Annotated in this window: 43 protein-coding genes (1 of these 43 only partly in view); 19 read left to right on the plus strand and 24 right to left on the minus strand. The window is 73.1% G+C overall.

Translation table 11 applies throughout. The annotated features are described in order from the left end of the window. The first annotated feature begins 2 nt into the window (after window positions 1-2). The gene (locus WMF28_RS05745; RefSeq protein WP_437601056.1) at window positions 3-896 is read left to right on the plus strand and encodes a shikimate kinase; all 894 of its coding nucleotides are present in this window, start codon (window positions 3-5) and stop codon (window positions 894-896) included. Window positions 897-925: 29 nt separating this feature from the next. After that, window positions 926-2,521 carry a glycogen synthase gene (locus WMF28_RS05750; protein WP_437604218.1) on the plus strand — a complete coding sequence of 532 codons (1,596 nt, stop codon included), beginning with the start codon at window positions 926-928 and terminating at the stop codon, window positions 2,519-2,521. 89 nt (window positions 2,522-2,610) lie between these two features. On the opposite strand, the gene WMF28_RS05755 is transcribed toward WMF28_RS05750, so the two are convergent. Beyond that, on the minus strand, window positions 2,611-3,780 hold the full coding sequence (locus WMF28_RS05755) for a DUF3829 domain-containing protein (RefSeq protein WP_437601057.1): 1,170 nt from the start codon (window positions 3,778-3,780) through the stop codon (window positions 2,611-2,613). 195 nt (window positions 3,781-3,975) lie between these two features. Between WMF28_RS05755 and WMF28_RS05760 the strand changes: the two genes are divergently transcribed. From WMF28_RS05760 to recN, 3 genes are all read left to right on the plus strand, one after another. Further along, complete coding sequence (locus tag WMF28_RS05760) at window positions 3,976-4,788, plus strand: hypothetical protein (RefSeq protein ID WP_437601058.1); 813 nt, start codon at window positions 3,976-3,978, stop codon at window positions 4,786-4,788. A gap of 246 nt (window positions 4,789-5,034) precedes the next feature. Beyond that, window positions 5,035-7,542 carry a hypothetical protein gene (locus tag WMF28_RS05765; RefSeq protein WP_437601059.1) on the plus strand — a complete coding sequence of 836 codons (2,508 nt, stop codon included), beginning with the start codon at window positions 5,035-5,037 and terminating at the stop codon, window positions 7,540-7,542. A 34-nt stretch (window positions 7,543-7,576) separates the two neighbouring features. Beyond that, window positions 7,577-9,274, plus strand: coding sequence for a DNA repair protein RecN (recN, locus tag WMF28_RS05770; RefSeq protein ID WP_437601060.1), 1,698 nt, complete (start codon window positions 7,577-7,579; stop codon window positions 9,272-9,274). 71 nt (window positions 9,275-9,345) lie between these two features. Here recN and WMF28_RS05775 read toward each other — a convergent pair whose 3' ends face one another. The 3 genes from WMF28_RS05775 to WMF28_RS05785 all read right to left on the minus strand — a co-directional run bounded on the left by WMF28_RS05775 (window position 9,346) and on the right by WMF28_RS05785 (window position 12,452). Continuing rightward, a complete protein-coding gene (locus tag WMF28_RS05775) occupies window positions 9,346-10,878 on the minus strand; it encodes an FAD-dependent thymidylate synthase (RefSeq protein ID WP_437601061.1) in 1,533 nt (510 codons plus the stop codon). Between the two features lie 165 nt (window positions 10,879-11,043). Continuing rightward, window positions 11,044-11,862, minus strand: coding sequence for a type I methionyl aminopeptidase (gene map, locus WMF28_RS05780; protein WP_437601062.1), 819 nt, complete (start codon window positions 11,860-11,862; stop codon window positions 11,044-11,046). Beyond that, window positions 11,859-12,452, minus strand: a complete 594-nt coding sequence (locus WMF28_RS05785; RefSeq protein ID WP_437601063.1) for a cobalamin ABC transporter substrate-binding protein — start codon at window positions 12,450-12,452, stop codon at window positions 11,859-11,861. Before WMF28_RS05785 ends, map begins: the two co-directional genes overlap by 4 nt. 383 nt (window positions 12,453-12,835) lie before the next feature. Here WMF28_RS05785 and WMF28_RS05790 point away from each other — a divergent pair, with 383 nt between their 5' ends. Next, on the plus strand, window positions 12,836-13,675 hold the full coding sequence (locus WMF28_RS05790; RefSeq protein WP_437601064.1) for a hypothetical protein: 840 nt from the start codon (window positions 12,836-12,838) through the stop codon (window positions 13,673-13,675). Between the two features lie 228 nt (window positions 13,676-13,903). On the opposite strand, the gene WMF28_RS05795 is transcribed toward WMF28_RS05790, so the two are convergent. The 10 genes from WMF28_RS05795 to WMF28_RS05840 form a co-directional block, all read right to left on the minus strand. Next, window positions 13,904-14,170: a NifU family protein gene (locus WMF28_RS05795; protein ID WP_020733528.1), complete on the minus strand. Its 267-nt coding sequence runs from the start codon at window positions 14,168-14,170 to the stop codon at window positions 13,904-13,906. 161 nt (window positions 14,171-14,331) lie between these two features. Then, a complete protein-coding gene (locus WMF28_RS05800; protein WP_437601065.1) occupies window positions 14,332-15,168 on the minus strand; it encodes a hypothetical protein in 837 nt (278 codons plus the stop codon). 98 nt (window positions 15,169-15,266) lie between these two features. Then, the gene (locus WMF28_RS05805) at window positions 15,267-16,559 is read right to left on the minus strand and encodes a hypothetical protein (RefSeq protein WP_437601066.1); all 1,293 of its coding nucleotides are present in this window, start codon (window positions 16,557-16,559) and stop codon (window positions 15,267-15,269) included. Continuing rightward, window positions 16,556-17,353 (minus strand): hypothetical protein, encoded by a 798-nt coding sequence (locus tag WMF28_RS05810; RefSeq protein ID WP_437601067.1) that lies wholly within the window; start codon window positions 17,351-17,353, stop codon window positions 16,556-16,558. The genes WMF28_RS05805 and WMF28_RS05810 overlap by 4 nt, the downstream gene beginning before the upstream one ends. 98 nt (window positions 17,354-17,451) lie before the next feature. Continuing rightward, window positions 17,452-17,937 (minus strand): serine/threonine protein kinase, encoded by a 486-nt coding sequence (locus tag WMF28_RS05815; RefSeq protein WP_437601068.1) that lies wholly within the window; start codon window positions 17,935-17,937, stop codon window positions 17,452-17,454. 14 nt (window positions 17,938-17,951) lie between these two features. Further along, entirely contained in the window at window positions 17,952-18,791 is an 840-nt protein-coding gene (locus tag WMF28_RS05820; protein ID WP_437601069.1) for a DUF4349 domain-containing protein, read from the minus strand. Between the two features lie 412 nt (window positions 18,792-19,203). Beyond that, the gene (locus tag WMF28_RS05825) at window positions 19,204-19,761 is read right to left on the minus strand and encodes a CDP-alcohol phosphatidyltransferase family protein (RefSeq protein ID WP_437601070.1); all 558 of its coding nucleotides are present in this window, start codon (window positions 19,759-19,761) and stop codon (window positions 19,204-19,206) included. Between the two features lie 119 nt (window positions 19,762-19,880). Continuing rightward, window positions 19,881-20,315, minus strand: a complete 435-nt coding sequence (locus WMF28_RS05830; RefSeq protein WP_437601071.1) for a universal stress protein — start codon at window positions 20,313-20,315, stop codon at window positions 19,881-19,883. Between the two features lie 228 nt (window positions 20,316-20,543). Continuing rightward, the gene (locus tag WMF28_RS05835) at window positions 20,544-20,879 is read right to left on the minus strand and encodes a hypothetical protein (RefSeq protein ID WP_437487232.1); all 336 of its coding nucleotides are present in this window, start codon (window positions 20,877-20,879) and stop codon (window positions 20,544-20,546) included. A gap of 8 nt (window positions 20,880-20,887) precedes the next feature. Continuing rightward, complete coding sequence (locus WMF28_RS05840) at window positions 20,888-21,244, minus strand: DUF4398 domain-containing protein (protein WP_437601072.1); 357 nt, start codon at window positions 21,242-21,244, stop codon at window positions 20,888-20,890. Window positions 21,245-21,550: 306 nt separating this feature from the next. Between WMF28_RS05840 and WMF28_RS05845 the strand changes: the two genes are divergently transcribed. The 4 genes from WMF28_RS05845 (at window position 21,551) to WMF28_RS05860 (ending at window position 27,527) form a co-directional block, all read left to right on the plus strand. Beyond that, window positions 21,551-23,332, plus strand: a complete 1,782-nt coding sequence (locus WMF28_RS05845) for a protein kinase domain-containing protein (RefSeq protein ID WP_437601073.1) — start codon at window positions 21,551-21,553, stop codon at window positions 23,330-23,332. 112 nt (window positions 23,333-23,444) lie between these two features. Beyond that, the gene (locus WMF28_RS05850; protein ID WP_437601074.1) at window positions 23,445-24,437 is read left to right on the plus strand and encodes a DUF362 domain-containing protein; all 993 of its coding nucleotides are present in this window, start codon (window positions 23,445-23,447) and stop codon (window positions 24,435-24,437) included. 5 nt (window positions 24,438-24,442) lie between these two features. Further along, window positions 24,443-26,335 (plus strand): 4Fe-4S binding protein, encoded by a 1,893-nt coding sequence (locus WMF28_RS05855; protein WP_437601075.1) that lies wholly within the window; start codon window positions 24,443-24,445, stop codon window positions 26,333-26,335. Window positions 26,336-26,387: 52 nt separating this feature from the next. Next, window positions 26,388-27,527, plus strand: a complete 1,140-nt coding sequence (locus WMF28_RS05860) for a hypothetical protein (protein WP_437601076.1) — start codon at window positions 26,388-26,390, stop codon at window positions 27,525-27,527. A 13-nt stretch (window positions 27,528-27,540) separates the two neighbouring features. Here WMF28_RS05860 and WMF28_RS05865 read toward each other — a convergent pair whose 3' ends face one another. Then, window positions 27,541-29,301: an ABC transporter permease gene (locus WMF28_RS05865; protein WP_437601077.1), complete on the minus strand. Its 1,761-nt coding sequence runs from the start codon at window positions 29,299-29,301 to the stop codon at window positions 27,541-27,543. Window positions 29,302-29,490: 189 nt separating this feature from the next. On the opposite strand from WMF28_RS05865, the gene WMF28_RS05870 reads away from it, so the two are divergent. The 4 genes from WMF28_RS05870 (at window position 29,491) to WMF28_RS05885 (ending at window position 35,175) form a co-directional block, all read left to right on the plus strand. Then, window positions 29,491-31,383 (plus strand): protein kinase domain-containing protein, encoded by a 1,893-nt coding sequence (locus WMF28_RS05870; protein ID WP_437601078.1) that lies wholly within the window; start codon window positions 29,491-29,493, stop codon window positions 31,381-31,383. Window positions 31,384-31,435: 52 nt separating this feature from the next. Further along, window positions 31,436-32,821: a CCA tRNA nucleotidyltransferase gene (locus WMF28_RS05875; RefSeq protein WP_437601079.1), complete on the plus strand. Its 1,386-nt coding sequence runs from the start codon at window positions 31,436-31,438 to the stop codon at window positions 32,819-32,821. Window positions 32,822-33,428: 607 nt separating this feature from the next. Beyond that, window positions 33,429-34,805, plus strand: a complete 1,377-nt coding sequence (locus WMF28_RS05880; protein ID WP_437601080.1) for a hypothetical protein — start codon at window positions 33,429-33,431, stop codon at window positions 34,803-34,805. Window positions 34,806-35,004: 199 nt separating this feature from the next. Further along, on the plus strand, window positions 35,005-35,175 hold the full coding sequence (locus WMF28_RS05885; RefSeq protein ID WP_437601081.1) for a hypothetical protein: 171 nt from the start codon (window positions 35,005-35,007) through the stop codon (window positions 35,173-35,175). A 45-nt stretch (window positions 35,176-35,220) separates the two neighbouring features. On the opposite strand, the gene WMF28_RS05890 is transcribed toward WMF28_RS05885, so the two are convergent. The 5 genes from WMF28_RS05890 to WMF28_RS05910 all read right to left on the minus strand — a co-directional run bounded on the left by WMF28_RS05890 (window position 35,221) and on the right by WMF28_RS05910 (window position 41,387). After that, complete coding sequence (locus tag WMF28_RS05890; RefSeq protein ID WP_437601082.1) at window positions 35,221-36,525, minus strand: guanine deaminase; 1,305 nt, start codon at window positions 36,523-36,525, stop codon at window positions 35,221-35,223. Beyond that, the gene (locus WMF28_RS05895; protein ID WP_437601083.1) at window positions 36,522-37,136 is read right to left on the minus strand and encodes an SH3 domain-containing protein; all 615 of its coding nucleotides are present in this window, start codon (window positions 37,134-37,136) and stop codon (window positions 36,522-36,524) included. The genes WMF28_RS05890 and WMF28_RS05895 overlap by 4 nt, the downstream gene beginning before the upstream one ends. Window positions 37,137-37,259: 123 nt before the next feature. Continuing rightward, entirely contained in the window at window positions 37,260-38,351 is a 1,092-nt protein-coding gene (locus WMF28_RS05900) for a formylglycine-generating enzyme family protein (protein WP_437601084.1), read from the minus strand. Window positions 38,352-38,368: 17 nt separating this feature from the next. Further along, window positions 38,369-40,714, minus strand: coding sequence for a sulfatase-like hydrolase/transferase (locus tag WMF28_RS05905; RefSeq protein ID WP_437601085.1), 2,346 nt, complete (start codon window positions 40,712-40,714; stop codon window positions 38,369-38,371). 199 nt (window positions 40,715-40,913) lie between these two features. After that, window positions 40,914-41,387 (minus strand): response regulator, encoded by a 474-nt coding sequence (locus tag WMF28_RS05910; RefSeq protein WP_437601086.1) that lies wholly within the window; start codon window positions 41,385-41,387, stop codon window positions 40,914-40,916. A 961-nt stretch (window positions 41,388-42,348) separates the two neighbouring features. Between WMF28_RS05910 and trpD the strand changes: the two genes are divergently transcribed. Genes trpD through trpA form a run of 4 tightly spaced genes read left to right on the plus strand, consistent with a single transcriptional unit; the run spans window position 42,349 to window position 46,936 of the window. Beyond that, window positions 42,349-43,392: an anthranilate phosphoribosyltransferase gene (gene trpD / locus WMF28_RS05915; protein WP_437604219.1), complete on the plus strand. Its 1,044-nt coding sequence runs from the start codon at window positions 42,349-42,351 to the stop codon at window positions 43,390-43,392. Beyond that, a complete protein-coding gene (gene trpCF / locus WMF28_RS05920) occupies window positions 43,385-44,863 on the plus strand; it encodes a bifunctional indole-3-glycerol-phosphate synthase TrpC/phosphoribosylanthranilate isomerase TrpF (RefSeq protein WP_437601087.1) in 1,479 nt (492 codons plus the stop codon). The genes trpD and trpCF overlap by 8 nt, the downstream gene beginning before the upstream one ends. Window positions 44,864-44,921: 58 nt before the next feature. Next, window positions 44,922-46,115: a tryptophan synthase subunit beta gene (gene trpB / locus WMF28_RS05925; protein ID WP_437601088.1), complete on the plus strand. Its 1,194-nt coding sequence runs from the start codon at window positions 44,922-44,924 to the stop codon at window positions 46,113-46,115. Next, window positions 46,112-46,936 (plus strand): tryptophan synthase subunit alpha, encoded by an 825-nt coding sequence (trpA, locus tag WMF28_RS05930; RefSeq protein ID WP_437601089.1) that lies wholly within the window; start codon window positions 46,112-46,114, stop codon window positions 46,934-46,936. The genes trpB and trpA overlap by 4 nt, the downstream gene beginning before the upstream one ends. 76 nt (window positions 46,937-47,012) lie before the next feature. On the opposite strand, the gene WMF28_RS05935 is transcribed toward trpA, so the two are convergent. Together WMF28_RS05935 and WMF28_RS05940 are read right to left on the minus strand one after the other, a co-directional pair. Continuing rightward, window positions 47,013-47,570: a hypothetical protein gene (locus tag WMF28_RS05935; RefSeq protein WP_437601090.1), complete on the minus strand. Its 558-nt coding sequence runs from the start codon at window positions 47,568-47,570 to the stop codon at window positions 47,013-47,015. A gap of 560 nt (window positions 47,571-48,130) precedes the next feature. Then, a complete protein-coding gene (locus WMF28_RS05940; protein WP_437601091.1) occupies window positions 48,131-51,448 on the minus strand; it encodes a POTRA domain-containing protein in 3,318 nt (1,105 codons plus the stop codon). A gap of 363 nt (window positions 51,449-51,811) precedes the next feature. Here WMF28_RS05940 and WMF28_RS05945 point away from each other — a divergent pair, with 363 nt between their 5' ends. Then, on the plus strand, window positions 51,812-52,633 hold the full coding sequence (locus WMF28_RS05945) for a phosphate/phosphite/phosphonate ABC transporter substrate-binding protein (RefSeq protein WP_437601092.1): 822 nt from the start codon (window positions 51,812-51,814) through the stop codon (window positions 52,631-52,633). A 19-nt stretch (window positions 52,634-52,652) separates the two neighbouring features. On the opposite strand, the gene WMF28_RS05950 is transcribed toward WMF28_RS05945, so the two are convergent. Continuing rightward, the gene (locus WMF28_RS05950; protein ID WP_437601093.1) at window positions 52,653-57,143 is read right to left on the minus strand and encodes a translocation/assembly module TamB domain-containing protein; all 4,491 of its coding nucleotides are present in this window, start codon (window positions 57,141-57,143) and stop codon (window positions 52,653-52,655) included. A gap of 34 nt (window positions 57,144-57,177) precedes the next feature. Beyond that, window positions 57,178-57,671, minus strand: partial view of an endonuclease/exonuclease/phosphatase family protein gene (locus WMF28_RS05955; protein ID WP_437601094.1) — the 3' portion only. Its footprint extends 541 nt past the window's final position; 494 of the gene's 1,035 nt are visible here — the last part of the coding sequence; the start codon falls outside the window, past its right edge; it ends in the stop codon at window positions 57,178-57,180.

A 57,671-nucleotide genomic window follows, 5' to 3' on the forward strand; every position in this document is an offset into this window, starting at 1 on the left:
AGATGCCGCCCCGCCAGACATCGCCTCGGGAGCGCGTCCAGCAGAGCCAGGGCCCGGAGGCCGTCGCCGACGACGCCGGCGGTGGTGCGTCGCCGATCCTCGCGCACCTCGCCGGGCGGCTCCGGCAGCGTCGCCAGGAGCTCGCGCTCACCCTGCGCGAGCTCGCCGAGCTCGCCGGGGTGAGCGAGCGCTTCCTGGTGCTGCTCGAGAGCGGTCGGGCGAACGTGTCCGTGGTGCGGCTGGAGGACATCGGCCGCGCGCTGCGCACCTCGGCCGCCGCGCTGCTCTCGGCGGGCGAGCTCGTCGAGGAGGAGGCGTCGCGCGGCCCGTCATCGGGCGAGGCGGGGGCGGCCGGCGGGGTGCTCGTCGCGCTGCTCGGCCTGCGCGGGGCCGGCAAGACCACGATCGGCGGCCGCGCGGCGGCGCGGCTCGGGGCGCCCTTCCTCGAGCTCGACGGGCTCGTGGCGGCCCGCGCCGGGATGAGCCTCGCGGCCCTGTTCGAGATCCACGGAAACGCCTACTACCGGCGGCTGGAGCGCGAGGAGCTCGCGCGGCTCGCCGACGCGCGCGCCCACGGGATCGTGGCCACGGGCGGCGGCCTGGTGACCGATCCGGCGACCTTCGAGCGGCTGCGGCGCTGCGCGGTGACGGTCTGGCTGCGGGCGAAGCCCGAGGACCACTGGCGCCGCGTGGTCGAGCAGGGGGACGCGCGCCCCATGGCCAACCGGGCCGACGCCATGAAGGAGCTCAGGGCGCTCTTCCAGGCGCGGCGCGCGCTCTATGAGCAGGCTGACTTCGTGGTGGACACGTCGGCGCTCGGACTCGCCCGCTCTGTCGATCGCGTGGTCAAGATCGCTCGTGAAGCTGGTAGAAGGGACGCGACGCGCTCGCCTTGATCTGGGGCGCGCTCCCTCCTTCCATGTCCATGCCGCGCATGAAAATTCTCTTCGTGGTGTCCGAATGCGTCCCCTTCAGCAAGACCGGTGGCCTCGCCGACGTGGCGGGCGCGCTGCCGATCGCGCTTGCCGCAGCTGGCCATGACGTGCGCGTCGTGATGCCGGCCTACCGGGTCGCCAAGCGCTACCTCGCCCGCCAGATCGCGCTCGCCGAGCAGCAGGCCGGGGGCAGCGGGGCGAGCGCCGCGAAGGCCGCCGACACGCCGGCGAGCGCCGCGGCGCAGGGCGAGGACGGGTCGTCTCCGGCGGAGCGCTTCATGCCGCACCGGTTGCCGGAGCCGCTCGGCGTGCCGCTCGGCGGGGGTGAGGCGTGGACCGGCATCTGGGAGACGCGCCTCGATCCCGGGACCCCCGGCGCGCCCGCGCCCAGCGTGTACCTGCTCGAGCACGACGTGTTCTACGATCGCGACGGCATCTACGGGGACGCGCACGGCGAGTTCGGCGACAACCTCGCCCGCTACGGGCTGCTGTCGCGCGGCGCGCTGCAGCTCTGCCACGCCCTCGGCTTCTGGCCGGACGTCGTCCACGTCCACGACTGGCAGACGGCCCTGGTCCCGCTCTACCTCAACGTCCTCGAGCACCGCTCGCCGCTCGCGCGCGCCGCGTCGGTGCTGACGATCCACAACCTCGGCTACCAGGGCTGGTTCAACAAGACGCAGCTCCCCACGACGGGGCTCGGCTGGGATCAGTTCCACAGGTTCTGCCTGGAGGCGTACGACAGCATCAACCTGCTCAAGGCCGGCATCTACAACGCCACGCTCGTCTCCACGGTCTCGCCCAGGTACGCGCAGGAGATCCAGACGTGGGAAGGCGGCGAGGGGCTCGACGGCGTGCTCCGGGATCGCGGCACCGACGTCATCGGCATCCTCAACGGCATCGACGATTCCATCTGGAACCCCGCGACCGATCCCCACATCGCGGCGACGTACTCGGCCGAGGATCTGGGCGACAAGCGCCTCTGCAAGGCGGCGCTCCAGCGCGAGATGGGCCTCGAGGAGCGCCCCGACGTCCCGCTCCTCGGGCTCATCAGCCGCCTGGCGACCCAGAAGGGGATCGACATCCTCGCGGGCGCGCTCGACCATATCCTGTCGCTCGACGTCCAGCTCGTGATCCTCGGCTCCGGCGAGCGCTGGGCCGAGGACCTCTTCTCGCGGATCGCCGGCTCGAGCGATCGCCTCCGTGTCCATGTCGGCATGAACGAGGGGCTCGCCCACCGCATCGAGGCGGGCGCCGACCTCTTCCTCATGCCGTCGCGCTACGAGCCCTGCGGCCTGAACCAGCTCTACAGCCAGCGCTACGGGACGCTGCCGGTCGTGCGCGCCGTCGGCGGCCTCGACGACACGGTCGAGAACAACGTCACGGGCTTCAAGTTCGAGGAGATGTCGTCGATGGCGCTCGGGAACACCGTCGCCTGGGCGGTGCACCTCTACCGCGCCGACCCGGCGTACTTCCGGACGATGCAGCTGCGGGCGATGAAGAAGAACTTCGGCTGGGCGCACGCCGCGCGGCAGTACGAGGCGCTCTACCGCCTCGCCATCTCCCGCCGCACCGGCCGCCCGCTCTGATCGCGCCCGCGCCCCCGGAGGGAGGCGCGGCGCGTTCAGAGCGCGCGGGCGCCGGCGCCTCCCTTCCGGGGAGCGCCGCCCGGGGCGCGCTACTCCTTCTGCGGCGCGTCGGCCGGCGCGTCGGCCGGCGCGGCCGGCTTCGCGGCCCTGGCGGCCTCGCGCGTCGCCGCCTGGCCCTTCGCCATGAGCGAGCGCGAGAGCGCCCGGTGCTTGCCCTCGATCACCGACACGAAGCTCGTGACGACCGGCAGGAACAGGGCGGGCGAGGAGATCCCCTGGCCCGTCAGCTTCGGCTCGGCCGCCTTCACGTCGCGGAGGAAGCCGTCGAGCGCGGGCGTCATGATCTTGGACCACGGGTCGGTCTGGTGGGTCGTGCCGTGGGCCTTGAGCGCTGCCGCCGACGTCTCCACCTTCTGGAGCGCGGTCTTCACCGCCGCGGGGTCGACGTTCTTGCTGGAGAGGATCACCATGAGCGCGCGCGCGTCCTCGAGGGCCGTGATCGCCGCCTTCTGGCCCTCGTCCGCCTTCGCGAGGTCGGGCATGTGCGACGAGTGCCACGCGGACACCACGAGGCCGAGCTTGTCGGAGTGCGCGTCGAGCTTCTGGAAGTCGGCGATGAGCTTCGCGTGGAGCTCCTTGCCCTTCGCGAAGCTGTCCTTCTTGTACTCCTCGCGCTGGTAGTAGTTGGCCGCCGAGGCGATGGTCTTCGCGAGATCGGTCGCGAACGGCGCGTACTCGGCGAGCGCGGTGTCCACGTCCGGCATGGCCGGGTCCTTGAGGCTGAGGGCGACGGTGCAGGCGCGCGCGTTGCGCTCGTGCGGCGCGCGCGCGCTGAAGTTGAACGGCCGGCGGTCGTCCTTGCCGGGCCCGGTCTTGGCGGCGGCGGCGCCGGGCACGGGCGGCTTGGCGGGGAGCAAGCCCTTCGGGGCGTCCCCGGCCTTCGCCTGCTCCTCGGTGCCGAACTTCGGGATCTTCTTCTCGCTGGGCTCGTCCTTGCCGAGGCTCGCGAGGTACGTGTCGCGGGCCTGTTTCAGCGAGAGCGTCCCGAAGTAGCAGACGTCGACGCGGTACTCCTTCAGCGACTGCGGGTCGACCTTCGTGAGCGGCGACACGGGCGTCCGCAGGCTCGCCTTACCCTTGTTCGCCGCCGCGGAGCTTGCCGGCTCCGGCTGGGGAGGAGGCGGGTCCTCCTTGCAGCCGGCGGCGCCGCTGGCAACGAGCACGAGCGCGATGGAACAGAGAGACCTGACGGAAATCATTCGGTGTGCCTCCTCGGCTGGCGCAGAACGGGCGCATCATGCCTAAGCCGGCGGCGCTTGCAACACCGGCCATGGACGGGAACTTGCGGCGCTGGTAGGGAAAACCCCGGCTCGGGCCCCAAACACGCGAGGTCTCTGGGTTCTTCCTGGCGTCCGCTGTGGCTGATGAAACGATCAGGGTCTAAGGTCGGCCGCGTGAAGCTGCGAAGCCTGACCTTGGACGAGCTGACCTTCGACGACGAGCGCTCTTTCCGGCACGTCGCGCTCTACGACGATCTGAAGCAGGTGCTCCGGCGCGACGGGTACCGCTTCCGGGTGCCCGAGGGCGAGGCGAGCTGGGACCGCGTCGTCTTCTTGAACCTGACGTTCTGGAGCCAGAGTGAGCAGGGTGACCTGATCGCCAGCGAGCACGTCGCCGCGGACGTCGTGACGCACGTCGCGTGGCACCACCTCGCCCACCGCGCCCTCACCGCCGCGAGCGCCGGCGCTCCGCCCAGCGCGGAGGCGCTCCTGCTCGCCGAGTCCATCGCGAGCGCCTTCGATCTGTACCTCGTGGGGCGCCTCCTCGGGCACGCTCCGAACGCCGAGTTCCTGGCCACGCAGGTGCCGGCGATGGCCGAGGCGGCCGAGGCGAGTGGGCTCTCCGATGCCGGCTTCGAGGCGCTCCTGGAGAGCGTGTCCGCGGATCCGGAGCGCGCCTTCGAGGACCTGCGCGCCCTGCTCTTCGATGTGACCACGGCGCTCCTGCCCTGCGATCGCCTGAGCCGCGCGGCCGAGATCCTCTCCGGCTTCGACGCGCACCGCTTCGCCCCGCTCCTCCACCACTACGAGCTGTCGAACTGGCTCCTGTCGACCCGCGCTCCCGGGTCCCCGCCCGCCCCCGATCCGGTCGCCCGCGCCGTCGACGCGGCGCTGCGGAGCGCCGCGGTCTCGCTGGAGTGGCTGGAGCAGCGCTGGGTGCGCCCTCCCGCGCCGCTGCCGGTGAGCGCCGAAACGCCCTCCGTATAGGGCGAAACCTCGCGAAGGCTGCGGTGGAGGGGGTGGAGGCCGGAGGCGCCGAGCGGGCGAGCCGGAGGGCGACCGCCCCGGTCAATTGCCAAGAAGATTGCGCGCCCTGACGAGCTGCGCGATTCTCCTCCCACGGTGCAACTCGCCTGCTCTGTCTGCAGGGCCTACGTGGAGATCGGGGTAGGACGCGAGATGCGTCCGTCCCTCCCGTTTGTCTGCAAATCCTGCCGCACGAAGAGCAAGCAGTTGGCGTCTGACCGGGGCGAGCCGCGGTCGTCACCCTCGGTCGTTCCGAGCTCCGCGAGCGGGCGCGACCGGGGCGAACCGCCGGGCGAGCCGGAGCGGGCGAGGCTGTCCTCCGGGCCTGCGCCCGAGAGGGAGCCCGAGCTGCCCGGCGACCTGCTGGACGCCGAGACGACGCTCCCGGGCGCGGGCATCCAGCGCAGGCCAGCGCCCGCGGGCGACCCGGAGCGGCGCGCGGCGTCGGCTCCGCCGGCGCGGAAGCGAGGGCTCACGCTCGCGGAGCGGATCGCGCAGCAGGAGCTGGACGCCGCGCCGGAGTCGAGCCCGAGGGCGCATCGGCTGGATGCGCTCGACGTGGCGGCGGAGGCCTCGCTCGAGCACGCGGTGGTGACGCCGGACGGCGGGCTGGGGCGGCGTGAGGTCCCGATGCGGCCTCGCACGTTCGCCGGCGTCCCCTGGGAGGACTCGCGCCGCGGCGGCGGGGCGGCGCCGTCGACGGGCGGCCGGAGCCCGTCGGCGCTCCCTCCTGCCGACTCCGATCCCGTCTCGATCCAGGATCTCGCGCAGATGCTCTCCCCCGGGGTCGAGCCGCCCTCGCTCTCCTTCGGGTCGGGCGCCGCCGAGGCCGAGCGCGCGAGCCAGCGCGCGCCGGCGCCCGAGGCCGCCGCGAGGCCGCGCGCTGTCGCACGGTCGCCGATCCCGGTCCGGCCGCCGGCGCGGCGAGAGCACCGCGTCACGACGGCGCCGGCGGCGGTGCGACCGCGATCCGCCGCCACCCCGCGCGCGGGCGCCTCCACTCGGCCTATCGCGCCGCCGTCCGAGATGCCGCCGGCGCCGCTGTCCGAGATGCCGCCGGCGCCGCTGTCGATCGACGAGGCCCGGCCGTCGTCTCACCGCTCGTCGCCCGAGCTCCGCCTCCAGGACGTGCAGGCGATGGCGGCGCTCGCCCCGCAGCCTCTGCCGTCCACGCGGCGCGTCCGGTCCGGCCGGGGACCCGCGGACGCCTCCCCGGCGGACCTCGCCCTGCTGGGGTCGCTCTCCCCGCCGCCGGCCGCGAGCCCGCCGCCGATCGCTACTTCGACGCGCGCCCCGGAGGCGTCGCGGCGAGAGCGCGCGAAGCCGACGGCGGCGGAGGCGCAGGGCGCCGCGGAAGGGCTGCGCGAGCAGGGGAGCGACGAGCGGCCCGCGCGCGAGCCGCTGGCGCGCGCGAGCGACGCCCCCAGGGCGACCGGCCGCCCGCCGGGCGACCGGATCAGCCAGAGCGATCTTCGTGGGCGCGCCGGTCGCAAGGAGGACTCGGGTCTGATCGACCTGCGCAGCATGGCGCCGCCGCCTGACGCGGCGGGTGAGGCGCGCCGCAACGAGAGCCGGGCCGACGAGGAGATCCTGAGCATCAGCGGCGGGCTGTTCGAGGGAGCCGCCGCTGAGCGCAGCTCGTCTTCGTCGTTCCCCGAGCAGCCGAGCGAGCCCGACCTCGTGGCCGTCGAGGGGCACACGTCCTCCGAGGATTCCGAGGAAGAGACGCCGGTGCGCACCTCGATCACGGCCAGCTCCCTCGTATCGGAGGGGCTGCGCATCCTCTCGACGCCGGCGTGGCGCCAGTACATGGCGATCACCGGCTGGGTGACCGTCGTCTTCATCGTGTTCGGCGCCGCGCTGTACCTCGCGCAGGCCCACGGTCGATCGTCCAGCGCCACGGCGAGCCATCCCGCGCCGGCGAGCAGCGGCGACGCGCTCGCCGCCGCTCCGCCGGAGGCGGCGCCGCCGTTGCCGGCTGCACCTGCCCCTGCCGACCAGGCCGCCGACCGCGAGCCGTCCCTCGATGACGAGCCGATCGCGGATCTGCCGGCCGTCGCCCCCGGCCTCGTGGAGGAGGCGCCGGTCGCCTCCGCCGTCTCGACGGGCGAGCCGGCCGCGCCGCCCCCCCCCGAGCCGGCGCAGGCGCGCGCTGCACCGCGGCCGGCGCCTCCGCCGAGCGCCGCGCCGGCGGCGAGCGTCGTGCTCGCGGCGGGCACCGCGCCGGCGGCGAGCGCCGCGCCGGCGGCGAGCGCCGCGCCGGCGGCCAGCGTCGCGCCGGCGGCGGGCACCGCGCCGGAGGCCAGCGCCGGCCCGCGTATCGGCGAGGAGGCTCAGGCGGCCGAGAAGCCAGCCCGGGACGCGGCGGCGTCCGCGCCCGAGCGCTCAAAGCCGGCGGCCAAGCCGCCGACGGCGGCCTCGCCGCTCCTGCCGGCGAAGGACGAGCCCGCCCGCTTCGATCAGAGCGCGGCGACCAGCGCCCTCGCGTCCGCGGCCGCGGCCGCGGCCGGCTGCACCGGCGAGGGGCTCACGGGCACGGCCCGCGTGGCCGTCACCTTCTCGCCCTCGGGCAAGACCATGTCGGCGCGCGTGGAAGGGGGCGATCTCGTCGGGACCGCCACCGCCGCGTGCATCGCCGCCGCGTTTCGCAGCGCCACGGTGCCGCCTTTCGAGGGGATCCCGGTCACCGTCATGAAGCAAGTGAAGATCCGCTGACGACGGGCCGAAAGCTTTCTATCCTCCCGCCGCTGTGCTGGTCGCGCTTCGGGTCAAGAACTTCATTCTGATGGATGCTCTCGAGCTCCGGCTCGAGCCTGGCTTCAACGTGCTCACCGGCGAGACGGGCGCGGGCAAGTCCATCGTCGTGGGCGCGCTCTCGCTGGTCCTCGGCGGCCGCGCGAGCGCGGAGCAGGTCCGCCCCGGCGCGGACGACGCCGAGATCGAGGCGCTCTTCGACGTGCGCAGCTCGGATCGCGCGATGGCGATGCTGGACGCCGCCGGCATCGCGAGCGACGGCGAGATCGTGATCCGCCGCGTGATCCAGGCGACCGGCCGTTCGCGCGCCTACCTGAACGGCCGCCTCTGCACCGCGGGCGAGCTCCAGGCGTTCGCCCCGGAGCTCGCCGACGTCGCCTCGCAGCACGAGAGCGTCGCGCTCACCGACCCGTCGACGCACCTCGGGTACCTCGATCGTTTCGGCCGCCTGGTGCCGGCGCGCAGCGAGCTCGCGGCGGACGTCAGCGAGCTCGAGGCGCTCACCGCCCAGCTCAGGGCCGCCCGCGAGCTGGAGCGCGGCCGCGCCGAGCGCGAGGCGTTCCTCTCCTTCCAGCTCCAGGCCATCGACGCGCTCTCGCCGCGCCCCGGCGAGCTCGCCGATCTCGCGGCCGAGCGCAACCGGCTCCGCCACGCGGGCCGCCTGCACGACATCACGCGTCGCGCGGCGTCCCGCCTCGATCAAGGGGACGACGCGATGTGCGACGAGCTCGCGCGCCTCGCCTCGGAGCTCCGGGCCGCCGCGGAGATCGACCCCGCCCTCGACGACGTAGCCCGCGCCGTCGACGGCTGCTGGACGGAGCTCAGCGAGGCGGCCCGCCAGATCGGCCGCTACGCCGAGCGCGCGGAGGCCGATCCGGATCGCCTCTCCGAGATCGAGGATCGCATGTACCGCCTCGAGGGCCTGCTCCGGCAGCACGGCCCCACGCTCGACGACGTGCTCGCCGCGCGGGCGCGCCTCGCGGCCGAGCTCGGGCACCTCTCGGGGGTCGAGAGCCACGTCGCGGAGCTCGAGCGGCGGCGCGACGCCCTGCTCGCCGTCGCCGCCGATCGCGCCCGCAGGCTGTCGGCGAAGCGGCGGAAGGCCGGCGAGAAGCTCGGCGCCGCGATCTCGACGGAGCTCGCTGACCTCGGCATGGGCGGCGCGCGGGTGGTCGTGGACATCGAGCCGCACGGCGGCGACCGCGCCGCGCTGGTGGTCGACGGCGCCCGCCTCGGCCAGGACGGGATCGACCGCGTCGAGTTCCTCATCTCGCCCAACAAGGGGATCGAGCCTCGCCCCTTGCGCCGCATCGCCTCGGGCGGCGAGCTGTCGCGCGCGTTGCTCGCGCTCAAGCGCGTGCTCGCGGAGTGCGGGCCGGCGGGGCTCTACGTCTTCGACGAGGTCGACAGCGGCGTCGGCGGCGCCGTCGCCGACAAGATCGGGCGCGCGATCGGCGACGTGGCGCGCCACCACCAGGTGCTGTGCATCACCCACCTGGCGCCCATCGCGGCGTTCGCCAGCGCGCACTTCGTCGTCGCCAAGGAGAACGCGGGCGGCATCGCGAAGAGCTCGGTCTCGCGCGTCGACAAGAAGGACCGCATCGCCGAGGTCGCACGGATGCTGTCGGGCGCGAAGGTCACGGGCGCGTCGCTCCGGGCCGCGACGGAGCTCATCGAGGCGGCGCGCCTCTAGCGCGGCGGTCGTACCCGAGGCGGGGCCGGCGCGGATCCGCCGCGCGGCGCGGATCCGCCGCGCGGCGCGGATCAGCTCCGCGCGAGCGCGTAGTCGTTCAGATCGACGCGGACCATGTCCTTGAGCCAGGGGTGCACCGTGATCGCGGTGCGGTACAGCCCCTGGGCGATGCGCCGGTAGCTCGTGTGCCCCTGCTTCGCCGAGCGGAGCTCGATGACGTGGAAGAGCTCGCGCAGGTTCAGCGTCCAGAGGGTCCTCACGCGGAAGCCGAGCGGCACCGCGTACTGCGCCTCCAGGGGGTAGCGCTCCTCCATGGCGTGCCAGGCGTCGCGCGCCGCGAGCATCGCGTCCTGGTAGGCCTCGGCGTAGCCGAGCTCCGACAGGGCCTGCGGCGTCTCGAAGCCGAGGCGGCAGGTGAGCCGCTGCGTCGCGGGCGTCAGCATCCGGTGGCGCTGCAGGTCGCGGTACGCGCCGTAGTCGAGCATCAGCTCGAAGGTGATCGTCGACGCCTCGAACGCGCGCGGCGGCGCGTCGTACGGGCCGCGCTTCTCGCACGCCGCCTGCGCGATGGCGATGAGCTCCGGCAGCGTCGCGCGGCGGAGCGCGTCGCCCAGGTTGTAGGCGTGCGCGCCCGGGTCGCTGCCCTCGTACGCCAGCGCGAGCGCGATGCGCTCCAGCGCGTCCTTGTCGTAGCGCACGAGCCGGACGGGTTGGTTTATCACCATCGTCGCGCTCGCGCCCTCCTCCGGCGGCGTGTAGACCCGCTTCATCGCCGCGGCGACGGTGGCTTGCAGCCCCTTCCGGAGCTCGTTCGGCGCGGCGTACTTCACCAGCGTCGGGGTCACGGCGAGCGCCGCCGCGTGCATGTCGCGGGCGACCCTGCGCACCTCCTCGAGCGGGTGCGACATCATCTTCGTGAGCAGGATCTCGAGCGCCCTCGCGTTCGCGGTGAGGCCGATGTTCGTCCGCGTCCCCGCCGGCAGGAGGCCGCGCAGCAGATCGCACGCCTGCGAGCGCAGCGCTCCCCTGTAGGCGGCGTCCGACATCTTCTCGGGCTTCGGCTCGCGCGTGCTCAGCCGCTCGGTCACCTTCGGGACCAGGTCGAGGTAGGTCGCGAAGAGCCGCTCGCTGGAGGCCTGGTACCTCGCGCTGTCCTTCGCGTCGAGCTCCGGCAGGTCGACGAACGAGTGCTGATCGAAGACGACGTAGCGCGTGCTCTTCTCCGTGTACGAGCCGAGCCTCAGGTCCTCGATCGTCTTGGAGGCGACGATGCTCACGTTCTCGATCGCGAGGTGCACAACGGCGTGCTCTGCGACCGACGCGTGGCCGTAGCCGACGACCCACTTCTCGTGGAAGCTCCGCGCCTTGTCTGACGCGAACGCGAGCCCCCGGCGCGGCCGGTCGTCGGCTTCTGGGGCCACGTCGAGCTCCTGGTCGCCGAGCAGGCGTGCCAGGTTGGTGCGCAGATCATCGCGGCTGCGCGAGTAGTACGCGAACAGGACGGCGATGACTTCTTCCGGCAGACCCGACAGCGAGAACACGTCAGCCGTCAGGCTCGACACATACGGCGCGATTCTGGCACGCGACGCTTCGTCCAAGGCCATGCCCTGCTTCTACCCCTAATCCTCGGCCGATCGGTCGACAAAACTCCGTTCCGATCGACGGCGCCGGTCCACCTCGGCCCTCCTGGTCGGGCCCGGCCGGCGCGCGCCGCCCGACGCGGCGCGCCCTGCCTGCGTGCGGCGCACAGCGCCGGCGCGCGCCGCGCCTCAGAGCGCCCGCGCCGCGGAGACGGCGAACGGATCCGGGAAGATCTCGCTGTTCGCGAGCGGCCGGCTGCGCCGGGTCAGCACCTCGCAGCCGGTCCTCGTGACGACGATCGTGTGCTCGAACTGCGCCGACAGCGAGCGATCGGCGGTCAGCGCGGTCCACTTGTCTTCCAGGACCTCGACCTCGTAGGTGCCGATGTTGATCATCGGCTCGATCGTGAAGCACATGCCGGCGCGGAGGCGGGTGCCGCTGCCGTACTTGCCCACGTGCGAGACCTGCGGCGCCTCGTGGAAGCGCCGCCCGATGCCGTGGCCGACGAAGGCCCTCACCACCGAGCACCCCTCGGCCTCGGCGAACTCCTGGATGGCGGCCCCGATATCGCCGAGGCGCGCCCCGTCCCGGACCTGCGCGATGCCGAGCTGCAGGCTGCGCCGCGACACCTCGGTCACGTGCTTCGCCTCGGGCGACGGCTTGCCGATGTAGAAGGTCGCGGAGGTGTCCCCGTAGAAGCCGTTGTAGATGGTGGTGACGTCGACGTTGATGATGTCGCCCGGCTCGAGGACGCGGTCGCACGGGATGCCGTGGCAGACCACCTCGTTGATCGACGTGCAGACGCTCTTCGGGAACCCGTGGTAGTTGAGCGGCGCGGGATAGCCGCCGCGCCGGATCGTGTCCTCGTGGACGAAGGTGTTGATGTCCTCGGTGGTGATGCCGGCGCGGATCATCTCGCCCACCGCGAGGAGCGTCTCGGCCGCCATCTGGCTGGCTACCCGCAGTGCGTCGACTTCTTTGACCGTCTTGATGCTCACGTTGCTCACGGCGCAGACAGCTCCCCGAGGACGACGGCCTCCTTGACGGCCGCGGCGACCTCCGCTGTATCAGGTGAAAGGTGCCAGTGGATCTCCGGCTCGTCGTCCTCGCCGGCGAAGCGCCGGATGAAGGCGATGAAGGTGAGCCCGCGGAGCCGCGCGTCGACCGCCTTGGCGATGCCGAACGCGCGGCTGGTCGGGCGGATGTGGAGCTCGAACGTCCGATCCGGCACCCTGGGTGTGGCCAGGGGAGGGTAGCCGACCTGGATCCCGAGGTGATAGGTGCTCTGTTCTCCGATCGTGTCGACGGTCACCGTGCTCACGCGGACCCGCGCGACCACGTCGGCTGTCTGCGCCCTCTCCCGGAGGAAGGGGTCGGATCGGGGCGAGGGGCCGTCCAGCGAGAAGCCCACGGCGGCAGGCTCGATGTTGTCGTCGAAGACGTCGCGCGCATGCCCCTCCCACGCGACCGCCCCGCCCTGAGGGTCGACGGACGTCGCGGGGCGCCCCTGGCCGGCGACGCAGCCGCCGGCGGGGCCAACGGTCGCCAGCGCGGCGAGCGCGAGGCGAAGGGGAGCGGCACCGGCGGCAGGGATCATCCTTGGGACCGGAGCTCGTAGCACGTCGCCTGGCCTCTGTCAGGACCCGGCACACATCGGTTGCCCCCTGTTGCAAGCTGTTACAAACGCTTACCCGCGCCTACGCCCGCTGTTGAGGCCGATTTCCCCCTCGTCGCCCGCGGCCGCTCTTCCGCCTCTGCGCTCCGCGCGCCCGGCGTTCGTCCTTCACCGGCTCCACCGGACCGGCTCCATCGATCCGGCCGAGCCGCCGTCCAACGTCGGCGGTTGGCCCCGGTCGGCGGGGATCCTATTCTCCCGTCCTACCGCTGGTGCTAGCGTTCCCCGGCTTGCCGGGCGGGGTTTCTAACTTTTGCGATTGCAGAGCGCGCAGGGACAGCGCCTGCGCCGGCTGGAGGAAGAACATGAAAGCGAAGAGGCTCCTGGGAGCAGCGTTGGCCGTCGGGCTGGGCCTTGCGGCGATCGCGAGCACGACCGAGGTCGCTGCCCAGCCGAAGAAGGAGAAGAGCGGGGCACCTGCCCGGCCCGCCGAGCCGCCGGCGACGAGGAAGACGATCGCGCTGACCCCTCCGGGGATCGCGTGGGGGATGAGCACGAAGCAGGTCGCGGCCGTGATCGACAAGATGCTCGATGCGGCGTACGTGCCGCGTTACAAGGCGACGTCGCCCGGCGTGAAGATGAGGGCGCTCGACGCCGAGCTCGCCGAGGAGAAGAGCGCGTTCCGCCGCAGCCGCATCGACTTCGGCAAGCTGCCGACGGGCGTGGACGCGACGCCGCTCAAGAGCGAGTACACCTACCTCAACAGGGAATCGATGATGACGCTGACCCGCGACAGCGGGAAGCGGTACTTCTTCTTCATCCAGGACAAGCTCTGGAAGATCATCGACGAGCACGCGCTGGGCGAGGGCAACGCGCGCGGCAAGGACTACCAGTCGGCCGTCGTCAAGCTCTCGACGACGTTCGGGTTGCCTGGGCGCGTGATCCCGCCCGAGCCGGAGAAGGGCCGCTACGTCACCGAGGTCGACTGGAAGGACGCGGCCACGCACTTCCGCGCGATCGAGCGCAGCGAGGGCGAGATCGCGTTCGCCTACGAGGATCTGGTGACGCTCAGCAGCCTCGAGTCGCTCCGTCCCAACAAGCCGGTCGACGCGAACGCCATCGATCCCGCCGTCGCCTCCGCCGTCCGCAAGGAGGAGCCCCCTCCGGGCCCCCCTCCCACCGACAAGCCCGGCAAGAAGAAGTAGCCCCGTCTCCCGCCCCCGACCCACGGCGCCGCGCCCGCGGCGCTCTCCGCTCCCGACCCATGGCGCCGCGCCCGCGGCGCTCTCGCTCTCGACCCACAGAGCCACGCTCGCGGCGCGGACCCGCACAGGAGACGGGCCCAGATCGGCGTTTTCGGCGCGGAGGCGTACTTCTGTACGCCGAGCACCGAAAACGTCGAGATGGGCCCGTATCCGAAGCGGGTCCGCGCCTCAAGAAATGAGGGAGGCGCCGTCGGGGACGCGCATTCCGTTGGTCACGACGACCCGCGCAGATGGCGCGACCGCGAGCACCGCCGGCTCGATCACCGCGCGCGCGGTGAGCATGGCTCCGGGACAGCCCGAGCATGCGCCGGCCAGGTGGAGCGTCAGGTGGTCGGGCTCGACGGCCACGATGTAGAGCTCACCGCCGTCGGCTCGGACGAGCGGCGCGATGACCTCGCGGCAAACCTTGAGAAGCTGATCGATGGAAGCCGGCATGGGGGGGTGAGCTCGGCAGCGCGAGCCAGGCGCGAGCCTAGCACGGCAGCGCTCGATCGGGAGATCGGCCCCACCTCGCTGTCGGCTGTCACGGCGCCGAGGCCGCGGCCGGGGGCCCGCGCTCGTCTCGACGCTCAGGGTCGACGCTCAGGGCCTCGCGCTCAGAGCGTCGAGCTGAGCGCGGCGACGCCCGCGTCGGCGGCGAGCTCCGGCGTGCGCTGCGCCGCGGCGCCGAAGGTGCGCCCGGCGATCTCGAGCGTCCCGCTCCACGGACCCGAGGCGGTCTTCGCCGGCAGGTCGAGCTTCTCGAGCGCCTCGGTGTTGACATCGGGCGTCTCCGGTCCGCCGTACGCCTTCCCGCCCTTCCACACGAAGACATAGAGCAGCGGCGTCGCCTTCAGGCCGTCGCGCTTGGCGATCTCGGCGACCTCCCGCTTGGCCGCCTCTTGCAGCCGGTACGCGTAGGCGCGGAACGACCAGCCCGTGACGAAGAGGCCCTTGAGCTCGCCGTCGCTCGCCTTGACCGGATGCGCGGCGACCCACTGGAGATCGGGGCCATTCCTGACGCCGCGCATCTCCTGCATCTCCCCGAACGCCTCGACCAGCCCGCTGTCCGGCGCCAGCACCTTCCTGAGCTCGGGGAACGAGGCCAGGACGGACCTGTTGGCGAGCATGTCCGGATCGGTCTCGCTGCGCAGCACCGTGCCGCTCGGATCGGCGAACGAGAAGAAGGTGCTCTTCGCGAAACCGAGCTCCTTGACCGAGGCGCGCGTGCCCGCGATCGCCCGCTGGAGCCCGAGCAAATTCGCGCCCGGGTCGGTGTCAACCAGCGTCGCGAGCGTCTGCGAGCCCACGGGGAGGCCCGTCCGCACCTGGCCGACGTCCTCCGCGACGATCGGAGCGAGCTTGGCGCAGAGCTCCGCGGCCTGCTTCTGCGACGTCTTGCCGTCGTCCTGACACGCGCTCACGAGGGCGGCGACCAGCGCACAGGTGAGCACGACGGGCTTGCTTTCGCTTCGCGCGAAGGTTGAAGAGCGCATCATCGGGAACGACTCTCCACGGGGAGCGGTGTTCCGTCGGCCAGGACCATCGCGCCTCAAAGGGTTTCCGGGGTTACAAAGACGATCTCGATCCGCGCGTTGCGAGCGCGCTCGCTGCCGCCCGGGTCGACGACTGGGGCCGCGGAGCCCGCGAGGAACGGCGCGATCTGCGGGGTCGCGGGGGCCCCGGCGGCGTTCGCGCCCTGCGCCGGATCGAGGGCACGGACGACGGCATCGGCCCGTGCGGTCCACGCGGGCTCTTCCCTGGCGCTGATGTCCCGGTCCGTGTGCACGACCACGGCCACGGGGAACGAGGGGTGCGCGGCGGCGACCCGCGAGAGATCGCGGAGGCGCGCCTCGCCGGCTTTCGTGAGGGCGTTGCCGGCGAACAGGCCCCGGAGCGTGACCGCGATGCCGCGATCGTCGCGAACGGGCGACCAGGTGCCTGCGGCCGAGAGCTCTGCGAGCAGCGCGTCGCCGGCGCCGGGCGCGCGGGTCACCGGCGTGGCGGCGCGGCGCGCGGCGGTCAGCGCGGCGAGGCAGCCTGCACGCGCGCGGGAGGCCTGGTCGATCGGCGCCGGGATGGCGCGGGCAGAGCCGCCGGCCTCCGCGAGATCCGCGTCGAGCTTCTTGATCGCGGCGGTCGCCTCCTCGAGCTGCGCCGCAAGGTTGCCGCGGCCGGGCTGCGCGCTGCTGGGCTGCGCGGCGCCGGCGGGCTGCGCGCTGCTGGGCTGCGCGGCGCCGGCGGGTTGCGCGCTGCTGGGCTGCGCGGCGCCGGCGGGCTGCGTGTTGCTCGGCGGCCCCGACGCGGCCAGGAGGCGCGCCGCACCGCACAGAAGGCGGGCCTGGAGCGCGAGCGAGCGCGCCGCGGCGAGGCGCGCCTTCTCGCGATCCGCGTCGGCCTTGCCCGACGGGACCACGGGCTGCGCGTCGCGCGCGACCTTGATCCGCATGTCGAGCGCGTCGACCTCGGCCGCGACGCGCGCCTGCTCGGCCTCGAGGCCCGCGAGGGACGCCTCGCCGGCCGAGCTCTGCGCCTTCGCCTCGGTCTCGGCCGCCTCGGCCCGGGCCACCCGCGACAGCGCGTGCGCGCGCGCGTGCGCGGCGACCGCCTGCTCGCCGAGGATCTGCGCCCCGGAGTGATCCTTGCTGTCGAGCGCGGCGAGCGCGTCGCCACGGAGCTTCTCCGCCCGGGCGAACGCGCCCGGCGCGTACCGCTTCGACTCGGCTGCGGCCGCCCCGGCGCGGACGTGATCGAGCTCATCGAGCACCACGGGCCGCGGGATCGGCGCGCACGCGCCGAGGAGCACCCCCGCGACGGCGACGGTTGCGAGGCGGCGCGCGCTCAAGGCGTCCCCTCCTTGCTCGCCGGAGCCGCCGCCTTGCCCGCGTTCCCGCTGCCCTTCGCGGCGGCGGGCGGCCGTTGAGCCCCCGGCGTTCCCCCCCTGCCAGCCGCCTTCTTGCCGGCCTCGATCCGCTGCGCTTCCACGCTGCTCGCCGCCCTGGTCGCCTCGCGCGCCTCGGCCTCGATCCGATCGAGCTCCGCCGCGGCGCGGCCACGCCGCGCCTGCGTCTCCTCGAGCAGCGCGCGTGCCCGCTCGAGCTTCGTCTCGACCTCGCGCGCCCGCTTCGCCGCCTCCACCGCCGCGGCCTCCGCCGCCGCGGCCCGCAGCAGCGTCCTCGCTGTTTCCGCCCACTCGAGGGCCACCGCGTCGAGCCGCCGCGCGTTCGTCGCGTCGCCCGCCGCGCGCGCGCCGTGCGCGCGCTGGAGCGCCTGCTTCGCCTGCGCTACCGGCTCGCCCACGACCTTCGCGTCGCCCTTCGCCGGTCCTCTCGCCTGGGCCGGCTCGTCGCGCGGCGCCCCGCCGGCGGCCTCCTCGCCGTCGGCGGCCTTCTCGCCTCCAGCGGCCTTCTCGTCGGCGGCGGGTGAGGGCGCCGTCGCGACGCGCCCCTCGATCTCGTGGAGGATCTGCGCCGCCTTGGCGCCGTCACCGGGCGGCGGCGCGGGCACCGTGGCGAGCGGCCTCTCTCCTTCGCCGTGCGCCAGGGCGTCGCCGCCGCCGAGCGAGGCCGCGAGGGCGAGGAGCAGCGCTTGGCTCGACCGGCGCCGCCGCGCGTCGCAGAGCATGGGGCGGGAACGCACGTCCGCCAGGTAGCAAACAGGGCCTCCGCGAGCAAGCGCGGCGGGCCCTCCGCGCACCGCCCGCGAACGCCGCGCGGAGAACGCGGGCCGCTCGCGCGTCAGTTCGGCAGGAAATTGCGGATGGCCCAGTCGATCTGCTGCTTGTGGCGCTCGACCAGCTCCTTCCTGCCGCCTGCCTCGTGGAGGAAGACGCGATCTTCGTTGACGAAGACGGCGAGGTAATAGAGGTGCGCCTCCTTGCCCTCGTCGTGCCCGAAGCGCAGCTGGACGCCCGGCAGGCCGTTCCGGCTCTTCACGTCGGCCTTGCCGAGCAGCGCGTAGCCGCCGCCCTCGCGCAGCCGCTTCTCGACCACGCGCGACCAGAACGCGAGGTCGCCCTCCGGCTCGTTCTCGAAGGCGCGGATCCCGAGCACCAGCCCCTCGGCGGTTGTCGCGCGGTACTCCTCGTCGCCGTAGCGATCCCCGAGGTCGACGAAGCCCGGCGGGGTCGCGGGCACGAAGGGCCGGCCGCAGCCGAGCGGCGCCGCGGCGGCGGCGGCGAGCGAGGCGATGAGGACGAAGGCGTGGCGAAGGGAGTGGATCATCGGAAGCGCCCCGGTCACAGGTTGAGGAGCCGCGAGAGGCCGAGCTCGTTGAGCCAGTCGATCGGGAGCCGCGGGCCCGACGGGGTGATGGTCTCCGTCGAGCGCGACTGGAAGGAGACGGTGAGGGTCGAGAACGCGACCCGATCGCGCAGGAACTTGAGGCGCCCCTCGAGGCGCTCGAGCTCGCCGGCGACGCGCGCGAGCTCGCGCTCCAGCTGGATCGACTCCTCGACCTTGGCGGCCTTCTCGAGGAGCTTCTCCAGGCGATCGCGCACGGCCCGCGCGTTCCGGATGCGGATGCCAAGATCGAAGAACTCCTCGGTGACGTCCTCCGCGACCACGTTGCGCTGGAGGACGTCGCCGAGGCCCTCGAGGCGCTTCAGCGCCTCGTCGAACCGGGCGGCGGGGATGCGGATGGTGATCGTCCGGTCGTCGCGGCGGGCGAGGAAGCCGCCGAGGTCCCGGGCGAGCGCCTCGACCTTGCCGAGCGACGCGCCCACCTCGAACACCGCCATCGCGATCTGCGCCGTGTAGATGAGGAGGGGCGCGGGCGCGGCGCTCGTCTCGGCGGTGCCCTGGTGCGCGCCCTGCGCGGCAGCGCCGGCCGGCGTCGCCGCCGGCTGCGGCGCAGGGCCCGTCGGCGCGGGCCGGGCGGCCGAGGGCTGCGCAGGGGGCACGGGCCCGGGCGACGGAGGCGCCGCCTTGGCGAGCGCGACCGTGCTCGCCGACGCGTCGAAGTCGACCGACTCCTCGATCGACGACTCGCCGCTGTTCCTCTCGGCGCGGGGCGGCTCCATCCCCGGGGTCGGATCCTGCGGCGGGAGCGGGGCCGGCGTCTGCGTCGCCACGGACATCGGCGCGCCCCTCGCGTACATCGGCGCGCTCGCGGCGTAGCCCTCGGTGGAGCGGCTGGATGCGCAGGCGGCAGGGCCTGCGAGCAAGGCAAGGAGTGCCCAGGAGGGCAGCGTTCTTCGCATGGTTCCTCGGAGCGTGGAGCCGGTGACAGGCGCAGAACGCGCTGCCTCGATCGACCTTACACCCTTGGCGGCGAGCGCCTCCCGGCGGGGCCTCGGCGCAAATCAACTGGCGGCGAGCGCCTCCGTGCGGGGCCTCGGCGCAAGCCGACTGGCGGCGAGCGCCGCCTGGCGGCATATCTACGTAAGCCAGCTTGCTCGCGCTCTCCGCCTGGCACCACCTGGGCGTAAGACGTCTTACCGCGATCCGTCACGAGCCGCTCCGCGCTTCGGGTTCCACCTCGGGCGGGGTCTACGCCGCGCCGGGGCCGCGAACGCGGCGCAGCTGGCGCGCCCAGTACGAGACGCCCGCCGCCGCGCCCACGAGCGCCGCCGCGGCGAGCATGGCGGAGAGCGCCGCGGGGAGCGCGATCGCGCTGAAGACCGCCGCGAACTGCACCGCCGTGGCGAGCTTGCCCGGGATGTTGGCGCTCGCGGTCGAGAGGCGCGCGCCGCGGAAGCGGCGGCTCACCGCGATCCAGAGCGCGAGCGGCAGCTCGAGGAGCTCGCGGGCGAGCAGCGCCGGGATGCCCCAGAGAGGGAGCACGCCGCCGTGGAGGAGCGTGCCGACCACGGCCAGCGCGAACACCTTGTCCGCGATCGGGTCGACGATCGCCCCGGTGCGGGTCACCTGACCCGAGCGGCGGGCCAGCCAGCCGTCCAGCACGTCGGTGAGCCCCGCGCAGCAGAGGACGCCGAGCGCGAGCGTGGGCCGCGTGGCCACGAACGGGAACAGCACCGCGAGCGGTAGCCGGGCCAGGCTCATGAGGTTCGGCGGGAGCACAAGCTCGCGAGCAGACAGGGTCGACATGCGAGGAACTCCATGCGTCGCAGTGGCCGGGGAGTCCTGGCCCACGTCGAGCGCGATCAAGCCCGCAGCGCCCGCGCCGGCAGCCGCCGGCGCGCCCTAGAAGAGACGCTCGCGCAGGATCAGCTGGCCACGCGCACGGTGAGCACCGGGACGCTGCTCTTGCGGATCACCTGCTGGGCGACGCTCCCGAGGAAGAGCTGCGAGAGCCCGCGGCGGCCGTGCGTCCCCATGACGATCATCGCCGCCCGCTGCTCCTCGGCGGCAGCCAGGATCTCGGTCGCCGGGTCGCCCTCGCGCAGCGCCGTCTCCAGCCCTCCTGTCTGCGCCGAGAGCTGCTGGATCGCGCGCGAGGCGGCGGCGCTCACCTCGGCGTGGAACCCGGGCATCAGCGTCGGTTCGAGCCCCGGGTACGTGTAGACCGGGAGCTGGTAGACGTGCAGCAGCACGACCTTGTGCCCGAGCCTCGCGCCGAGATCCTTCGCGAGCTCGACGGCCTTCATCGAGGCCGCCTCGAAGTCGACGGGGACCAGTATCACGTTCGCGGCTTCCTTCATCGCGCTCTCCTCGCACGCGGGACCGGGCGTCCCTTCGGTCGTTGCCCGCCCCCCCCGGGACGCTTTCGCCGCCGGCGGAGGCGTGTCGCGCGCATCTTGGATCCAAACATCGGTCGATCCCAGGACAAACTGCGCCGTCGGGCCGGCGCTGACGCCCGGGGCGGTACGCCGCGCGCGGCGGCGGCCGCCGCGATCCGCCGCGGTTCCGGCGGCGCGTCCCCGGAGCGTCTACGGCTTTCGCGCGGCGGTACGCCGTGCGCGCTCGAGCGCGCTCTGGTTCGCGCGCACGAGCGACGAGAGCAGCGAGCACTGCGCCCGCCGCCGCGCGACGTAGGCGGCGTCGCTCGCGGTCGCCGAGCGCGGGCGCTCGCGCTCCTCGCGCTCGGCGACCGCGAGCGCCTCCTCGGCCCGCCTCAGCTCGGCGATCGCGAGCGGCGAGAGCGGGCTCTCCTGCGCCTGCACGACGGCCGCGCGCGCCGCGAGGAGCTCGGGAGGGGGGGCGGCCGCGCTCCTCGCGCATCCGGCGAGCGAGAGGGCCATCGCGAGCGGGGCTCCGGCGCGCATGCGGCCCCCTACTCCGCCCGATCGGCGAGCGTGCTCGCCTGGTCCAGCGTGCGATCCGCGGCGTCGCGCAGCCCCGCCTCCCTCACGATGAGCGCCGAGAGCTCCGCGTCGACCTCGGCCCTCCGCAGCAGCCAGCGGGCGCCTTCCCGGTCACCCACCGACATCCGCCGCCTCGCCTGGGCGAGCTCGCTCCGCGCCAGCGCGAGGTGCATGGCCGCGCGCCGGTCCGCGCTCGCGCCCTCCCGCTCTGCCTCGCCGATCGCCGCCTCGGCGCGGGCGAGCTCGGGCGGTGACGCCGGCGGGCGGATGGCGGCGCACCCGGCGAGCTCCAGGCAGGCGATCACGAGCGCGGTTCTGGCGAGCATTTGCGTGGATTCCCGATCTCGCGGCGCGCCGGTGCAACGGTTGCTCCCGGCGGCGCGCTCGGGACAGGACAGTGCATCGAACAGGCCAGTACGCCCCGCGCGTGAGCTTCTCGTTGCGGTGGGGCGTTTCGTGGCGTGGTTCTGGCGGGACCGCGCCGCTGGCTCCCATGGACACGTCCCGCGCGCGAGGCGGCGCGGGACCTTCCGCTTTCGCCAGGCTCGGCGAATAAACGGCGGGCGCCCGCCGTCTGCCGTTCGCCGGCTTTTTTCTCCGCGCTCGTCGCTTCCGCTACCCTGGCAGCCGCCGTGCCGCTCGTCGATCCGAACCTCCGCACCACGATCGTCCACGCGTTCGCCGTCACGGTGGCGGACCCGGCGAGCCTGGTGCGCTCCTCGTCGCGCGGCGGCACCGACGACCCCGGGACGAGCAGCCGCGGCCCCTCGATCCTCCCCGACGTGGGCCAGATCGTCGGCGGGCTCTATCGCCTCGGGCGCCTCCTCGGGAAGGGCATGTTCGGCAAGGTCTACGTCGCCCAGCGCGTCGACGTCCCCGAGCACCAGGTCGCCCTCAAGCTCATGCCCCGCTCGCTGTACGCGATGCGCAACGTGGAGCGCGAGCTCGTCATGCTCGCCACCGTCGGCCACCCGCACGTCGTCCAGCTGAAGGACCACGGCATGACCGCCGACTACGTGTGGCTCACCATGCCCGTCTACGAGGGGGAGACCCTCGCGCAGCGCCTCGAGCGCAGCCCCCTCAGCCTGCGCGAGGCGTACGACACCTTCCTCCCCGTCGCGCGCGGGCTCGACGCGCTCCACGCCGCAGGGCTCCGGCACCAGGACGTCAAGCCGGACAACATCTTTCTCGCCAGGTTCGCCGGCCGCGTCCACCCGATCCTGCTCGACCTCGGCGTGGCCGCGGAGCGCGAGGCCTCCTTCTGCGCAGGCACGGCGCTCTACGCCTCGCCCGAGCAGATCCGCGCGCTGAACGGCTTCCCCGGCGTCGTTCCGCTGACCGAGAAGATGGACACGTACGGGCTCGCCACGACCCTCCTCTACGCGCTCGTGAACCCGCGGGACTTCCCGGGTGAGTCCGCGCAGACCCGCACCGAGCTCATCGCGTCCCACGACGTCCGCGCCGACAAGCCGCTCGCCGACAACGCGCTGCCCGACCTCACCGGACGCCCGCGCCAGATGTTCCAGGAGGCGCTCCGGCGATGGCTCGCGATCGACCCGAACGAGCGCCCGTCGATGACCCAGCTCGCCGAGGAGCTCGACGTGCTGCTCGAGCCGGAGCGGGAGGCCGAGCGGGAGGCCGAGCAGCTGCGGATCAAGCAGAAGACGTCTTACCTGCGCGTGCGCATCGCGGCCGGCGCGATGACCCTCGTCGGCTGCGCGGTGGTGCTGCTCGGCTTCTCGAAGCGCGAGACCCTGCGGCTCGCCAACGAGCTCGAGCGCGCCCGCCAGAAGGGGGCCGAGTCGTTCGACCAGCTCGACACCTGCGTCGCGTCCCACCAGATCGCAGCGGCCGAGGCGAACACGTGCCGCTCCGGCCGCGAGCAGGATCGCGCGGACTTCAACGACACGCTGGCCACCCTCCAGAAGAGCGGCTCCATGACCGACGCGGAGCACGCCCGCCAGATCCAGTCGCTGCACGCGACCCACGCGGCGCGCCTCAAGACCTGTGAGGACAGCGCCGCGGCCGCGGAGAAGGCCGCCATGGCGGACCGCGAGCGGCTCGCCGAGGCCGAGAAGGCGCGCGCGGCGCTCACCACCGAGCGCGATGAGGTCAGGGCGCTCGCCGAGCAGCGCGCCGCCGAGCTCGCCGCCGCCACGCAGCAGCGCGCCGCCTGCGACGCGGAGCGCGCCAGCTGCATCGCCGAGCGCGACCGCCTGAGGGACGAAGCGGCCGAGCCCTACGACTCGCCGCCCTCGCCGGGGACGCCGGCGGCGCCCGCCGCGAGCGGCGCGCTGCCCCAGCTGCCGCCGCCGCCGGCGAGCACAGGCGCTCCCCCCGCCGCGGGCGCGCCGGCGACCCCGGCGGTCTCGACGCCGTCCACCGCCGCGCCTCCCCCCGCCGCTCCTCCCTGAGCGCCGTCGCTGGAAGGCGCTGAAAGGCGCCCCGCGTCATCGCCGCCAGGCCGGCTCTGCTTGTGGCGACCGCCCGGGAAGGCTATCCGTAAGGCCAGGGAAGGCGAGGGGCATGGACGACATCTCTCGGCGTGAAATGCTGCGTCGGCTGGGCGCAGCAGGCCTCGTCCTCGGGGGCGCGGCCGAGGTCGCGGCGGCCCGGTGGGACCCCGGCGGCAGCACCGCCAGCGCCGTGGAGCGCCAGCAAACGCGGGACTACCGGCTCCGCGACGCGCCCGCCGGGGTGCCGGAGCTCGTCGTCGCGCGCGCCGGCGCCGAGGTGCTCGCCGCGGGCGCCCCGGATCCCGCCGCCCTGGTCCGCAAGGCGATCGACGCGCTCGGCGGGATGCGCCGCTTCATCTCGCGCGGCGACGTCGTGGTCGTGAAGCCGAACATCGGCTGGGATCGCACGCCCATCCACGCCGCCAACACGAACCCCAAGGTCGTGGCCGAGGTGGTGCGCCTCGCCTACGACGCCGGCGCCAAGAGCGTCATCGTCACCGACGCCTCGTGCAACGAGCCGAACCGCTGCTTCCAGCGCTCCGGCATCTGGAAGGCCGCCTACGACGTCGGCGCCGAGGTCGTCATCCCCGCCGCGCACCGCTTCCGCGGCATGCGCCTGAAGGGCGAGGTGCTCGACGACTGGCCCGTCTACACGCCGCTCGTCAACGCGGACAAGGTCATCAACGTCCCCATCGCGAAGCACCACAACCTGTCGAAGTACACCGCCGCGATGAAGAACTGGTACGGGGCGCTCGGCGGCCGGCGCAACCGCCTCCACCAGAACATCGACGTGTCGATCGCCGACCTGGCGACGTTCATCCAGCCCACGCTCACGATCGTGGACGCCGTCCGCGTCCTCATGCGCAACGGGCCGCAGGGCGGGAACGTCGCCGACGCGAAGGACATGCACACGATCATCGCGACGACCGACCAGGTCGCCGCCGACGCGTACGGGTGCCAGCTCATCGGCCGCAAGCCCGAGGAGATCCCCTACATCAAGATGGGCCACGAGCGCGGCCTGGGCACGATGCACTGGCAAAACCTGCGGCTCGCCGAGGTGTAGTACTCATGGCAAATTCCGATCCGACGCCGGTGGGGCCGGCGCACCGTGACGCGGCGGCTGCGGCGACCGCGGCGCCCGCGAAGGCGAGCCCCGACGGCACGACGGTCCCTGCCGCGCCCGCGCGCGTGGCCCCCTGGACCGCGCTGCTGCGCCGGGCCGGCGCGCTCGTCCGGCCTGGCCCGAAGCGCCGGGCCGGCTCGGGGCTGCCGGCGCGCAAGACGATCCAGGTGCTCGTCTGGGTGCGCCGCGCCGTGCAGGCCGGCTGCCTCGGGCTGTTCCTCTACTTCCTGTTCCAGACCGGCTTCCGCGGCTCGTTCGCCTCGTCCGAGGCGCGCGTCCGCCTGCCGCTGCCCGTCGAGGGCTTCCTCCTCGCCGATCCGTTCGTCGGCGCGATGACCCTGCTCTCGACGCACACCGTCTACCGCGGCCTGGCCTGGTCGGTCGGGATCCTCGCGCTGACGCTCGTCTTCGGGCGCGTGTTCTGCGGCTGGATCTGCCCGTTCGGCACCCTCCACCACTTCTTCGGGTGGATCTTCCCGTCGCGCTACGGCAAGGGCGGCAAGCGCGTCGAGTCGAACAAGACGTACGCGCGGCAGCGGGTGAAGTACTACCTGATGTACGCGTTCCTCGCGGCGAGCATGGCGGGCAGCGTGATCGGCGGGCTGTTCGATCCGATCTGCGTGGCGGTCCGGGCGATCGGCCTCGCCGTCATCCCGGCGGCGCAGTACGTCGTCGCCGTGGTGACCGGCTCCGCGGCCGAGACCGGGAGCCGGCCGGTGCAGCTCGTCGCGGACCACACGCAAGATTTCCTGGCCGCGAGCGTGTGGCAGACGAAGCAGTTCTACTTCCACCACGCGTGGTTCGTCGGGATCCTGTTCGTCGGGATCCTGTTCATGAACCGCTTCATCCCGCGCTTCTGGTGCCGGGTGCTCTGCCCGCTCGGCGCCTTCCTCGGGGTGTTCGCGCGCTTCGCGCTCTTCGGGATGGAGAAGGATCACGCGAAGTGCACCGACTGCAACCTGTGCCTCGTGCACTGCCAGGGCGCCGACTCGCCCCAGGGCGGCGTGAAGTGGCGGCAGGACGAGTGCCACATGTGCCTCAACTGCGAGGACGCCTGCCCCGAGGACGTCATCAAGTTCCGCTTCCTGCCGAACCGGAAGAGCGCCATCGTGACGCCCGACACGGGCCGCCGCACCGCCCTCGCGACCGCCGCCGCCGGCGCGGTGATCATCCCGACGGCGCGCATCGCCGACGTGCTCGACGCGAACTACGATCACCGCGTCATCCGGCCGCCGGGCTCGGTCGAGGAGCGCGAGTTCCTGGAGCGCTGCATCCGGTGCGCCGAGTGCATGAAGGTGTGCCCCAACAACGCGATCCACCCCGCGTTCTTCGAGGCGGGCATCGAGGGGCTCTGGACGCCGATCGTCATCCCGCGCATCGGGTACTGCGAGCACTCCTGCGTCCTCTGCGGCGACGTCTGCCCGACCGGCGCGATCCAGAAGATCACCGAGGAGCAGAAGATGGGGGTCGGCCAGAAGCCGATCTCGATCGGCACGGCGTTCTACGACCAGGGGCGCTGCCTGCCGTGGTCGATGAGCGTGCCGTGCATCGTCTGCGAGGAGTTCTGCCCGACGTCGCCCAAGGCGATCTGGGTCGAGGAGGTCGACATCCCGAAGCGCGAGCCGGTGGCCGCGGAGCACGGCAAGGAGCCGCTCATGAAGATGGTCCACGTGCAGCGCCCGCACGTCGATCCGGCGCTCTGCATCGGCTGCGGCGCGTGCGAGAAGGTCTGTCCGGTGCAGGACAAGCCCGCGGTCTACGTCACGAGCGTCGGCGAGACCCGCTCGAAGACGAACGTCATCCTTCTCGAGGACACGGATTACAACAAGCCGTCTTGACCCGTCCGCGCGCCTGCTCCGCGCGGCGGGACCACGGTAGGAGGCAGCTCGGGTGCGCACGCTTCGCTTGTACGGAACCTTCTCGCTGGCCGCGATGTGGGCCCTGTCCGGCTGCGGCGAGCCGTTCGCGGCGGCCGGCGCGCCCGCCGCGTCGTCGTCGTCGAGCGCGGGGAGCGGCGGCGCCGGCGGCGACGGGGGCGGGGGCGGGGGGGCCTCCGCGACGTCGTCGTCCTCGTCGGCGGGAGGGGGCGGCGAGGGCGGCTGCGCGGCGTGCGAGGCGGGGGAGTTCTGCACGGCGAGCGAGACGTGCGTGCGCTGCGCAGGCCGCAGCGGCGCGCTGTCGTTCGGCGCGCCGATGGCGATCGAGGTCGAGGGGACGGCGCCCGCGTTCCCGCGCGTGCGCGAGGAGCCCGGCGAGGGCGGGGCGACGCAGCGGCTCGTCTACGTGGCCGCCTTCGGCTCGGGCGACACGCAGATCGCCACGGCCACCGGGCGGCCCTGGACGGCGGGCGAGGTGGTCGCGAGCGCCTCGGTCAACTCCACGGACTCGGAGTCGGGCCCGCTCCTCCTGCCCTTGGACGCGCTGTCGCCGCGCGACGGCCTCCCTCGGGGCTCGCTGCTCTTCGATCGCCTCCTCGCCGGGCCGGGCAGCCTGCCGTCGCTGTTCGTCGCGGACGCGCTCGAGGCGACCCACGCGGACGCGTTCGACGCGCTCTACCTGGACGGGGGGAGCTACTCCGTGGCGGTGGCCCACGGCGTTCGGCCCTACCGGTACTGGTTCATGAACAAGCACCAGGACCAGAGCGGGACCACGAGCCGGCTCGTCACGAAGCTCGCCGAGGACTCGGAGGTGCAGGTGCTCGACATCGTCCTGCCCGGCGACTGCCCGGCGAAGGGCGACGACCTCGCCCCGTGGGTGACGCCCGACGGGGGCGTGCTGTTCTTCCAGGCGCCCTACAGCGCGCGCGGCGATTGCGCGCAGGCGTCGGTGCTGCGGAGCTTCTACGTGAAGCTCCGGGCCGACGGGCTGCCGGTGGAGGGGCAGAAGGCCAAGATGCTGCTGTCGGGCCTGAAGCCGGAGATCGCCGTCATGACGCCGTCGCTCTCGCCAGACGAGTGCACGCTCTATCTGGCGTCCGACCTGAACATGGCGGACCGGCGGCAGAGGCTCTACTCGGCCACGCGGCGGTAGGGGGCGGGGAGGCTTACTGCGCGCGGAAGCCTTCGGCAGGGCGGAGGCGCGCGGCGTACAGGCTCGGCACGATCGTCGCGGCGAGGCAGATCAGGATGGCGATGCCGCCGGTGATCAGGAACTCTTGCGGGCGCGCCTGCACGGGGAGACGGGAGATGAAATAGACCTTCGGATCGAGCGGGAAACCGTAGACCAGGAGGCCCTTGCACACCGCCACGCCGAGCAGCAGCCCCAGCGTGGTGCCGCCGACGCCGATGATCCCACCCTGGTAGAGGAAGATGCGCAGGATGGAGCCGTCGGTCGCGCCCATCGCCTTGAGGACGGCGATCTCCTTCTTCTTGTCGAGCACCACCATGATCAGCGTCGCGATGACCGTGAAGGCGGCGACCACGATGATGAGCGCGAGCACCGCGCTCATGCCGATCTGCTGGATGCGCAGCGCGGTGAAGAGCCCGTGGTTCAGCTCCTCCCAGTCCATCGTGTAATAAAGCCCGTTGCTGAGGAGCTGGCTGATCTCACGCGCGATGGTGCTGGCGTTGTCGATGTCATCGACCTTCATCTCGACGCCCGTCACCGTGTCGCCATGATCGTAAAACGCCTGCGTCTCGTAGAGATCGGCATACGCCAGCTTGGTGTCGTACTGCTCGAAGCCGGCCTCGAAGATCGCGATGACCCGGAATCGCTTGGCGACCGGCGGCTTGATCGCGCCGTTCGAGATCGAGAAGCCGATCGTGGGCGAGGTGACGGTGACGCACTGGCCGATGTCGAGGGACAGGTTCTTCGCCAGCGCAGCGCCGATCACGATGCCCGGCATCCTCGCGATCTGCTCCTTGTCGGCGCAGGGGTCCGGATCCACCTCGGGCGGCAGCTCGTCGTCCTCGGGGAGCACGCTGCCGTAGCCGCCCTGCGGCTCGATCGAGCCCCGCGGGGCACCGTCGTCCACCGCGAGCTCGGCGCCCTCGGCGCCGGTATCCGCGGCGGCGTCGAGCGCGGCGACGTCGAGGTCGGCCGGCTCAGCGGCGGGCTCGGCGCCGGCGCCGCGCGCGGCAGCGGCGCGCTCGTCCTCCAGGATGCGCGCCTCGTACGCCTTCAACAGATCGAACTCCCCGCCCGCGTCGGGCTCGAGCGCGCCGCGTGAGCCCGCGCCCTTCTCCAAGGAAGGAACGTCGGGCAGGGACGGCGGCGCCGCGCGCTCCGGAGGCCTCGCGCCTGGGCGCCGCAGCCCGGCGAGATCGCCGCCCGGGAGGATGTGGCGCGGCAGGTCGAGCACGGGCGTGGCGCCCTCCGCCCCGACGCCGAGGCTCCTCGCCGGGTCCACCCCCTTCACGAGGACGCCCGTCGCCGTCGCGTCTCCGTGCGTCAGCATCATGGGGTTGATGCTGAATGGCGCCACTCCGACGACACCGGGCACCTTGGCGACCTGATCCATGATCGAGCGGTACTCACGGAAGTCCGTGGAGTACTTGATCACAAGGACGTGCGCGTTGACGCCCAGGACCTTCTCGCGAAACTCCGCCTGAAAACCCCCGGTCACGCTCATCACGGTCGCGAGCGCCGCGACCCCGAGCGCGACCCCGAGGATCGCGAACGTGGTGCCGACCGAGATGAACGCCCGCTTCTTGGAGCCGAGATACCGCAGCGAGACGCCGAGCGCGAAGCGGTCCTTCCAGAGCAGCTTCCCGAGCAGATAGAACAGCGCGAGCGCCAGGCCAACCGCCGCGACGGCTACGACGAGCACGATGATGATGGAGTTGAGCCGGGCGGGGTCGCTCATCGCGGTGCCCTCCTAGCAGAACGCCGCGCGCGCGGCACGCCGGGCCGCGGTGATCGACGGCGCCCGCGCCCACGCGGGCTTTCACGGGCAGGGTCCGCATGATCTCGCTTCCCGGACCGAACGCCTGCTAGAATCCGACCCTGCCGCAGATGCCGGCATGTGGCGTGCACCTCTGCCCGCGAGCCTTTCATGAGCGCCACCAAAAACGAGCACCACACCGCGCGCAGCAGAGTTTTCGACGACGAGGCAGGCGCGCTCGATGAGGCACCGGCGTCACGCCCCAGCGGCGCGCCGGCCGGAGCTCGCTCGTCCGGCGTCGGCGCCGCGTTCGCGGAGCCCGAGGGCGCAGGCGACGAGGACGTGCCCGTGGAGGTCGAGCTCCGCCCCTCGTCGAGGCCCTCCAGGTCGGGCTGGGTCGAGGGGCCGGCGAGCGAGGTGCCGCCGAGCTTCAGAGCGCCGCCGCCGCTGCGCCAGCAGACCCCGCGGTTCGGGCGGCAGAGCCAGCCCGACGCCGACGAGATGAGCGGGAGGACGAGCGCTGCCCCGATCAGCGAGGCGGAGCCGTCCATGGAGATCCCGCCGCCGGACGAGGTCGAGCCGCGCGAGCGGCGGCCGCCCGGCGCCAAGGATCCGTACATCGGGACGACCTTCGACCACCGGTACAAGATCGAGCGGCTGCTCGGCGAGGGCGGGATGGGGTTCGTCTACCTCGCCCGCCACAAGGTCATCGACAAGCGCGTCGCCGTGAAGGTGCTCCGCGCGGAGCTCGCGCGGGACCGCGAGATCTTCGAGCGCTTCGTGCAGGAGGCCCGCTCCGCGTCGAGCATCGGCAACCCGCACATCGTCGACATCTCCGACTTCGGCGACCTGCCGGACGGCTCCACGTACTTTGTCATGGAGTACCTGGAAGGCGTGAGCCTGGCGCAGCTCATCGACTCGCCGAACGAGCTGCCGATGGATCGCATCTGCCACATCGCGCAGCAGCTGTCCGCGGGCCTCGCCGCCGCGCACGACGCCGGCATCATCCACCGCGATCTCAAGCCGGACAACGTCTTCGTGGTGGCCCGCGGCAGCGATCCGAGCTTCGTGAAGATCCTCGACTTCGGGATCGCGAAGGTGTCGACAAGCACGACGACGAAGCTGACGCGCGCCGGGGCGGTGTTCGGGACGCCGCACTACATGTCCCCCGAGCAGGCCGCCGGCGCGCCCATCGATCACCGGACCGACATCTACTCGCTCGGCGTGATGCTCTACGAGCTCGTGAGCCGGCAGCTGCCGTTCAACGCCGACAACTTCATGGGGATCCTGACGCAGCACATGTACAAGGCGCCGGTCCCCATCCGGGCGCTCGTCGGCGGCCCCGATTGCCCGCCGGGGCTCGAGGCGGTGATCCTGAAGTGCCTCTCCAAGAAGCCGGAGTCGCGCTACCAGACGATGAGCGATCTCCACGAGGACCTCGAGCGCGTGAGGGGCGGGGGCGTGCCGGGCGCGGTCGCGGAGATGATGGCGCGCTCGGGCGGCTTCAACGTGCCGCACGACTACTTCAAGACGTCGAAGGTGATCGTCCCCGCGACGCCGCCGTCGCCGCCGCGCTCGCCGTGGCCCCGCTACGTGTGGGTCGCCGGCGCGGCGGCCGCGGTCGGGATCGTGACCGCCATCTTCGTCATCGGCGCGAGCGGGTCCGCCAGGGACAGCGGCCTGCAGGGGGTGCAGAAGCCGCCGGTCGAGGTGCCCGCGGCCAGGCCGCCGGCCCCCGAGCCGCCGCCCGCCGTCCAGAAGACGGTGGTCGCGCTGGCCGCCGTGCCGGAGACGGCGGTCGGCTACCGCAACGGCGTCGAGATGAGGCTGCCCGCAAGCATCGACGTGGAGCAGGGGCAGACGGTCACGATCGACATCCGGGCCGAGGGGTACGTCCCCAGCACGGTCGTGCTCGACGGGACCGAGCAGAGCAAGCTCGTGAAGCTCGTCGAGGTCGACGAGAAGGGCGGCACGAAGGTGAGGCCCTTCCGACCGACGCCGACGCCGGTCCGGCCTCCGAAGGGCTCGGACGTCCGGGACCCCTGGGCGAACCAGAAGAAGTGAGCGGCCGCTCGGCGCAGGCCCCGCTCTGCGGGCGCCGTGATAAGCCGCGGGGGTGACCCGGATAGATCACCTCATCGACCTCGTCCCCGAGGACGTGCTCGGCATCTGTCGCCGCCTCCGCGAGCGCGGCAAGCGCGGCTGGATCGTCGGCGGGTGCGTGCGCGACCTGCTCCGCGGGGAGCCCGCCAAGGACTGGGACGTGGCGACCGACGCGCGGCCGGACGAGGTCGTGGCCGCGTTCCGGAAGGTGATCCCGACCGGGATCCAGCACGGGACGGTGACCGTCGTCGTGCGCGGCGTGCCGTACGAGGTGACGACGCTGCGGGGCGACGGGACCTACAGCGACGGCAGGCGGCCGGACCGGGTCGAGTTCGTGGACGACATCACGGCCGATCTCGCGCGGCGGGACTTCACCATGAACGCCATCGCGATCGACCCGGTCGACGGGCACCTCATCGATCCGTTCGGCGGCCAGCGGGACCTCGAGGCGAAGATCATCCGCGCGGTCGGGGATCCGGGCGAGCGCTTCGCCGAGGACGGCCTGCGGGTGCTGCGCGCGGCGCGCTTCGCGGCGACGCTGGAGAGCGCGCTCGACCCCGAGACCGAGCGCGCCATGGGCACCGCGCGGTCGCACCAGACGTTCCGCTGCGTGAGCGCGGAGCGGGTGCGCGACGAGTGGCTCAAGGCGATGCGCGCGCGCCGTCCGAGCGTGGCATTCGAGATCATGCGCCGCACGGAGCTGCTCTCGATCACCTGCCCGGAGATGATCGAGTCGGTCGGGTGCGAGCAGAACCGCTGGCACGCGTACGACGTGTGGGGGCACGCGATGGCCTGCCTCGACGCGTGCAAGCCCGAGCCGATCCTCCGCGTGGCGGCGCTGATGCACGACATCGGCAAGCCGAGGACGCGCGAGTTCTCCGAGAAGACGAGCGACTACACGTTCTACGAGCACGAGCGGGTCGGCGCCGAGATGGCCGAGCCGATCCTGACGCGGCTCCGCTTCTCCAACGACGAGCGCGCGCGGATCGTGGCGCTCATCCGCCACCACCTGATCTGCTACGACGACTCGTGGACGGACGCCGCGGTGCGCCGGTGGCTCCGCCGGGTGACGCCGGGGCTCGCGCCGGATCTCTACGAGATCGGCGTGGCCGACGCGCTCGGCAAGGGGCGCGAGGTGACCGAGGACATCGCGACGATCGGGCGGCTCCGGGAGCGCGTGGAGGCGCTGCTCGCCGCGGGCGCGGCGCTGTCTGCCAAGGATCTCGCCGTGAACGGCAGCACGCTGATGAAGGAGCTCGGCATCCCGCCGGGCAGGCTCGTCGGGGAGCTCCTGGAGCGGCTCGTCGAGGTCGTGACCGAGGAGCCCGAGGCGAACACGCCGGAGCGCCTGCTCGCGGCGGCGCGGGACATGGTCGCGGCGAAGAGCGCGGGCCAGTAAGGGTCGAGCAAGGGCGTACCCGGTTGCGGGGGGAGGTCTCGCCGAGCTGCCCGGCCCTCCTCGGGCCAGCTCGTCGCGCGGCGCAGGGAGGGCTGAACTCGCCTGAGACAGAGCTCTTCCGGCAAACCTGGAGGAGCTCTGTCATTTGGGCTCAGACACCGGCCCTCCCCACGCCGCGCGACGAGCTGGCCCGAGGAGGGTCTGCCGTCTACGAAGCGGGGACGAGGAGGGTGACGCGGGGGGAGCTTCGCGAGGAGCGCGCTCAGGGACGACACGACTCCTGTGCACGGCGGCGAGGGGAGCCGATAGGATCGCTGTGCGCGGCGCGCGTCGCGTGTACCCGAGGGTGGTCTCGACGGGCCGCACCGGCCCTCCCTGTCGCGCGTCGCTCCCGTCCACCCGCGCTCGGCCATCTCCTCGCCCCTTAGGGGAGGCTGTCCCAGATCGCGAGTCGATCGGTCGCAGGCAAGGTACATGGGCCGACAGTGGTGGTCGGTCGTCTACCTCCCGTCAGGTTCGATTATTTCATGCAGATCGCATCCATCCGGACGTGTCTCTGGTAACATCCGTTGCTGCGCACTATCGCGCCCCCCATTGGGAGGTCCATTTGAAGCTCTCGACGAAGACGCTTGTTGGGCTGGTTGGTTCGGGTTTGCTTGCGGCGGCGGCGTTCATCGGTGGATGCTCCGGCGGGGGTGGTGGGGCGAGCTCCGGCAATAACGGCTCTGGCAGCGGCGGGGGCGGCGAGGGCGGGGGCGGGGGCGGGGGCGATGATACGACCGGGAGCGGGGACGGCGGCGGGTTCCAGTTCGATGGAGGGACCGGGGATGCGTCGCTCAACGAGGACACCGCGTGTGTCGCGACCAGCTTGCAGGCCGATTACGAGCAGCGCCCGGCCGACATCATCTTCATCATCGACAACTCCGAGAGCATGACGGAGGAGATCGACAGCGTCCAGCGGAACATCAACCAGAACTTCGCCTCGATCATCGAGCGGAGCGGCATCGATTACCGCGTCATCATGCTCTCGAGGCACGGCAGCTCGACGCAGGAGCAGTCGGTCTGCATCGAGGCGCCGCTCGGCAGCGGGAGCTGTTCGCCGCTCCCGGCGAACCCGAACACCAATCCGCCGCACTTCTATCAGTACAACCTGGATGTCAGCAGCCTCGACTCGCTCTGTCTGGCGCTCGACACCGTGAAGGGCGCGATCCCGCCCCGGGGGGAGGCCACATCGCCCGGGTGGTCGCAGTGGCTCCGGATGGACTCGCTCAAGGTGTTCGTCGAGATCACCGACGACGGCGTGGACTGCTCGACGAGGTCGCTCGGCGCCAGCGCCACGCAAACCGACGACGGCGACATCACCCTTTACGACCTCGACGACGATCTGCCCGAGAACGAGAACGTGGCCGGAGGCACCCGCTCGGCAGAGGCCTTCGACGCGGCGCTGACGGCGCTCGCGCCGGAGTACTTCGGCTCGACGAGCGCGCGCAACTACATGTTCTACAGCTTCGTGGGCATCGTCGAGAACACGCCGCCGACCGCGCCCTGGCCGCCGGACGCGCCCGCCACCTGGAAGCAGTGCCGGCCCGGCTCGGTCGATCCCGGGACGACCTACCAGTCCCTCAGCGTCATGACCGGGGGGCTGAGGTACCCGATCAACCAGTACGACACCTACGACGCCGTGTTCCAGGCGATCGCAGACAGCGTGATCTCGGGCGCCAAGCTGTCGTGCGAGATCGAGGTGCCGGAGGCGCCAGGCGGGCACGCCATCGATCTGGCGACGGTGCAGATCGAGTTCACGCCGAGCAACGGCGGGCAGAAGCAGACCTTCGCCCAGGTGAAGAGCCCCGAGGAGTGCAAGGCGATGTCCTTCTACATCGACGAGGGGCTCATCCGGCTGTGCCCGGAGACGTGCACGGTCGCGGTGCAAGACAACACGGCGAGCATGAACCTGCTCTACGGCTGCTCGGTCACCCCCGACTGAGCGAGGAGGCGCTCCCGGGCGCGATGCGTGTGATGCGCGCATCGCCTCGAAGAGCGCCGGTCCAAGGCGCCGCCCGGCCGGCGAGCCTCCCCTCCGGGGCGGATCGCGAGAGCCGGGCGCCCGGGCCTGCTACCCTGCGCGAGGACAGATGCGGGTCGATGTGGCGTGCCGTGCCGGCCACGGCGGAAGCGAGGAGCCCGTGGCGTTCACCCTGGGCGAGCGCCGCGTGCGGGTGACGGAGATCCTCGACCGATGGCCAGGGGGCGATCACCTCTACTTCAAGGTGCGCGGGGACGACGGCGCTCGGTACATCCTGCGGCGCGATTTCGAGATCCTCGTCTGGGAGCTCGAGGTCTACGAAGCGGAGTAGACCGGCCCCCATGGAGGGCGTGGACGGGATTGCCGTCACGGGGGCCTACAGGTGAATCAGGGGGGGAGAGCCGGGGGGGCGGGGGTGGACGGGATTGCCGCGGACGAAGGAGCGCTTTATTGCGGCGGTCTCGGGGGCGAAGGCGAGATGGTTCAATAGATCCGACTCGCCGAGCACGTGGTCGGGGAAACGGACGGCGAGGAAATCAGCCTCCTTGCCGGCTTCGAGGCTGCCAATCACCCGGCCCAGTCCGATGGCGTCGGCCGTGCCCTGCGTCGCCATGACGAAGAGCGCGGACGGGGTGAGGCGGTCGCCAAGGCAGAGGGCATTGTCAAAGGCGCTCGACATGCTGCGGCGCATGTCGAAGCTGCGACCCGCGCCGACGTCGCTGCCCAGCGCGACCGGGACAGCTCGGGCGCGGGCGTCGCCAAGACGCATGCGCCCGCTGCCCAGGAAGAAGTTCGAGTCAGGACAGTGGACGACCGACGAGCGGGCCTCGGCGACGCGATCCCACTCGCGCGGCGAGAAATGAATGGCGTGCGCGAGCAGGGTACGCCCGGTGAGCAGGCCAACCCGGTCGTAGACGTCGACGTAATCGCGCGCCCACGGGTGCTCGCGCAGGGCGGCCTCGCACTCGGCCGGACTCTCGGCGACGTGCGTCTGCACGAGGAGGTCGTGATCCCGCGCGAGGCGCGCGGCCGCCTCCATCAAGGGGCGCGAGCACGTGGGGGCAAAGCGGGGCGTGATCGCGAACTCGAGCAGGCCGCCGCCCTCGCCGTGCCAGCGCTGCACGAGATCCCGGGCCGCCGCGATGGCCTCGTCGCGAGGGACACAGAGCGCCTCAGGGCAGTTCTGGTCCATGAGCGTGAGGCCAGCGATGCCGCGCAAGCCAGCGCGCAGCAGGGCGCGGAAGAGCTGGTCGGTCGCCCCGGCGCACGAGCTGGAATAGACGACGCAGGTGGTCGTGCCCGACGCGAGCAGACGATCCGTGAACTCGCCCGCGACCAGCGCGGCATAACCCGCGTCGCGGAAGCGAGCCTCCTCGGGGAAGACAGACCGATCGAGCCAGTCAAGCAGGGCGCCGCTGGCGCTGCCAATGATGCGGGTCTGCGGGAAATGCAGGTGCGCGTCGATGAAGCCGGGCATCAGCACCGCAGGGCGCAGGTCGAGCACCGGACCGCGGAAAGCGCCCGGGGCGAACGGCGCCACCTGGACGATGAGGCCGTCGGCGCCGACCACGAGCAAGGCGTCATCCAGGAAGCGGACCTGTGCACCGCCGTCGGGCGCGGCGAGGGGCGTGAGCAAACGGCCGCGGTAGGCGCGCGGCAAGCCGCCGTTCCGGGCGCTCATCGGATCGCGATCTCGCTCCGGCGCGCCCAGCCCATGACCATGCCGTCCCCCTGGTTCTTTGTAACGAGGGCCCACGCGCCGGCCTCGCGCACGATCATCACGAGCTCGCCGGCGGCAATCGCGCCAATCCGGGCGCCGCCCGCCCGCGGCTCCTCGAGCAGCGTGATGCCGCGCGAGGCGATGCCCAGCTGGAGGCGCGAGGGCGCGCCCGGCTCCTCGCCCTCGTCGTCAAAAGAAGGGCCGTCGTCGTGCCGCGACCGCGGCTCGTCAGCGCCCGGCTCCTCGTCGAACGGGAAGCGAGGGTGAGCCCGCGAGCGCGCCGCCGCCGGGGAACGCCCCTCCAGGAGGTGCGTGAACCGGCCAGCGCCCTGCACCGGCGACCGCTCGCCGGCGACCGCGCGCAGGACGAGCGGCGCCGTCGGGAGCAGCGCGACGGCGGCGGCGGCGAAGAGCACGAGCCCGGTCAGCCGATCGAGCCGGCGCGCGCGCGGCGGCGCAGGCGCGGCGCCCGGCGGCGGCGCCGCCCGGGCAGCGAGGCGCGTGCCGGCGTGCGCAGCGCGCACGTCGCGGGAGCCAGGCGAGGCACCCTGTCCGGCGGGAGAGTCGTCCATCAGCGCAGAGGATACGCGCTGCGGCGAGCGCGGTCGACTGCGCGGCGGAGCGCGCCCGGCGGAGCGCGCGCGGCGGAGCGGCGCGGCGCAGCGGTCGAACGAGGCACCACGCCGGCGAGCGCGTCAGCGGAGCTCGCGCGGCAGCGGGGCGGCGGCAGGGTCGCTGGAGACGGCGCGCTCCGCGGGCATGGCGTGCGCAGCCCCGGGGGCCGCACAGCAGCGGAAGCCCTGCTGGTAGAACATGTGGTTCTCGTCGTGCGAGCGGGTCGAAGGGCGGCAACGCGTGCGCACTGGGCCCCAGTAGCCGCCCTTCAGGATGGAGGGGCGCTCACCTTCGCGGACGGAACGGGTCCACTCATCGATGTTGCCGGTCATGTCGTACACGCCGAACGCGCTCCGGCAGCGCGGTTGAGCGCCGGACGGCATGCCCTGCCAGAGCCGATCCATCTCGGCCATGGCGGCAGAGCCGCCCCGCGGGCGCAGCGCGGTCTCGATGAACGCGCGCCACGGCTGGTCGACGACGCACGCCTCCGGGTCGCGGACGTACCCGTACGGGTAGGGGCGCGCCTCCTCGCCCTCGCAGGCGAAGGTCCACTCGGCCTCGTCACAGAGGCGCTTGCCCTCCTCGGCGCAGAGCTCGCTCGCCTCGTAGAACGAGACGAGGATGAACGGATAGACCCCCTTCTGGTTGGGGTACTCGTAGCGATCCATGCAGAAATGCATCGGCTTCGTGTCGAGCTCCCTCGACATCGAGAGCCATTTCTCGCGGTCGAACTCCGCGCACCGCTCCGGATAATTCCGGCTGATCCAGTGCTTGCAGGTCGTCCGCTGCATCTCGTCGATGGAGCGCAGGTCGCCCTGAGCGCTCGGCGTCGGGTCGAGCTTCATGAGGCCGGAGACCTCGACCATGCCCGTCGCACAGACGCCGCGGTTGCCCTCGATCTGGTCGATCGCGTCGCGCGGCTCGGCGGGAGACGACGCGATCTGCCAGTGGCGATCGCGGACGAGGCGCCACTCGAACCGGAGTCGGCGCGGCAGCGCGCCCGTGATGGCGCTCGCTCCGAGCGTCAGCGGCACGGTCGGCGCCTCCGCGAGCCGCACCACGAGCAGCGCGAGCGCGGCGATGCCCAGCGCGAAGCCGACGGCGACGGCCGCACGCAGCGCCCTCGCGCGGGGGGGCGCGGGCTTCCGCGTCGGGTGGGCGAACCTGTGCATGCTCCCTCGCGTAGACTTTACTGCGCGGGAGACTCGAAGGCAGACAACTTTTCGCGGAGCCGCGCCACGTCGCCGGCGCGCTCGTTCGACAGATCGCGGGTCTCCCGGGGATCGCGCTCGAGATCGAACAGGAGCATCCGGTCGCGCTTCTTGCGCTTGAGCACGAGGAGCTTGAGGTGCCCGTCGACGACCGCCGCGCGGCGGGCGGTGCGGGCGAACACCGGTCCTCGGGGCGCGCGGTCCGCGCCGGCGGCGATGGCGGCGAGGGAGCCGCCCTCGACGGCGGTGACCTCCGCGCCGCCGAGCTCGAGGACGGTGGGCGCGATGTCGACCGTGCTCACCGGGTGCGGGTAGCGGCCGGGAGCTGCGCCGGGGAGGGCGACGACGAGCGGGACGCGGATCGCTTCCTCGTAGAGCTCGACCCCGTGGCCGAAGGTGGCGTGCTCGCCGAGGCCCTCCCCCTGCGTGCCGTGGACGATGATCGCGGTGCGGTCGGCGCGGGGGCCCCGGGCCACGGCGTCGAGCAGGGCGCCGAGCTGCCGGTCGACGTAGGCGATCTCGCCGTCGTAGGCGGCCGTCCTGCCGGAGCCGAAGCGGATGCCGGGGTGGGCGACATAGCGCTCGTGGGCGTCGAAGAGGTGGAGCCAGAGGAAGACCGGCTGCGCGCGCGGGGCGTCGCCCTCGAGGAGCTCGATGGCCTTCTTGACCGCGAGGTGACCGGTCGCCTCACGCTCGGGGTGGGCCTCGTCGTAGACGGTCTCGAAGCGATCGAACCCCTGGTCGAAGCCGCGCTCCCGGCTGATCCACGTGAACGAGCTGACCGCGGCGGTGAGGTAGCCGGCGCGCTTCATGCGCTCGGCGAGGGTGTCGTTCTCGGGCAGCAGCGTCGGCCAGGCGCGGCGGTCGCGCGCCGCCCGGTTGAGGCGGCGGCCGGTGACGAGCGGCGCGATGGCCCGCTGCGCCTCGCTCGAGGCGGCATAGGCGCGCTCGAACAGCACGCCGCGGGCCGCGAGCTCGGCGAGCCGCGGGCTCGTGTCGCGGCCGTAGCCGTAGGCCGACGTGTGGTCGGCGCGGACCGTGTCGAGGGTGACGAGGAGGATGTCGGGACGCTCCGGCGCGGACGCGGGGGCGGGCGTCGGCGTGGCGGCGGGGGAGGTGGCCCTGATCAGGACGGCCGGGATCACCGCGCCGCGATCGTCGTGCGCCGCGGGCACGGCGGCGGCGCGCGCGGCCGTGGCCGGTGCGGCCGGCGCGGCGCTGGCAGGAGGGGCAGCGGTGCCCGCGAGCGCCCCGGCGGGCCGGGAGGCGTCGCCCAGGGCTGCGTCGCCGCAACCCTGGTCGATGCCGTCGTCCGGGATGTCCGGCGCGCCGTGATACCGGGTGGGGTCGCCCTCGTCGCAGTCGAGGCCGCCGAAGTGCGAGCCCATCCCGTCGCCGTCGCGGTCGGTCCACCGCTCGAGCGCGCCGAAGAGGGTCGCCGCGAGCCCGCCGCCGGCGCGCACGGCCTGGCCGAGCGGGGGGAACGACTCGACCCGGGCGGTCGCGCTCATGAGGACCAGGGCGGCGAGCGGGACGCCCGCGAGGCCGGCGATGCGGCCCACCGCGGCGCTGAGGTCGACGCTGGAGACGAGCGCGGTCGCCACGAGCGCGATGGCGCCGTCGACGATGGCCGCGCGCACGGCGGCGCCGGCGTCGCCGGGGGCGCTGCCCGCGAGGGCGGCGAGCGGCGCGAAGGCGGCGACGAGGGGCAGGACGCCGATGGCGGCGCCCGCGACGGCGAGGATCCATGGCTTCACGCCCCGGGCGGCGAGGCGGTCGCCGAGCGCGACGAGGCGCTGGGTGAGGACCGCCGCGGCCACGACGCCGGCGAGGCCGAGGACGCCGAAGGTCGCGCCGGCGAGGCCGCGGTGGTGGGTCGCCGCCTTGAGGAGGGCGGCGAGCGCGGCGAGCACGGGCACGGCGACGCCGATCCACAGCGCGACGCGGAGGACGGCGAGGCGCTCGCCGCCCGCGCCGACGATGCCCCGGAAGCCGCGGCCGGCGGCGCGCGAGAGGATGAGCGCGAGCGTGACGAGCGGGAGCAGGATCGCGGTGCCGACGAGGAGCCCGTCGAGGAACGACGCGCCGGCGCGCGCGGTGCGCAGCGCGGTCGGGACCGCCGAGAGCGACGCGACGCCGAGGCCGAGCACGCAGGCCTCGCCGAGGCGGGTGGTCCAGGCGCTGCGGCGCGGCGGCGGGGGGACGGACCGCGCCGACGGCGCGCTCGTGCGGGCGGGCGGACCGCTCGGCGATCGCGGCGGGGCGCTCTGATGAGCGTCAGCGGCGCTCGGCGGCGGCGGGGGACCTGGTTCGGCGGTGATCATGGGCACACAGGGGGAGGGCCGGGCGAGCGCCTCGCGAGGGCCTGTCGCGCCTGGCCGCGAGGTCGTGCGCCCTGCAGAACGGGGGCCTACCATCGGTGCACGCAACCGGAAAGTATCCTGCGGGAGCGGATGGGTCGGGGGCGGATGGGCCGAGGGCGACGGGGCCCGCACGAGCGTCCTTCGCGTGCACCCCGGGAGCTCAGCCTGGGTCCTCCGGCGCTTGCCGCGCCGCGATCACCCGGCTCATCACGCTTCGCAGCGCGTCGAGGTCGAACGGTTTGTCGAGCACCGCGACCGCGCCCAGCGAGCGCGCCAGCGCGTGGGTGGAGCTCTCGCCGAACGCGGTGATCAGGACGATGGGCGGCCGGCCCCGCACCGCGGACAGGCCGGCGAGCACCTCCATGCCCGTGAAGCACGGCATCTGGATGTCGCTGACGATCGCGTCGACCGGCGCGGGCGGCTCCCGGCCGGCGAACAGGGGGAGGAGGTAATCGAGGAGCTCCAGCCCGTTCTTCGCCTCGACGACCTCGAAGCCGTCACACTTCAACGTCGACGTCAGCAGCGCGCGCATCTCGTCGTCATCCTCGGCCACGATCACCCGGCAGCCCGCGCCGTACCGGCCGGCGGGCGGGGGGGGTGGCGGATCGCCGACCCACGCGTCGATGAGGCTCATGCACAGCTCCTTCCGTGCCGACGAGGCCGGCGACCCCACGCTCACTGCACGTTGCGTGCCTCGTTCCGCCAGGGCCAGGGGCCGGCCTGACCAGGGGAGTTTTGCCCCACCCGGGGAGGTTCGGGACGCCCCCTGCCGAGCCGCGCCCCGACCTCGGCCTCGCAAGGTCCTGACGCCGTCATTCCAATGCAGCCCGGATAGACGGTCAGTCCAGCGAATCGACTTCATCGAGGTGCATCCAGAGCGGGTCTGGCCGAGGGGGAGGGGTTGCTCATGCGATATGAAGGCGTCCTGGTCCTGTGATCCGTCATGAGGGTGAGTGAGCCGCTCCGAGACAACGTGACAGCGGACCGAGCCCGCCGAGCATGGATATCTCCCGCCACGCGGATTCCGCCACAGCGTCTGTCCTGCACACGCGCGCCCCGACCGCACGGATACCCGCCAGGCAACAGAGCGACAGAGCGACAGAGCGACAGAGCGACAGAGCGACAGAGCGACAGAGCAGCGGCGCGCCGCGGCAGCGCGCCGGCAGGTGGCAGGTGGACGACGGCCAAGACCGACAGAACCAGCGAAGCGGAAACCGCCGCAAACCCGCTTGACCCCCCGCGCGGCCGCAAGCTATGTTCCCCGCATGCCCCGCGCGCTCCCCGCGTCCTCCGCTCGCTCCGGCTCCGAGGCTTTCGTCCTCGGCGCAGCCGGGCCGCGCGCGGCCGCCCAGGTGGGCTCGCGCGTGGCCCGGCTGCGCTGGTGGTGCTGGTGCTGTACCAAGGCGGGCCCCAACGACGGGTAACGCGCCTCCCTACTCGGGGGAGGCCGACCTGAAGGAAAGAAGAAAGTGGGCCCGCCGAACAACGGTGGGCCTTTTCGTTTTTGTCCGCTATGCAAGGCGCCGCAGTCCGACGCTCGAATCGCGAGGAGCAGTGTCTGTCGCAACGGCCGTGAACATGAGGAGCGAACCATGATGCATGCAGTGATCGATGCGCTCTGCGCGGGCGTGGACCTCTCCGCCGAGCAGACCGAGGCGTTGTTTCGTGACGTGGTCGCGGGGGCGCTGACCGAGATCGAGCTCTCCGCGCTGCTCGTCGCGCTCAAGGCGAAGGGCGAGACCCCCGCCGAGATCGCCGGCGCCGCGCGCGCGCTCCGGGGGGCCTCGGCGCCGTTCGAGCGGCCGGCCTACGCGTACGCCGACTGCTGCGGCACCGGCGGGGATGGGCAGCGCACCGTCAACGTGTCGACCGCCGTCGCCTTCGTCGCGGCCGAAGGGGGGTTGCCGGTCGCCAAGCACGGCAACCGCTCGGTCTCTTCGCAGTGCGGCTCCGCCGACGCCCTCGAGGCGCTCGGCGCCCGGCTCGACCCGCCGGCCGCGGTCTCGCGCCGGGCCCTCGACGAGGTCGGCTTCTGCTTCCTCTTCGCGCCGCAGTACCACGCCGGCCTCCGCCACGCGATGCCGGTGCGCCGCGCCCTCAAGGTGCGCACGATCATGAACCTGCTCGGCCCCCTCGTGAACCCGAGCGCGCCGCCGATCCAGGTGATGGGCATCTATGATCCGGAGCTCGTCGTCCACGCCGCGCGCACGCTCGGGATGCTCGGTTGCCAGGCCGCGCTCGTCGTGCACGGCGGAGGCCTCGACGAGATCGCCCTGCACGCCCCGACCCGCGCCGCCCGGCTCCGCGACGGGGTCGTCGAGGAGCTCACGATCGACCCGTCGGACGCCGGGGTCTCGCCCGCGCCGATCGAGGCGCTCCGGGGCGCCGGCCCGGCCGAGAACGCGGCGTGGCTCCGCGATCTCCTCGCCGGGCGCGGCGAGCCCGCGCACCGCGACGCCGTCGCCCTCAACGCGGGGGCGCTGCTCTGGATCGGCGGGCGCGCCGACAGCCTGCGCGAGGGGACGGCCACGGCGCTCGACGCGCTGAGCTCGGGGCGCGCGGCCGAGCGGCTCGCGCGCTTCGTGGCGCTCAGCCGGGAAGGGTCTCAAGAAGCGCGCAAGGAGGCGAACCATGGCTGAGCAGAGCAATGTCCTCGCGCGCATCGTGGAGCGGAAACGGGCGGACGTGGCGGAGCGCGAGCGGCGCACCCCGCTCGCCGTCCTCAGGGCGAACGCCCCGCCCACCTCGCGGAGCCTCCGGCGCGCGCTCTCCGCGCCGGGCGCGCGGTTCGTCCTGGAGTGCAAGAAGGCGTCCCCGTCAGAAGGCCTGATCCGGCCGGACTTCGACCCGCACGCCGTCGCCGCCGCCTACTACGGCGTCGCCGACGCGGTGAGCGTGCTGACCGACGAGCCCTTCTTCCAGGGCAGCTTCGAGATCCTCCAGGCCGTGCGCGAGGTCCTGGACGTCCCGCTCCTCTGCAAGGACTTCGTCGTGGGCCCTTACCAGGTGGTCGAGGCGCGGTCGCGCGGCGCGGACGCGATCCTGCTCATGCTGTCGGTGCTCGACGACGCGACAGCGCTGCTCTGCCTGGGCGCGGCCGAGGCGCTCGGCATGGACTGCCTCGTCGAGGTCCACGACGAGGCGGAGCTCGACCGCGCGCTCGCGCTGCCCGCGCCCGTGATCGGCATCAACAACCGCGATCTCAGGACGCTCAAGGTCGATCTCGCCGTCTCGGAGCGGCTCGCCCCGCGCGTGCCGCGCGACCGGATCGTCATCGCGGAGTCGGGCGTCGAGTCGCGCGCCCACGTGGAGCGGCTCGCGCGCTCGGTCGACGGGTTCCTCGTCGGCACCTCGCTCATGCGCAGCCCCGACATCGCCGACGCCGCGCGCGCGCTTGTGAACGGCAGGGTGAAGGTCTGCGGCCTGACCCGGGCCGGGGACGCGCGCGAGGCGGAGCGGCTCGGGGCCCGCTTCGGCGGCCTCGTCTTCGCCGAGGCCTCGCCGCGGCGGGTGACGCGCGAGCAGGCCGAGATCGCGATCGCCACCGCCGCGGGGCTGCCCTTCGTCGGCGTTTTCCTCAATCAATCCGCGGGCTTCGTCGCCGATACGGCGCGCGCTCTCGGGCTCCGCGCCGTGCAGCTGCACGGCGACGAGGACGCCGCGTACGTCGAGGGGCTGCGGCGCGCGCTCCCCGAGGGCTGCGAGGTCTGGAAGGCGGTCCCCATGGCGCCGTCCGGCGAGCATGCGGCCGGCGCGCCCGGCGCCTCGGGGGCGGCCGGCGCGGGCGCCGAGGTCGAGCGCCGCGCCGATCGGCTCGTCTTCGACACGCGCACGGCCGAGGCGCGGGGAGGCACCGGGCGGACGTTCGCCTGGAGCGCGATCGAGCACCACCCGGCGCGGGCCCGGAGCCTGCTCGCGGGTGGGCTCACGCCGGACAACGTCGCCGCGGCGCGCCGGGTCGGGGCGTGGGCGCTCGACGTGAGCTCGGGCGTCGAGAGCGCGCCCGGCGAGAAATGCGCCGACCTGCTCGTGCGGCTGTTCGACGGCGCGCGCGGCCCCTCGCGCCACGACCCTGGCCCCGCGGCCCCGGCGGACCGCGCTTCCCCCTGACCGCATCTTCCACGACGCACAACGCACCACGCACCATCGACGGATCGAGGCAATCACCATGCAGCAAAGCGGTCGCTTTGGCGCCTTCGGCGGCGCCTATGTCCCGGAGATCCTCGTACCCGCGCTCGATCAGCTCGAGCGCGCGTACCTGGAGGCGCGCGGCGATCCGTCGTTCGCGGCGGAGTTCAACGCCTTGCTGACGAGCTACGCGGGGCGCCCGACGCCGCTGACCCTGTGCCGCAACCTGACCGGCGACCCGCGCGTGAAGGTGTACCTCAAGCGCGAGGACCTGCTCCACGGCGGCGCGCACAAGACGAACCAGGCGCTCGGCCAGGGGCTGCTCGCGCGGCGCATGGGCAAGCGGCGGCTCATCGCCGAGACCGGGGCCGGCCAGCACGGCGTCGCGACCGCGATGATCGGGGCCCTGCTCGGGCTCCCCACGCGCATCTACATGGGCGCGAAGGACGTCGAGCGGCAGCGGCTCAACGTCTTCCGGATGCGCCTCATGGGGGCCGAGGTGGTGCCCGTGACCTCGGGCTCGCAGACGCTGAAGGACGCCCTCAACGAGGCGCTGCGCTACTGGACCGAGAGCTACGAGGACACGCACTACCTGATCGGGACGGTCGCCGGCCCGCACCCGTTCCCCACGATCGTGCGCGACTTCCAGTGGGTGATCGGCCGCGAGGCCCGCGCGCAGATCCTGGAGACGGAGGGGCGCCTGCCCGACGCGGTGGTCGCGTGCGTGGGCGGCGGCAGCAACGCGATGGGGATCTTCTCCGAGTTCATCCCGGACAAGGACGTGGCGCTCGTCGGCGTCGAGCCCGCCGGCCACGGCCTGTCGACCAGCATGCACGGCGCGACGCTCCTCAAGGGCCGCCCGGGCGTGCTGCACGGGTCTGAGACCTACATCCTCCAGGATGAGCACGGGCAGGTCGCCGAGACGCACTCGGTGTCGGCGGGGCTCGACTACCCGGGCGTCGGGCCGGAGCACGCGCACCTCATGACGTCGGGCCGGGCGACCTACGTGGCGGCGACCGACCAGGAGGCGCTCGACGCGTTCCAGCGGCTCGCGCGCAGCGAGGGCATCATCCCGGCGTTCGAGTCGGCGCACGCGATCGCGCACGCGATGAAGATGGCGGCGGAGGCGGCGCAGGCAGGGCGCGAGGCGGTGCTCGTCGTGAACCTGTCGGGCCGCGGAGACAAGGACATGGAGCAGGCGCAGAAGCTGCTCGAGCCCGGGAGGTCGACATGAGTCGGGAGGCGATGACGACGCGCTACGATCGCGCATTCGAGCGGCTGCGGCAGCGGGGGGAGGGGGCGTTCATCCCCTTCCTGATGCTCGGGGATCCGGACCTCGCCACGAGCGCGCGGCTGCTCCGCGCGGCGGTGGAGGGCGGCGCCGACGCGATCGAGGTCGGGATCCCGTTCTCGGATCCGATCGCGGACGGCCCGACGATCCAGGCCGCCGCCGTGCGGGCGCTCGCGGCCGGCGTGCGGCCGCCCGACTGCATCGAGCTCCTCGCGCGGTTCCGGGCGGAGGCGAAGGACGTGCCGGTCGGCCTCCTGACGTACGCGAACCTGGTGAAGCACCGCGATCTCAAGGGCTTCTACGCGTCGGTGGCCGCGGCCGGGGTCGACAGCGTGCTCGTCGCCGACGTGCCGGTGAGGGAGTCGGAGCCGTACGTGGCGGCGGCGCGCGAGGCGGGCGTGGCGCCGGTGCTGATCGCGCCGCTCAACGCCTCGGAGCCGACGCTGCAGCTGCTCGCGGAGCGGTGCGCTGCGTACACCTACTGCGTCACGCGCAAGGGCGTGACGGGGGCGGACGAGCAGCTGCGCCTCGGCCACGGCACGCTCCTCGAGACGCTGCGCCGGTTCGGCGCGCCGCCCGCGATCCTCGGCTTCGGCATCTCGAAGCCCGAGCACGTGCGCGACGCCCTCGCCGCCGGGGCGTTCGGCGTGATCAGCGGGTCCGCGGTCGTCCAGCGGATCGCCGCGAACCTCGGCGATCCCGAGGCGGCCGCGCGCGCCGTCGCGGGCTTCGTCCGCGAGATGAAGGCGGCCACGGTGCGCTGACCGCGGCGGTCGCCGCCGTCCTCTCGATGCCGCGCGGCGCCGCCCTCTGCGCGGCTCGCCGCGCGGCGAGCTGAGCTCACGGGCACGCGACGTTGCACCGTATCCGCGCGAGCTCGATGCAGCTCTCGTCCCAGCTGTTCATGCAGCAAAAGGGGTCTCCATCGAGCTCGTCGCACACATTCCCGACGCAGCTGTTGCACGACGCGTCCAGCGCATCGCCCGCCTCGCAGAGGTCGTGTGCGCACCCGCAGGCCCGTCCGCAGGCGGCGGCGAGCCCGTCGACGCAGTGGGCGTCCCACGCGCTCATGCAGCACGCGGGGTCCTCGGCGCACAGCGCGGTGACGCACGGGTCGCAGCCGTCGAGGAGCGGGGCCCCCTCCTCGCACAGGTCGTGGCTGCAGTCGTCCGGCGGGCATGCGCCGCAGTCGGAGGCGCACGCCTGGCAGTTCTCCCGCAGGGGCTCGCACGTGCCGTCGCCGCAGACCGGCGGGCACTCGCCGCAGTCGCCGGCGCACGATGCGCACGTCTCCGGCGCCTCGCAGCGCGCGTCCCCGCAGGCTGGCGCGCATCCCTCGCAGTCGCCGGGGCAGCTCTCGCACGTCTCGCCCTCGTCGCACCGCGCGTCGCCACACACCGCCGCGCCGCCCGAGCTGCTCGACGCCGCGCCGCCGGCACCGCCGGCTGCCTCGGCACCGCCGGCTGCTCCGGCACCGCCGGCACCGCCGGCTGCCCCGGCACCGCCGGTTCCGCCGGCTGCCCCGGCACCGCCAGCACCGCCGGCTGCCCCGGCACCGCCGGCTGCCCCGGCACCGCCGGCTGCCCCGGCACCACCGGCACCGCCGGCTGCTCCGGCACCACCGGCACCACCGGCTGCCCCGGCACCGCCGGCTGCCCCGGCACCGCCGGCACCGCCGGCACCGCCGGCTGCCCCGGCACCGCCGGTTCCCCCGTGCCCGCCCTGGCCTCCCGCGCCGCCGCCGCCGCTCGAGGCGCTGCTCGGTGCGGCGCTGTCGTCCCCGCAGCCGGCGGTCGTCAGGATCGATGTCAGGGCGAGCAGGGCGCACACGCGGAGAGTGCCGTTCATCAGGGGAGCCTCGTCATGGTGAGTTGGGAGCTGCTTTTGCGACCCTCCGGCCGCCGAGCGCGTCCGGCGTCGTGAGGGCGCGAGCCAAGCGTCGCACGCGACGCCGCCTGTCAGAAGAGCCCCACGGAGAAATGGAGGGCCCCGTCGAGCTCGTCGAGCTCTTCGCGCGGATTCAGGTTGAAGCCGTAGTCGAAGGCGAGGGGGCCGATGGGGGTGTTCACCCGCAGGCCAGCGCCGAGCCCGTAGCGGAGCCGCCGCGGGTCGAGGTTCACGTTCCTCGCCCGGATCCAGAGGTTGCCCGCGTCGAGGAACAGGCCGAGCTGGAGCAGATCGGTCAGCGGAACGCGCAGCTCGACGCGCGGGTTCACCATCACCGTTCCGCCGCGCGGGATATCGTCGGTGGAGACCTGGGCCTCCGGAGCGTCCGGGTCCGACGCCTTCAGCGCCTCCCTCGCCTCCTCGAGCCCGTCCTCGGGGTACAGCGACTCGGCCAGATGGGAACGGAGCGAGTCGACGCCGCCGAGGAAGAACAGGCGGTCAGGGTAAGTCCCGCTCTCGGCGACGAGCGGCTGGATGTACCCTCCGGACAGGCTCAGCGCGAGGGTGAGCCTCGACCGGTTCGCGAGGGGGATATAGCCCGATACGCGGCCCGTGAACCGCAGGAAGTGGCTCTCGGGGAAGCTCGACTGGGTCCTCGCCGAGTCGAACGCGTCGAACGCGTCGACGTGCTCGACGCCGCCGGAGAGGAGGAAGCCCCGGGTCGCGGCGAAGGGGGTGTCCCGCGTGTCCCAGGACGCGTCGATCCGCTGCGCCAGGGCGATCGTGCGGCCCTCGGGCATGCGCAGCTGGTCGAGGACCTTCTGCTTGTCGTCGCCGACGGCGCCCGGGAAGAAGCCGACGTCGTTCAGCTCGGTCGAGACGGCGAGCTGCGTCGTGACGGCGCGCCGCGGGCGGTAGGTGATCGCGGGGATGAGCGCCTGCTTCGTGAAGCCGAAATCCAGCTGGTTGTCGCGCACGTCGATGCCCGCCAGGGACAGGCTGACGAGCGGGCCGAGGCCGATCTCCGGGAGCGTGATCGAGACCGTGTTGCGGCGCTCCAGCTGATCGGAGCCATTGAGCTCCTCGTAGTGGCGGCGCGCCGCGGGGTCCACGATCATGAACTCGAACAGGTAGCTGAGCTGGACGCGCATCGTGAGGCCGATGGCCAGGCCGCCGATGTTGCGGTGCCCGTACTCGAAGGCGAAGCGGGCGCCCTCGCCGGTCGAGAACCCGATCTGCGGGTTGAGGTACTGCGGCAGCTGCTCGACCACATGGATGATGACCCGCTTGTTCTTCTGCGGGACGTCCGGGTCCTCCAGCGAGATGGACACGCTGGAGAAGGGGCCGAGCGTCGCGATGCGCTCCTCGCTCAGGCGGGCCTGCGACTGCCGGAACGGCGCCCCCTCGCGGAGCAGGACGCGGCGGAGGATCAGCTGCTCGTCGGTCCGGACGGCGCCCTTGACGACGATGCCGGTGACCGTCACCCGATCCCGCTCCGACACGATGAACCGCGCGCGGGCGCGCGTGCGGTCGGGCGAGGGCTCGATGGCCGTGCGGACCTCGGCGAACGCGTAGCCGAGGTCGCGGTAGGCATCGAGGATGCGCAGCCGCGCGGCGTCGAGGGCGAGCGTCGAGAGGGGCTCTCCGACCTTCAGGTCCGCGACCCGGCTGAGCCAGCGCTCGCTGAACGGGCTCTCCTCGGCGCAGAAGCTCCGGTCCCGCTCGGTCAGGCCGCCCTGGCCGCAGAAGCCCTTGTTCCCCTCGAAGGCGAGATCGTAGAGCCGGGTCTGCGGGCCGGGATGGACCGGGATGCGGAGCGTCACCTCGGGGGCGCACGTGATGTGCCGCGCCGGGTCGGGCCGGCAGGTCAGGGCGGCGGGGACGGGCGGCTCGGGGACGGGGAGGCCCAGCGCGTCGGTGCGGCACTGGGCCGTGACGCGCTCGGTGACCGGCTCGGGGACGCAGGCGCCCGGCGTCGAGCGGCGCGAGCAGGTGGCGCGGAGCACGGAGACCGGACCGACGACGGCGTTCAGGTAACCCTTGCTGTAGAGGTCGCGCAGGTGCTTGAGGGCGCGCTCGTAGGTCTCCTGCTCGTACGTCATCGCCGGGATGAGCTCGACCGGGCGGGCCCGGCCGCCGGCGCCGCGGGTCGGGCCGAACAGGTCCGGGATGCCGCGCGGGTCGGGCATCGAGAAGGCGTCGGCGCCGGGCAGGTCCTCCTCGAGGAAGCTCTCGATCTCGCGGCCGAGATCGTCCGGGCTGAGGTCGCCGGTGAGGCAGGGGAAGACGCGCTTCGTGACGCGCACCTGCTCGTGCTCGCGGACGGTGAAGGTCAGGTACCGGACCGGATCCTCCGGCTTGCCGCCGAGCGACGGGGTCACCTTGGCGTCGAGGAAGCCGCGGGCGACGTAGAACGCGGTGAGCCGGTCGGCGAGATCGTCCGGCTTCGTCTCGGTGGTCTCGCCGAGGTCGAGCGCGGCCTCGAGGGCGTCGCTGTCGAAGGCGCGGTTGCCGTCGAAGGCGGGGACGATGCGCGCGCCGGGATCGAGGTAGACGTAGAGGTAATTGTTCGGGCCGACCGCGAGCACGCGGTGGGAGACCTCGGCGTCGTGAAAGCCGCTCCGGCGGAGGAGCTCGGCCATCTCGCGGTCGGCCTCGGCGAGGGCGGGCTCGTCGACGCGGGCGCCGACGCCGAGGCGGTAGCTCTCCCTGAGCGAGCCGAGCTCCCGGTCCGCGCGCGGGTCGACGACGAACACGCGCTGGGCGACGACGCGCGGGGCGCCGGCCTCGACGTTGAGGGAGAGGACGACCTGCGACGGCTCGTCGGTGTCGACCACGCGGACCGTGACCGCGGCCGCGGGGTAGCCGTGCTGCGCGTAGAACGCGCGGATGCGGGGGTCGATCTCGGCGAGCGCCGCGGCGGTGATCTCGCCGCCCTCGGCGATGCCGGCGGCCTCGAGGGTGCCCTGGCGATCGAGCGCGCCGCCGGTGATCTGGACGGTCGCGATGCGCCGGCGCGGGACGACGACGATCCGGAGCGCGGCGCCGTCCGGCAGCAGGTAGGCCTCGGCCGACGCGCGGGCGAAGTTGCCAGAGGCGAGCAGCTCGCGCATCGCGCGGCGAGCGGCGTCGGGGCTGAGCGGCTCGCCGAGCTCGACGCTGGTGACCGGCGACGCGTTCTGCCAGCGGTCGCCCTGCGCGGCGACATCGATGCGGACGATCGGCTTGCCGACGAGCTCTCCGAGGGCGAGCGGCTGCTGGAGCGACGGCACGTCGGCGCCCTCGGCGCCGGCTTCAGCCTGAACCTGGTTCGCCTGGGCCGGGCGCGCGGGCCCCTGGTCGGCGCGCGCGGGGACGGCGAGCGCGCCGAGCGGCAAAAGGCCGAGCAACAGGGGAATGAGGGCGGAGCGGAGGCGAGCCATCAGGTGCGGAGCGCCGGGGGACGAAAACGAAATGAACCGGCGCCGGCGTGCACGAAGACCGCAGCGTAGCCCGGTTGGACGGCGGTTGGGCAAGAGGCCTCCCGCGCGGCGACGCCGCCCGCGCGCCCTGCATCGCCGCAGCGCGACCGCCCGCATCCGCGCGTCGCCGCGCCCGCGCCCCGTTCGCGCACCAACACGAACGGCGCCGGCTCCAGCGCCCGGGAGGCCCGGGGCCCGGTCGGATCGACGCCTCGACGCGCCGATGTGCGAGACGCGGGGCTCTCGGCGGGCGGACCTCGTGCTAGCGTCGCCGCCCGTGCGAGGCACCGGATGAAGGATCTGGCGATGCTGGTCGGCGCCGTTGCGCACGACCTCAAGGTCGTGACGCTGTGGGAGAGCCTGCGCGAGCACTTTCGCGAGCATGGAATCGTGATTGATTTCGCGCTATTCTCTACGTACGAGCGCCAGGTGGAGTCGCTGGTCCGCGGGCACATCGACGTTGCCTGGGACAGCGCCATCTCGCACGTGCGGGTCAAGCGGCAGACCGAGGGCCGGTCCCGTTCGCTGGCGATGCGCGAGATCGACCGCGACTTCCACAGCAAGCTCCTCGTCCGCCGCGACGCCGCGGTCGGGGCGCTCAGCGACCTCGAGGGCAAGGTGCTCGCGGTGGGGAGCGCCGACTCCGCGCACGCGCGCATCCTGCCGCTCCACTTCCTCCGGCAGGCGGGGGTGGCCGTGGACAGGATCCAGCTCATGCCGTTCGAGGTGGACCTCGGCAAGCACGGGGACACCGCGACGAGCGAGGTCCAGGCGCTCGCGGCGCTGCACGAGGGCAAGGCGCAGGCGGCGGCGGTCGGCGATGCGGTGTGGCTGGCCGAGCAGGCGAGCGGCCGCATCGATCTCCGCCGGGTCGACGTCCTCTGGACGACGCCGGCCTACGACTTCGCGATGTTCGACGCGCTGCCGGCGCTGCCCGAGGCGAAGGCCGAGGCGTTCCAGCGCGCGCTGCTCAGCATGACCTGGAAGAACCCGAAGCACCGGCGCATCTTCGAGCTCATGGGCCACAGGCAGTGGGTGGCCGGCCGCGACGACCGGTACGGCGCGCTCGACGCGGCCACCGCGGCCACCGCGGCGCTCGCCGCCGCCTCCTGACGGCGATTGTCCGCGCGCGTCACTCGAACTCGAGCCGCCACCGGAGATCGGCGCCCACGTTGCCGAGCGGCGAGCTCGCGGCGTCGTTCGCGTTGTCGTAGGACCCCTGGATGCTCATGCGGTCGCTGAGCTTCACCTCGACGCCCGCGCGCACCTGGCTGCCCTGCGAGAGCCCCGTCGTGACGTTGGCGCGCACCGCGTCCGTGATGCGCTTGCCCAGGGTCACCGTCGGCTCCGGGGCGCCGTTCTTCGACGAGTAGCCGGTGCCGAAGCGGAACTCGTCGATGATGGGGACGATGTTCTTCACCGCCTTGTCCGCGCCCGTCAGCGACGAGAGCGCCTCGAGGCCCATGGTCTCGCCGAGCGACGACACGACGCCCTGGTTGAGCTCGGCGCGCGTCATCCCGAGCGTCAGGAGCAGGACGATGTCCTCCTGGCTGAGCGGCGGATCGCTCGTCAGGTTGAGCTGCAGGTTGTCGGCGTCGCCCTGGGCGTGCAGCCTGATGCGCCAGTGCCCGCCGGCGTTCGCGCCGGCGCCGATGCCCGTGGGCGCCGCCGCCTCCGCGCCGGCCGACGGGTCCGCCGCGGCGCTGCTGCTCATGGCCGTGTAGCGGCGGTACTCGCTCTCGGCGCGCACGTCGACCTTGGGGGCGATGCGGAACGGATCCTCGAAGCGGACGTAGCCCTCCCGGACGTTGAACTCGGTGCTCCGCAGCATGAGCTTCGATTCGGGCAGGATGCGCAGCGACCCGCGCGCGCCGAAGCGCTGGTTCGTGCCCGACAGCTCGAGCCCCGTCGGCGAGACCTCGAGCCGCATGTCCGCGAGATCGTTCGAGAAATGGAGCGGATTCGGCGAGAGGACCGTGACGCGGAACCGGACCGCGTCGGCCGCGGGGTTGTAGGTCTGCACCGTCGTCCGCTGCCGGCCCGTCAGGTCGCCGAGGTCGACGCTCATCAGGATCGGGCGCGTGTAGTTGAACGACGTGAGCGTGATCTTGCCCTCGACCTCCGGGAGGTTCTTCTCGCCCGACGCGTCGTCCTCGACGCCGGGCTGGAAGCGCGCCACGAGGTTGGCGTTCGCGGTGAGGTTCACCCCGTCCGCGACCGGCAGCTTCACGCCGGTCGCCACGATCGAGGCCGTCGCCATGCCGAGGTTCAGGCCGCGCACCGGCATGTGCCCGGCCGCGCTCACCGTGCCCGTGCCGACCCGCGCGGTCGCCCGCGTGAGGCGCACGACATCGTCGCCGATCGCGATCTCCACGTCGATGTCGTCGAGCGACACAGGCAGCCCCACGACGTCGAGCTCCCCCTCCTTGAGCGTCGCCGAGCCCGTGTAGCGCGGCGCCTGGAGCGGACCGCTCACGTGGACCTCGGCCTGCACCGTGCCCCGCGCGTGCCGGATCTGCGGGATGTCGGCGCTGAGCCGCGACAGGTTCGTCGGGCTGACCCGGATCGCGATGTCGAGGTCGGGCGCGGTGAACACCCGCTCGACCTCGCCGGACGCGGTGAACGCGGCGGACAGGCGCGAAGCGGTGTGCGCCTCGAGGCGGAGCTCCGGCACCCGGAGCGCGTTCTCCGCGAGGCGGATCGGCCCGGTCGGGGCCGTGAGGTGGAGCCCCTGGCCCTCCCGCTCCAGCTTGAACGCGCCGACCGTGAGCGTGAGCGCCGCCTGCTTCGGGTCCGCGAGCGGGAGCCGCTCGACGTCGAGCGTCGCGGTCAGCGTGCCCTTCGGCGTCGCCGCCGAGAACGCGACGCCCGGGATCAGGTTCGCGAGCGTGCCGAGGTCGAGCGCGTCCATGCGCACCTTGCCGTCCACGATCTTGCGCTGCTGGCGCGTGACGCGGAGCCCCTCCAGCGCGACCTGCCCGCCGAAGAGCGAGCCGTTCGCGATGAACGAGCCGTCGGGGAGGTCGCGCTCGAACTCCACCGGGTCGAACGGCGCGCCCTGGGGGTTGCCGCAGATCGGCGTCCTGCCGAGGATCCTGGGCGCCCTCTCGGTGGGCACGATCGTGAGCTCGACGCGCGAGGGGGGCAGGCTCGCGTGCGTGCGGCGGATGCCGACGCGCGAGACGTGGACGTCCGCGAACCCGGCCATCCGGCTCACGGTGCCGCCCAGGCTGGCGACGAGCGACACCGACCCGTCGAACAGCGAGCCCGCCGGCCCGAGCGCGTCGATCCGCGTGAGCGGCAGGCCGCTCGCGATGACGCTCCCCTTGAGCGCGCCGCCGTGCGCCACGGATACGCTCGCCAGCACCGAGCCCGTGCCCTTGCGCAGCGACGCCGAGCGGACGTCGAGCCGCATCCCGTCGCCGCCGGCGGCCTGGTCGTCCCAGATCAGGTTGAGGTCGACCTCGCCCTCGTCGAAGCGCTCCTCGAGGAGCTCGACGCCGCTGAGCCGCATCCCGGCGCTCACGGCGAGGTAGCCGCCGCCGCAGCGGTCCTCGGGGCCGCCGAGCGCGAAGTGGGCCCGCGCCGTCCCGCTCGCGGTCGCCTTGTAGCCGGCGTACCGCGGATCCTTCTCGAGGCGGAGCATCTCGAGGAGGTCGCGCGCGGCCAGGTGCGGCGCCTCGCGCGTGTCCACGGTCGCGTCCACGACCACGATCCCCGACGCGCTGTCGAGCGGGCGGCCCTTCGGCAGGTTGCCCGCCGGGTCGAAGTCGATCTTGATCGAGGGGACCCGGACGCGGCTCGCCCCGTGCCGGACGCGCGCGCTCTCGAGCGTCACGGCGAGCGGCTCGAACGCGACCGGCGAGGGCTCGAGGTCGCCGATGGGGAACCCGGCGAACACGAACTTCTCGATGCCGACCTCGCCCTTGAGCTTCGGGTGCCCGTAGGGGCCGTGCATCGAGGCCTTCAGCGTGGCGACGCCGGCGAGATCGAGCGCGGCGAGCGGCGAGACATCGGCGAGGTCCACCTGTGAGCCCGGGTGGATCTCGACCCCGAGCTGGTCGTTGAAGCCGAGCGAGACGGTGGCCCGGAGGTGCGAGCCCGGCGTGTCGACCGAGAAGCCGGAGAGCACGACGGCGTTCGGCCGCACCTGGAACGAGCCGCGGACGGTGCCCTCCTTGACGCCCATCAGGCGCTGGCGGGCCGGGTCCGTCGTCGGGCGATCGAAGATGTCGAAGCCGTGCGTCTGCACGGCGAGCGGCCCCTCGAGGGAGAGCGGGGAGAGCGTGCCGCCGAAGCGATCGAACCGGCCCTCGCGCAGCGTCCAGGCGACGTGCGCCTGGGGGTGCACGCCGAGGTCGCGCAGGAGGCCGGGCAGCTGGATGCCGGCGAGGTCGACCGGCCCCACCTGGAGCGGGATGCCCTTCTCGAACGGCTTGATCTCCGCGCTGGAGATCTTGAGCGTGCCGTCGGCCCAGGCGATGGCGGTGTCGGAGAGCTGCACGGCGTCGGGGGTCGTCGCGAGCTTGCTCGAGAGGCGCGTCACGAAGACCCTGCCGTCGAGGCCCGGCTGGTCGATCGCGAGGGTCCCCTTCACCCGGGGGAGCGCGAGGCCGAGCGGCGCGGACGCCGCGTCGTACTCGGCGTCGACGTCGAGCGCGAGCGAGCCGGACGAGGGCGGCAGGCTCACGAAGCGGTGCACGATCGGGACCGGCAGGCGCGCCCGCACGCGGCCCTCGATCCGGTGGGGCATGCCGCCGCCGAGGCCCACGGCGCGGAGGGCGCCGAGCTCGAGCTCCACCCGGCGCCAGTCGCCTTCCTGGAGCGCGCAGGGCGGCGCGGTGCCGGGATCCGGATCGAAGTCGGCGGCGCCCTCCAGGATGAGCCGGCGGACGAGCGCGCGGCCCGGCTCGACGCGGATGCGCGTGTCGAAGCGGCAGACGACGTCCTCGTCGACGCTGTCCTCCTCGGCCTCGCGGCCGGGCGCGGCGTGCGTGTGGACGACCGAGATGAGGCCGGAGCGCAACGCGATCTCGAACGCGTCGGACGGCTCGGCGGAGACGTCGAGGTCGACCTCGCGGGCCTGGATGCGGAGGTTGTCGATCGTCAGGTCGACCTGCGCGTCGGTGATGGCCACCGAGGAGAGCGGCGCGCGGTCGAGCACGCTCTCGTCGCTGCTGCTCCTGGTGCGGGGGAGGTTGAGGTTGCGGAGCTCCCCGTCCTTCACGACGGCGCGGACGCGCGGGCCGACGATCTCGACGTCGCCTGCGTCGATGCGCCCCGCGATCAGCGAGAACAGGCGCGGGCGGATCGCCACGCGCTCGAGCTCGAGGAACGGCGCGCCGCCGTCCGAGGAGTCGACGACGAGGCGGTTCAGGCCGACCATCAGGGGCCAGGCCTGGACGCGCACGTCGTAGCGGGCGGTGATGCCGAGCTCGCTCTGGAGCAGCGCGGCCGTCTCGACCGCCGCCCAGGCCCGCACGGCCTGGGTCCGCACGAGGAAGCCGACGGCGAGCGGGATCGCCCCGATCACCGCGAACACGACGCACAGCACGCGCACGGCGAGGCGCCCCCAGTCCCTCCGGGCTCGCGGCGGGGAGCCTTTTCTCCTCGTGCCGTGCATCGGGGCGCAGCTTAGCTGAAGCGCGGTCGAACGCTTACGTGGGCGGGGTGATCCTGTACGCGGAAAAGATTGGCGCGTGGTCGCTCGCGTCCTCGATCCACGGCCCGTGCGGGATGTGGACCGAGCCCGGGTCGAGCATCCGCCGGAGCAACGGATTGACCATCTGGTGGTCGATGAGCTCTAGCTGTCCGTGAAAGTCGTACGTCCACTGATCCGCGGGCGGCGCCGCGGTCGCGACGTCCTTGAACGCGGCCCGGCCGGAGCCGGCGATGGCCTCGACCGGGGGTGAGTCGGGCAGGTCGTTGAAGTCGCCGAGCACGATGATCACGGCGGTGGGGTGCGCTGCGGCGAGCGCGTCGGCGATGGCACGGACGCGCTGCGCCTCGGCGAGGCGCCGGTCGGGGTCGTCGGGCGCTGCCTTCGATTTGAAGTGGACCCCCAGCAGGATCACCTGGCGGCCGCCCCGGGTGAGGTGGAGCTCGAGGCAGTCGCGCGCGAACGTGTAGACGGGCCCGTGCGTCCCGCGCA

The sequence above is a fragment of the Sorangium sp. So ce590 genome (assembly GCF_051521365.1).
Taxonomy (GTDB): Bacteria; Myxococcota_A; Polyangia; order Polyangiales; family Polyangiaceae; genus Sorangium.

Coding starts and splice junctions, on each gene's coding strand:
- WMF28_RS05785 (WP_437601063.1), bottom strand. CDS start 12,452: ATGATCCCTGCCGCCGGTGCCGCTCCCCTTCGCCTCGCGCTCGCCGCG.
- WMF28_RS05870 (WP_437601078.1), top strand. CDS start 29,491: ATGAGCGCCACCAAAAACGAGCACCACACCGCGCGCAGCAGAGTTTTC.
- WMF28_RS05790 (WP_437601064.1), top strand. CDS start 12,836: ATGAAAGCGAAGAGGCTCCTGGGAGCAGCGTTGGCCGTCGGGCTGGGC.
- WMF28_RS05855 (WP_437601075.1), top strand. CDS start 24,443: ATGGCAAATTCCGATCCGACGCCGGTGGGGCCGGCGCACCGTGACGCG.
- WMF28_RS05905 (WP_437601085.1), bottom strand. CDS start 40,714: ATGATCACCGCCGAACCAGGTCCCCCGCCGCCGCCGAGCGCCGCTGAC.
- trpA (WP_437601089.1), top strand. CDS start 46,112: ATGAGTCGGGAGGCGATGACGACGCGCTACGATCGCGCATTCGAGCGG.
- WMF28_RS05745 (WP_437601056.1), top strand. CDS start 3: ATGCCGCCCCGCCAGACATCGCCTCGGGAGCGCGTCCAGCAGAGCCAG.
- WMF28_RS05795 (WP_020733528.1), bottom strand. CDS start 14,170: ATGCCGGCTTCCATCGATCAGCTTCTCAAGGTTTGCCGCGAGGTCATC.
- WMF28_RS05910 (WP_437601086.1), bottom strand. CDS start 41,387: ATGAGCCTCATCGACGCGTGGGTCGGCGATCCGCCACCCCCCCCGCCC.
- WMF28_RS05890 (WP_437601082.1), bottom strand. CDS start 36,525: ATGAGCGCCCGGAACGGCGGCTTGCCGCGCGCCTACCGCGGCCGTTTG.
- WMF28_RS05755 (WP_437601057.1), bottom strand. CDS start 3,780: ATGATTTCCGTCAGGTCTCTCTGTTCCATCGCGCTCGTGCTCGTTGCC.
- WMF28_RS05815 (WP_437601068.1), bottom strand. CDS start 17,937: ATGATCCACTCCCTTCGCCACGCCTTCGTCCTCATCGCCTCGCTCGCC.
- trpCF (WP_437601087.1), top strand. CDS start 43,385: ATGGCTGAGCAGAGCAATGTCCTCGCGCGCATCGTGGAGCGGAAACGG.
- WMF28_RS05750 (WP_437604218.1), top strand. CDS start 926: ATGCCGCGCATGAAAATTCTCTTCGTGGTGTCCGAATGCGTCCCCTTC.
- WMF28_RS05945 (WP_437601092.1), top strand. CDS start 51,812: ATGAAGGATCTGGCGATGCTGGTCGGCGCCGTTGCGCACGACCTCAAG.
- WMF28_RS05950 (WP_437601093.1), bottom strand. CDS start 57,143: ATGCACGGCACGAGGAGAAAAGGCTCCCCGCCGCGAGCCCGGAGGGAC.
- WMF28_RS05835 (WP_437487232.1), bottom strand. CDS start 20,879: ATGCGCGCCGGAGCCCCGCTCGCGATGGCCCTCTCGCTCGCCGGATGC.
- WMF28_RS05820 (WP_437601069.1), bottom strand. CDS start 18,791: ATGTCCGTGGCGACGCAGACGCCGGCCCCGCTCCCGCCGCAGGATCCG.
- WMF28_RS05830 (WP_437601071.1), bottom strand. CDS start 20,315: ATGAAGGAAGCCGCGAACGTGATACTGGTCCCCGTCGACTTCGAGGCG.
- WMF28_RS05865 (WP_437601077.1), bottom strand. CDS start 29,301: ATGAGCGACCCCGCCCGGCTCAACTCCATCATCATCGTGCTCGTCGTA.
- WMF28_RS05850 (WP_437601074.1), top strand. CDS start 23,445: ATGGACGACATCTCTCGGCGTGAAATGCTGCGTCGGCTGGGCGCAGCA.
- WMF28_RS05775 (WP_437601061.1), bottom strand. CDS start 10,878: ATGGCCTTGGACGAAGCGTCGCGTGCCAGAATCGCGCCGTATGTGTCG.
- WMF28_RS05900 (WP_437601084.1), bottom strand. CDS start 38,351: ATGCACAGGTTCGCCCACCCGACGCGGAAGCCCGCGCCCCCCCGCGCG.
- trpB (WP_437601088.1), top strand. CDS start 44,922: ATGCAGCAAAGCGGTCGCTTTGGCGCCTTCGGCGGCGCCTATGTCCCG.
- WMF28_RS05895 (WP_437601083.1), bottom strand. CDS start 37,136: ATGGACGACTCTCCCGCCGGACAGGGTGCCTCGCCTGGCTCCCGCGAC.
- WMF28_RS05825 (WP_437601070.1), bottom strand. CDS start 19,761: ATGTCGACCCTGTCTGCTCGCGAGCTTGTGCTCCCGCCGAACCTCATG.
- trpD (WP_437604219.1), top strand. CDS start 42,349: ATGCATGCAGTGATCGATGCGCTCTGCGCGGGCGTGGACCTCTCCGCC.
- WMF28_RS05840 (WP_437601072.1), bottom strand. CDS start 21,244: ATGCTCGCCAGAACCGCGCTCGTGATCGCCTGCCTGGAGCTCGCCGGG.